At 29.3% G+C, this 57,671-nt stretch carries 50 protein-coding genes and 1 tRNA gene (2 of these 51 running past the window's edge); 12 read left to right on the top strand and 39 right to left on the bottom strand.

Going from position 1 to position 57,671, the window contains the following annotated elements:
- Both ACFQZW_RS06245 and metG read right to left on the bottom strand, forming a co-directional pair.
- Window positions 1-1,251: the 5' portion of a Tex family protein gene (locus ACFQZW_RS06245; RefSeq protein ID WP_386781832.1), read on the bottom strand. 873 nt of this gene lie to the left of the window's left edge; only the first 1,251 of its 2,124 coding nucleotides appear in the window; the start codon lies at window positions 1,249-1,251; its stop codon lies off the left edge, out of view.
- 109 nt (window positions 1,252-1,360) lie between these two features.
- On the bottom strand, window positions 1,361-3,496 hold the full coding sequence (gene metG, locus ACFQZW_RS06240) for a methionine--tRNA ligase (RefSeq protein WP_386781830.1): 2,136 nt from the start codon (window positions 3,494-3,496) through the stop codon (window positions 1,361-1,363).
- 111 nt (window positions 3,497-3,607) lie between these two features.
- On the opposite strand from metG, the gene ACFQZW_RS06235 reads away from it, so the two are divergent.
- Window positions 3,608-3,967: a YraN family protein gene (locus tag ACFQZW_RS06235; RefSeq protein WP_298262660.1), complete on the top strand. Its 360-nt coding sequence runs from the start codon at window positions 3,608-3,610 to the stop codon at window positions 3,965-3,967.
- Here the strand turns inward: ACFQZW_RS06235 and ACFQZW_RS06230 are convergent.
- Window positions 3,964-5,310: a TlpA family protein disulfide reductase gene (locus ACFQZW_RS06230; RefSeq protein ID WP_386781827.1), complete on the bottom strand. Its 1,347-nt coding sequence runs from the start codon at window positions 5,308-5,310 to the stop codon at window positions 3,964-3,966. The two genes, ACFQZW_RS06235 and ACFQZW_RS06230, sit on opposite strands and share 4 nt — an antisense overlap.
- A gap of 77 nt (window positions 5,311-5,387) precedes the next feature.
- Between ACFQZW_RS06230 and ACFQZW_RS06225 the strand changes: the two genes are divergently transcribed.
- Entirely contained in the window at window positions 5,388-6,182 is a 795-nt protein-coding gene (locus ACFQZW_RS06225) for an SDR family oxidoreductase (protein WP_298285016.1), read from the top strand.
- Here ACFQZW_RS06225 and ACFQZW_RS06220 read toward each other — a convergent pair.
- The gene (locus ACFQZW_RS06220; RefSeq protein ID WP_298262663.1) at window positions 6,179-6,532 is read right to left on the bottom strand and encodes a hypothetical protein; all 354 of its coding nucleotides are present in this window, start codon (window positions 6,530-6,532) and stop codon (window positions 6,179-6,181) included. The genes ACFQZW_RS06225 and ACFQZW_RS06220 overlap by 4 nt on opposite strands.
- A 64-nt stretch (window positions 6,533-6,596) precedes the next feature.
- On the opposite strand from ACFQZW_RS06220, the gene ACFQZW_RS06215 reads away from it, so the two are divergent.
- Window positions 6,597-7,112 carry a CvpA family protein gene (locus ACFQZW_RS06215; protein WP_298262664.1) on the top strand — a complete coding sequence of 172 codons (516 nt, stop codon included), beginning with the start codon at window positions 6,597-6,599 and terminating at the stop codon, window positions 7,110-7,112.
- A gap of 57 nt (window positions 7,113-7,169) precedes the next feature.
- Complete coding sequence (locus tag ACFQZW_RS06210) at window positions 7,170-8,288, top strand: redoxin domain-containing protein (protein WP_386781824.1); 1,119 nt, start codon at window positions 7,170-7,172, stop codon at window positions 8,286-8,288.
- Here the strand turns inward: ACFQZW_RS06210 and ACFQZW_RS06205 are convergent.
- The 18 genes from ACFQZW_RS06205 to ACFQZW_RS06120 all read right to left on the bottom strand — a co-directional run bounded on the left by ACFQZW_RS06205 (window position 8,285) and on the right by ACFQZW_RS06120 (window position 28,806).
- On the bottom strand, window positions 8,285-9,037 hold the full coding sequence (locus ACFQZW_RS06205) for a tetratricopeptide repeat protein (RefSeq protein ID WP_386781822.1): 753 nt from the start codon (window positions 9,035-9,037) through the stop codon (window positions 8,285-8,287). The genes ACFQZW_RS06210 and ACFQZW_RS06205 overlap by 4 nt on opposite strands.
- Window position 9,038: 1 nt before the next feature.
- Window positions 9,039-10,808, bottom strand: a complete 1,770-nt coding sequence (locus ACFQZW_RS06200) for a BatD family protein (RefSeq protein WP_386781819.1) — start codon at window positions 10,806-10,808, stop codon at window positions 9,039-9,041.
- A gap of 15 nt (window positions 10,809-10,823) precedes the next feature.
- Window positions 10,824-11,648, bottom strand: a complete 825-nt coding sequence (locus ACFQZW_RS06195) for a tetratricopeptide repeat protein (RefSeq protein ID WP_386781817.1) — start codon at window positions 11,646-11,648, stop codon at window positions 10,824-10,826.
- 7 nt (window positions 11,649-11,655) lie between these two features.
- Entirely contained in the window at window positions 11,656-12,690 is a 1,035-nt protein-coding gene (locus ACFQZW_RS06190) for a VWA domain-containing protein (protein WP_386781815.1), read from the bottom strand.
- A gap of 10 nt (window positions 12,691-12,700) precedes the next feature.
- A complete protein-coding gene (locus ACFQZW_RS06185) occupies window positions 12,701-13,705 on the bottom strand; it encodes a vWA domain-containing protein (protein WP_298262670.1) in 1,005 nt (334 codons plus the stop codon).
- A gap of 2 nt (window positions 13,706-13,707) precedes the next feature.
- Complete coding sequence (locus tag ACFQZW_RS06180) at window positions 13,708-15,306, bottom strand: hypothetical protein (RefSeq protein ID WP_386781812.1); 1,599 nt, start codon at window positions 15,304-15,306, stop codon at window positions 13,708-13,710.
- A 28-nt stretch (window positions 15,307-15,334) separates the two neighbouring features.
- Complete coding sequence (locus ACFQZW_RS06175) at window positions 15,335-16,207, bottom strand: DUF58 domain-containing protein (protein WP_386781810.1); 873 nt, start codon at window positions 16,205-16,207, stop codon at window positions 15,335-15,337.
- A 96-nt stretch (window positions 16,208-16,303) separates the two neighbouring features.
- Window positions 16,304-17,311 carry an AAA family ATPase gene (locus tag ACFQZW_RS06170; protein ID WP_298262673.1) on the bottom strand — a complete coding sequence of 336 codons (1,008 nt, stop codon included), beginning with the start codon at window positions 17,309-17,311 and terminating at the stop codon, window positions 16,304-16,306.
- Window positions 17,312-17,428: 117 nt separating this feature from the next.
- Complete coding sequence (locus tag ACFQZW_RS06165) at window positions 17,429-18,175, bottom strand: UDP-2,3-diacylglucosamine diphosphatase (protein WP_298262674.1); 747 nt, start codon at window positions 18,173-18,175, stop codon at window positions 17,429-17,431.
- Window positions 18,176-18,208: 33 nt separating this feature from the next.
- A complete protein-coding gene (locus tag ACFQZW_RS06160; RefSeq protein ID WP_298285048.1) occupies window positions 18,209-19,858 on the bottom strand; it encodes a S41 family peptidase in 1,650 nt (549 codons plus the stop codon).
- A gap of 2 nt (window positions 19,859-19,860) precedes the next feature.
- Window positions 19,861-20,280 (bottom strand): deoxycytidylate deaminase, encoded by a 420-nt coding sequence (locus ACFQZW_RS06155; protein ID WP_298262676.1) that lies wholly within the window; start codon window positions 20,278-20,280, stop codon window positions 19,861-19,863.
- Between the two features lie 56 nt (window positions 20,281-20,336).
- Window positions 20,337-20,921 carry a HupE/UreJ family protein gene (locus ACFQZW_RS06150; RefSeq protein WP_298262677.1) on the bottom strand — a complete coding sequence of 195 codons (585 nt, stop codon included), beginning with the start codon at window positions 20,919-20,921 and terminating at the stop codon, window positions 20,337-20,339.
- A gap of 50 nt (window positions 20,922-20,971) precedes the next feature.
- Window positions 20,972-22,507 carry an aminotransferase class V-fold PLP-dependent enzyme gene (locus ACFQZW_RS06145; RefSeq protein WP_298285051.1) on the bottom strand — a complete coding sequence of 512 codons (1,536 nt, stop codon included), beginning with the start codon at window positions 22,505-22,507 and terminating at the stop codon, window positions 20,972-20,974.
- An 88-nt stretch (window positions 22,508-22,595) separates the two neighbouring features.
- A complete protein-coding gene (locus ACFQZW_RS06140) occupies window positions 22,596-24,569 on the bottom strand; it encodes a protein-disulfide reductase DsbD family protein (RefSeq protein ID WP_386781805.1) in 1,974 nt (657 codons plus the stop codon).
- A 360-nt stretch (window positions 24,570-24,929) separates the two neighbouring features.
- Window positions 24,930-25,598, bottom strand: coding sequence for a response regulator (locus ACFQZW_RS06135; protein ID WP_298262680.1), 669 nt, complete (start codon window positions 25,596-25,598; stop codon window positions 24,930-24,932).
- 2 nt (window positions 25,599-25,600) lie between these two features.
- On the bottom strand, window positions 25,601-27,574 hold the full coding sequence (locus ACFQZW_RS06130) for a tetratricopeptide repeat-containing sensor histidine kinase (RefSeq protein WP_386781802.1): 1,974 nt from the start codon (window positions 27,572-27,574) through the stop codon (window positions 25,601-25,603).
- A gap of 172 nt (window positions 27,575-27,746) precedes the next feature.
- Complete coding sequence (locus ACFQZW_RS06125) at window positions 27,747-27,908, bottom strand: hypothetical protein (RefSeq protein ID WP_298262682.1); 162 nt, start codon at window positions 27,906-27,908, stop codon at window positions 27,747-27,749.
- A 172-nt stretch (window positions 27,909-28,080) separates the two neighbouring features.
- Window positions 28,081-28,806 (bottom strand): LytR/AlgR family response regulator transcription factor, encoded by a 726-nt coding sequence (locus ACFQZW_RS06120; RefSeq protein WP_298262683.1) that lies wholly within the window; start codon window positions 28,804-28,806, stop codon window positions 28,081-28,083.
- A gap of 225 nt (window positions 28,807-29,031) precedes the next feature.
- Here ACFQZW_RS06120 and ACFQZW_RS06115 point away from each other — a divergent pair, with 225 nt between their 5' ends.
- Window positions 29,032-29,220 (top strand): hypothetical protein, encoded by a 189-nt coding sequence (locus tag ACFQZW_RS06115; protein ID WP_298262684.1) that lies wholly within the window; start codon window positions 29,032-29,034, stop codon window positions 29,218-29,220.
- Between the two features lie 89 nt (window positions 29,221-29,309).
- Here ACFQZW_RS06115 and ACFQZW_RS06110 read toward each other — a convergent pair whose 3' ends face one another.
- The 11 genes from ACFQZW_RS06110 to ACFQZW_RS06060 all read right to left on the bottom strand — a co-directional run bounded on the left by ACFQZW_RS06110 (window position 29,310) and on the right by ACFQZW_RS06060 (window position 44,061).
- The gene (locus tag ACFQZW_RS06110; RefSeq protein WP_298262685.1) at window positions 29,310-30,803 is read right to left on the bottom strand and encodes a RagB/SusD family nutrient uptake outer membrane protein; all 1,494 of its coding nucleotides are present in this window, start codon (window positions 30,801-30,803) and stop codon (window positions 29,310-29,312) included.
- Window positions 30,804-30,813: 10 nt separating this feature from the next.
- Complete coding sequence (locus ACFQZW_RS06105) at window positions 30,814-34,338, bottom strand: TonB-dependent receptor (RefSeq protein WP_386781798.1); 3,525 nt, start codon at window positions 34,336-34,338, stop codon at window positions 30,814-30,816.
- Between the two features lie 89 nt (window positions 34,339-34,427).
- Window positions 34,428-35,414 (bottom strand): FecR family protein, encoded by a 987-nt coding sequence (locus tag ACFQZW_RS06100; protein ID WP_298285066.1) that lies wholly within the window; start codon window positions 35,412-35,414, stop codon window positions 34,428-34,430.
- A gap of 88 nt (window positions 35,415-35,502) precedes the next feature.
- Window positions 35,503-36,072 (bottom strand): RNA polymerase sigma-70 factor, encoded by a 570-nt coding sequence (locus ACFQZW_RS06095; protein ID WP_298262688.1) that lies wholly within the window; start codon window positions 36,070-36,072, stop codon window positions 35,503-35,505.
- A 411-nt stretch (window positions 36,073-36,483) separates the two neighbouring features.
- Window positions 36,484-36,996: a GNAT family N-acetyltransferase gene (locus ACFQZW_RS06090; protein ID WP_298262689.1), complete on the bottom strand. Its 513-nt coding sequence runs from the start codon at window positions 36,994-36,996 to the stop codon at window positions 36,484-36,486.
- A 1-nt stretch (window position 36,997) separates the two neighbouring features.
- Window positions 36,998-37,327, bottom strand: a complete 330-nt coding sequence (locus ACFQZW_RS06085) for a hypothetical protein (RefSeq protein WP_386781794.1) — start codon at window positions 37,325-37,327, stop codon at window positions 36,998-37,000.
- A 41-nt stretch (window positions 37,328-37,368) separates the two neighbouring features.
- Complete coding sequence (locus ACFQZW_RS06080; RefSeq protein WP_386781792.1) at window positions 37,369-37,782, bottom strand: ester cyclase; 414 nt, start codon at window positions 37,780-37,782, stop codon at window positions 37,369-37,371.
- A gap of 116 nt (window positions 37,783-37,898) precedes the next feature.
- Window positions 37,899-38,504, bottom strand: a complete 606-nt coding sequence (locus ACFQZW_RS06075) for a lysine exporter LysO family protein (RefSeq protein ID WP_386781790.1) — start codon at window positions 38,502-38,504, stop codon at window positions 37,899-37,901.
- Window positions 38,494-38,775, bottom strand: a complete 282-nt coding sequence (locus tag ACFQZW_RS06070; RefSeq protein ID WP_298262693.1) for a LysO family transporter — start codon at window positions 38,773-38,775, stop codon at window positions 38,494-38,496. Before ACFQZW_RS06070 ends, ACFQZW_RS06075 begins: the two co-directional genes overlap by 11 nt.
- Before the next feature lie 70 nt (window positions 38,776-38,845).
- Window positions 38,846-41,986: a glycoside hydrolase family 2 TIM barrel-domain containing protein gene (locus tag ACFQZW_RS06065; RefSeq protein WP_386781787.1), complete on the bottom strand. Its 3,141-nt coding sequence runs from the start codon at window positions 41,984-41,986 to the stop codon at window positions 38,846-38,848.
- A gap of 71 nt (window positions 41,987-42,057) precedes the next feature.
- Window positions 42,058-44,061 carry an MGH1-like glycoside hydrolase domain-containing protein gene (locus ACFQZW_RS06060; protein WP_298285080.1) on the bottom strand — a complete coding sequence of 668 codons (2,004 nt, stop codon included), beginning with the start codon at window positions 44,059-44,061 and terminating at the stop codon, window positions 42,058-42,060.
- Window positions 44,062-44,271: 210 nt separating this feature from the next.
- Between ACFQZW_RS06060 and ACFQZW_RS06055 the strand changes: the two genes are divergently transcribed.
- The 3 genes from ACFQZW_RS06055 to ACFQZW_RS06045 all read left to right on the top strand — a co-directional run bounded on the left by ACFQZW_RS06055 (window position 44,272) and on the right by ACFQZW_RS06045 (window position 50,927).
- Window positions 44,272-45,966, top strand: a complete 1,695-nt coding sequence (locus tag ACFQZW_RS06055; RefSeq protein ID WP_298262696.1) for a tetratricopeptide repeat protein — start codon at window positions 44,272-44,274, stop codon at window positions 45,964-45,966.
- 279 nt (window positions 45,967-46,245) lie between these two features.
- Window positions 46,246-49,356 carry a SusC/RagA family TonB-linked outer membrane protein gene (locus tag ACFQZW_RS06050; protein WP_298262697.1) on the top strand — a complete coding sequence of 1,037 codons (3,111 nt, stop codon included), beginning with the start codon at window positions 46,246-46,248 and terminating at the stop codon, window positions 49,354-49,356.
- A gap of 17 nt (window positions 49,357-49,373) precedes the next feature.
- The gene (locus ACFQZW_RS06045; protein ID WP_386781783.1) at window positions 49,374-50,927 is read left to right on the top strand and encodes a RagB/SusD family nutrient uptake outer membrane protein; all 1,554 of its coding nucleotides are present in this window, start codon (window positions 49,374-49,376) and stop codon (window positions 50,925-50,927) included.
- Between the two features lie 253 nt (window positions 50,928-51,180).
- On the opposite strand, the gene ACFQZW_RS06040 is transcribed toward ACFQZW_RS06045, so the two are convergent.
- Window positions 51,181-51,262 (bottom strand) — tRNA-Leu (locus ACFQZW_RS06040).
- Window positions 51,263-51,409: 147 nt separating this feature from the next.
- Here ACFQZW_RS06040 and ACFQZW_RS06035 point away from each other — a divergent pair.
- The 3 genes from ACFQZW_RS06035 to pth all read left to right on the top strand — a co-directional run bounded on the left by ACFQZW_RS06035 (window position 51,410) and on the right by pth (window position 53,711).
- Window positions 51,410-52,351 carry a ribose-phosphate pyrophosphokinase gene (locus ACFQZW_RS06035; RefSeq protein ID WP_298262699.1) on the top strand — a complete coding sequence of 314 codons (942 nt, stop codon included), beginning with the start codon at window positions 51,410-51,412 and terminating at the stop codon, window positions 52,349-52,351.
- Window positions 52,352-52,372: 21 nt separating this feature from the next.
- Window positions 52,373-52,984, top strand: a complete 612-nt coding sequence (locus ACFQZW_RS06030; RefSeq protein WP_386781780.1) for a 50S ribosomal protein L25/general stress protein Ctc — start codon at window positions 52,373-52,375, stop codon at window positions 52,982-52,984.
- A 160-nt stretch (window positions 52,985-53,144) separates the two neighbouring features.
- Window positions 53,145-53,711, top strand: coding sequence for an aminoacyl-tRNA hydrolase (gene pth, locus ACFQZW_RS06025; protein ID WP_386781778.1), 567 nt, complete (start codon window positions 53,145-53,147; stop codon window positions 53,709-53,711).
- 15 nt (window positions 53,712-53,726) lie between these two features.
- Here the strand turns inward: pth and ACFQZW_RS06020 are convergent, their stop codons facing one another.
- From ACFQZW_RS06020 to ACFQZW_RS06000, 5 genes are read right to left on the bottom strand one after another with little or no spacing between them, the layout of a single operon-like run.
- Entirely contained in the window at window positions 53,727-54,182 is a 456-nt protein-coding gene (locus tag ACFQZW_RS06020) for a 6-pyruvoyl trahydropterin synthase family protein (RefSeq protein ID WP_298262702.1), read from the bottom strand.
- 27 nt (window positions 54,183-54,209) lie between these two features.
- Complete coding sequence (locus ACFQZW_RS06015; RefSeq protein WP_298262703.1) at window positions 54,210-54,395, bottom strand: hypothetical protein; 186 nt, start codon at window positions 54,393-54,395, stop codon at window positions 54,210-54,212.
- Window positions 54,392-55,150 carry an enoyl-CoA hydratase/isomerase family protein gene (locus ACFQZW_RS06010; protein WP_298262704.1) on the bottom strand — a complete coding sequence of 253 codons (759 nt, stop codon included), beginning with the start codon at window positions 55,148-55,150 and terminating at the stop codon, window positions 54,392-54,394. The genes ACFQZW_RS06015 and ACFQZW_RS06010 overlap by 4 nt, the downstream gene beginning before the upstream one ends.
- A gap of 11 nt (window positions 55,151-55,161) precedes the next feature.
- Entirely contained in the window at window positions 55,162-56,496 is a 1,335-nt protein-coding gene (locus ACFQZW_RS06005) for an MATE family efflux transporter (RefSeq protein WP_298262705.1), read from the bottom strand.
- Window positions 56,489-56,998 (bottom strand): GNAT family N-acetyltransferase, encoded by a 510-nt coding sequence (locus ACFQZW_RS06000; RefSeq protein ID WP_386781773.1) that lies wholly within the window; start codon window positions 56,996-56,998, stop codon window positions 56,489-56,491. The genes ACFQZW_RS06005 and ACFQZW_RS06000 overlap by 8 nt, the downstream gene beginning before the upstream one ends.
- Window positions 56,999-57,067: 69 nt before the next feature.
- On the opposite strand from ACFQZW_RS06000, the gene ACFQZW_RS05995 reads away from it, so the two are divergent.
- Window positions 57,068-57,671, top strand: the 5' portion of a protein-coding gene (locus ACFQZW_RS05995; RefSeq protein ID WP_386781771.1) for a universal stress protein. It continues 191 nt past the right edge of the window; the window shows 604 of its 795 coding nt (coding positions 1-604); its start codon is at window positions 57,068-57,070; the stop codon falls past the right edge of the window.

Genomic DNA, 57,671 nt, shown 5'->3' with positions numbered 1-57,671 from the left:
ATCTCGTGCAATTTTAGAAGCCGAATAAATACTTGCACCTGCTTCACTTACCACAAAAACTTCAACATCCTTATTAAACCGCATTTTTCGAATTAACTGTTCCGTTTCACGTGAGGCTGTTCCGTTTCCTATGGCAATGGCTTCAATTTTATATGCATCAACCAACGAACTTATCTTTTTCATAGCACCTCTAGCATCGTTCTTTGGAGCATGTGGATAGATAGTTTCGTTATATTCTAAACCTCCTTGAGCATTTAAACAAACCACTTTACAACCTGTTCTAAAACCAGGGTCAATAGCCAAAATTGTTTTTTCACCTAATGGAGCACCTAATAACAATTGCTTAAGATTTTTGGCAAATACCTGTATGGCACTATCATCCGCTTTTTGTTTAGCATTACTAATGGCTTCATTTGAAAGTGAAGGCATTAATAACCGTTTATAAGCATCTTCAATAGCCATACTTAATTGCTGACTACAATTGCTGTTAGAATGAATAATGCGATCTTTAATTTTAGACAACGCTCTTTCGTTGTCAATTTCAATTTTTATACGAATAAAACCTTCTTTTTCGGCTCTTAAAATTGCTAACAAACGATGCGAAGGAATGCTGTTTAAACGCTCGGACCATTCAAAATAATCTTTAAATTTTTGAGCTTTCTCTTCATTAATTTTGTCTTTAACAACTTTGGTAATAATTGAAGCAAATTTATTGAATTGATAACGAACATTATTTCTAATATCTGTTCGTTCATTAATCCATTCAGCAATAATAAAACGTGCACCTTCTAAAGCAGTTTCAATTGTTTTAACTTCTTTATTAATATATTTTGAAGCGGTATATTCCAAATCGTTCACACGCTGACTCATTATCATTTTAGCCAACGGTTCCAAACCATTTTTACGAGCAGTTTCAGCCTTTGTCTTGCGTTTTTTCTTAAAAGGCAGATAAATGTCTTCTAAAACTGTTAAATCGGTTGTAGCCTCAATTTTTTGTTTTAATTCTGCAGTTAAAACCTCTTGTTCTTCTAATGCTTTTAAAATGGTTACTTTTCGTTTTTCTAGTTCTTCAAACTGTGATTTAAATTTAACAATTTCACCAATTTCAACTTCATTTAAATTTCCTGTTTGCTCTTTTCTATAGCGAGAAATAAAAGGAATGGTACAATCTTCATTTAATAATTGAACGGTGTTTTCTATTCCTTTGCTTGGAAGATTGGTTTTAGATTGTATAAAGTTGAATAATTGCATTGTAAAATTTTAATAGTGTAATTAAAAAAACCCTGAAAAAGTTCAGGGTTAAATTTATAAATTATGCTTGATAAATACCGCTATTTATATAGAATAACAAAAAATTAGATTAGCTAATCTGTTCTCCATTTTTTACCGCATCATTTTCTGGTTCAATAAAAGCCAATGTACCATCTTTCGTATCGGTCATTAAAATCATTCCTTGGCTTTCAACTCCACGTAATTTTCTTGGAACTAAATTCACTAAAACCGTTACTTTTTGTCCAATAATTTCTTCAGGTTTAAAACTTTCTGCAATACCAGAAACAATAGTTCTAATATCAATACCTACATCAACTTTTAATTGAAGTAGTTTTTTTGTTTTAGGTACTTTTACAGCATCAATAATAGTTCCAACTCTAATATCAAGCTTTGTGAAGTCGTCAAATTCAATCGTTGGTTTTTGAGGTTCTACTTTTTTAGTATCGGCATCATTTACCAATTTGGTTGCCTCTAATTTATCTAATTGAATTTGAATGTCTGTATCTTCAATTTTAGCGAATAACAATTCAGCCTTTCCAATTTGATGATTTGCAGCAATTAATTCGTCTTTCTCTTCAACATCATTCCATTTTAAAAAGTCATTGCGAAACTCATTTTTTTGAGTTGTGACAATCTCATTCTTAGAGGAGATTACTTTATCGCTTTGCTCCTTGTAATGACGTAAGTTCAAAATCCCTTTTAATTTTGTAGATGTAAAAGGTAAAAAAGGTTCACAAACAACCGCTAATCCAGCAGCAATTTGTAAAGCCACATACATAATAGTTTTTACTCTTTCAGGATTTTCCTTTAGTTGCTTCCAAGGTTCTTCATCGGCTAAATATTTATTCCCTAAACGTGCCAAATTCATCAATTCTTGCGAAGCCTCTCTAAAACGGTAACGTTCTATAGAACTACCTATAATTGAAGGGAATTTTTGCAATTGTTCCAACGTTTCATTATCTATATCGCTAAATTCATTTGGTTCAGGAACAACCCCTTGATAATACTTATTAGTTAAAACTACCACTCTATTGATAAAATTACCGAAAATAGCTACCAATTCGTTATTGTTTCTTGCCTGAAAATCTTTCCAAGTAAAATCGTTGTCTTTAGTTTCAGGAGCATTTGCAGTAAGTGCGTATCTTAAAACATCTTGTTTATCAGGGAACTCTTCTAAATATTCATGCAACCAAACCGCCCAATTTTTTGAAGTTGAAATTTTATTGCCTTCTAGGTTTAAAAATTCATTGGCAGGTACGTTTTCAGGTAAAATATAACTTCCTTCTGCTTTTAACATTGCTGGAAAAATAATGCAGTGAAATACTATATTATCTTTTCCAATAAAATGAATTAATTTAGTGTCTTTATCTTTCCAATAAGGTTCCCAATCTTTACCTTCTCTTTGTGCCCATTCTTTGGTAGATGATATATAACCAATAGGAGCATCAAACCAAACATATAATACTTTGCCTTCTGCACCTTCCACAGGTACTGGAATTCCCCAATCCAAATCTCGAGTTACGGCTCTTGGTTTTAAACCATCGTCTAACCAAGATTTTACTTGTCCTAACACGTTCGTTTTCCAATCATTTTTATGGCCTTCAACAATCCATTCTCTTAACCACTGCTCGTACTTATCTAAAGGTAAATACCAGTGTTTTGTTACTTTGGTTGTTGGTACATTTCCTGTAATTGTCGATTTTGGATTGATTAAATCTGTTGCATTATGACTTGTTCCACATTTTTCACATTGATCGCCATAACTTTCATCATTTCCACATTTAGGACAGGTTCCAATTACAAATCTATCTGCTAAAAACTGTTTGGCTTCTTCATCGTATAATTGTTCTGTAGCTTCTTCAATAAACTTACCTTCATCATATAACTTTTTAAAAAATTCTGAAGCTGTTTGATGATGAATTTCAGCAGAAGTACGGGAGTAATTGTCAAAAGAAATTCCAAAATCACTAAAAGATTTTTTAATAATTGCATGGTATTTATCCACAATATCTTGTGGAGAAACTCCTTCTTTTTTAGCTTTTATTGTAATTGGAACTCCATGTTCATCAGATCCACAAATATATAATACATCGTTTCCAGTACTACGTAAATATCGCGCATAAATATCAGCTGGTACATAAACACCTGCTAAATGCCCAATATGTACTGGACCATTGGTGTATGGTAATGCTGCTGTAATGGTATATCTTTTTGAATTGCTCATCAAAATTTGTTTAAGAAAGCACAAAAATAAGGATTGTTTATTAGAAAAATGAAAACTTCATTGGCTTTTCGTATTTTGCTGTACAATTAATTTGAAATGAAAAAGTAAAAAATGGCTACACACAACGAATTAGGAAAAAAAGGTGAAGAACTAGCAGTTGAATTTCTTCTAAAAAATAACTATCAAATTTTAGAACGTAATTGGCGTTTTAAAAAAGCAGAAGTTGACATTATTGCTTTAAAAAATAATGTTTTAGCCGTTATTGAAGTAAAAACTCGATCTACAGATTATTTTGGGAATCCACAAGATTTTGTAAATCCAAAAAAAATTAAATTATTAGTAGAAGCTATCGATTATTATATAACTACTAAAAATGTTGATGTTGATGTTCGCTTTGATATCGTGGCTATTTTAAAACAACAACAACATTATAAAATTGAACATTTAAAAGATGCTTTTTTATATTTTTAATGTTCAAAAAATTCTTTAACATTTTCAAAATAATAAGGCTTAGAGATTATTTTCTTGGTGGCATCTAATATAAAATAGGTGGGTGTAGCGTTTATTTCATATTCACGAGCTATAGGATTTTCCCATTTCTTTAAACCTAGAATATTTGTCCATTTGGTCAGGTTTTGAGTCTGTTTTTTAAACTCTACATCATTCATTTCTAGCGCAATGGCAATTACATGAATCTTAGGTTTGTCTTTTGTGTATTCATATAATTTTGGTATCTCATTCAAACAATGTGAACAAGAGGTACTCCAAAAAACTACCATATATTGGTCTGCATTGTTAAGTTCACTTAAGTTTTTGGTTATACCATTTTCATTCCACGTAATTTCTGGCGCGTATTTACCAATAGCAAGTTTAACTTTAAGCTGAATATCTTTAATAACATTTAAATCTATAAGTTCTTTTGGTAATTTTTTATAATAACTCTCTAAAATAAAGTCTATTAACCCCACATTTTCAACCTGAGCAAACGTATATAACAACGTAGTTAATAGTTCGCTTTTTAACAATTGGTGATTGCCTACTTTTTGCATAACTTCATTCACTGCATTTTTATACAAAACATTTTGAACTTCCACATCTTCTGAGCTGTTTAAGTAAAACACATAATCAATTATTTTTTCACTAAAAAAACTGGAGCTTTTAAGATTATCGTCTTCAAAGTTTATAAAATCGAAATAATGCTTTTTTTCACTATTTAAATATGCTTGTGGATTATTTATTAAACTTTTAGCATAGTATTTATTACTCGCGTAAATGAAACTATTTACCAACTTCCCTTTAGAGAGTTGTTCAAAATTAGTTTGTAAATTATTTTTTTGAAGTAATAAACTTGTGTATATTTTTTGACTTTTTAGTTGTTCATTTATATCCGTTAATCTAAAAAAAAGTAGTTGGACAGAGTCTAATTGTTGCCTTATCTCAGAAGTTTTTATGGTGTACTCATTATAAATTTTATTTTCTTCAGAAACTAAAAAATTTAAGGTTGTTGAAGGTGTTTCTCGGTTAAATTCTAGTTCAATATTTTCATTATTATAAATAAAATCAACAAAACCTCTATGTTGCATATCGTACATTAATCGATACATACCAGATGAAGAATTTTCAGGAAAATCAATTTTAAACTCTCCATTGGTAATTGTTGCATTTTTAACATATAATTGTTTGGCTCCTTTTAATTGATATAAAATAATCCAATTATTTTCTTTTGAAATAGGTTCTACCTCTCCTTTTACAAAATGTTGCCCTGAAACAGTAAAAGAAATCAACAAAAAAAGAGGTAGTAGTTGTTTAAGCATCGTTTTTATTTTCAATGATTTATTCAATAATCACACCAAAAATAACTAAATTTATTATTTTGCCTAAAATAGCATTTATGAATTTTGAAAATAAAATTATTTGGATTACTGGAGCTTCTTCTGGTATTGGAAAAGCTTTAACTTTTGAATTGTCAAAAAGAAAAGCCAAACTGATTATTTCTTCAAGAAATGTGAAGGTTCTTGAAAAGGTAAAAAAAGAATGTCTTTATCCTGAAAATGTAAAAATTATACCTTTAGACTTAGAAAATTATGAGAGCCTAGCATCAAAAGTAAGTGAAGCTATTAGTACTTATGGAAAAATTGATATTTTATTTAATAATGGAGGCATCAGTCAACGATCTTTAGCTAAAGAAACTTCAATTTTAGTTGATAAGCGTATTATGACAATAAATTACTTAGGAACCATAGCTTTGAGCAAAGCTTTGTTGCCTCACTTTATCGAAAACAACCAAGGTCATTTTGTAGTTACCACAAGTATTGTTGGAAAAATTGGAACTCCCATGAGATCATCCTATGCAGCTTCAAAACACGCCTTACATGGCTTTTTTGACAGTTTGCGTGCTGAAATTCATCAACACACTATTAAAGTTACTTTAGCATGTCCAGGTTTTGTTCAAACTAACGTTTCAATTAATGCTTTAACAGGTGATGGCTCTCCTCAAAATAAAATGGACAAAGCCACTCGCAATGGATTAACTCCTTTTACTTTTACAAAGCACTTATTAAAGGCTGTAGAAGCCCAAAAAGAAGAAGTTTATATTGCAGGATTTAAAGAAAAATTAGGCATTTATACCAAGCGATTTTTTCCAAAATTACTTTCTCAAATGATTCGGAAAATAGCGGTAACTTAAATCAATTGTTGCGCTTTAAAATACAATACGATGGCTTCTTTCATTAAAACCGTTTGTTCACCAGCTTTTAAAATAGGCAATTCTTCAAGCACTTTATAATGTGGCCATCCATCGTTATCAAAAAAGTCAAATTCATAATATCCAAAAGGTTCTAACAGCCTACAAATTGCAATATGCATTAAGTTTACTTTATCGTCTTTTTTAAATTCAACAGCTCCTTTACCTAATTCTTGTACGCCAATTAAATAAATAATAGCGTCTAAATTTAATTGTTCTCCATCCCCAAATTTAGAGCTTAAAATTTCTAAAACTCTTTCGTAATCTTCTTTTAATTGTATATCTCTTGACATTTGAAATCTATTGTTAGATTGCAAATATACAAATCGATTCATGTATATTTACAAAAACTATTACATGAATACTTTTGATATTATAATTACTGCCTTCTTGCTATTTGGATTTATTAGAGGTTTTTTTAAAGGTTTATTTGTTGAAATTGCTTCTTTAGTTTCATTAATAGCTGGAATTTATGGAGCCATTCATTTTTCATATTTTGTAGGAAATTTTTTAGCTAGTAAGGTATCTTGGGAAGAAAAATATATTACGATTGTTTCTTTTGCTATTACCTTTGGTATTATTGTTTTAATAATAGCTTTATTGGGAAAACTATTTACCAAAATGGCCGATTTTGCTTCGTTAGGGCTTTTAAATAAATTATTAGGAGGTGTTTTTGGAGCTTTAAAACTAGGATTGATATTAAGTGTTATTTTATTAGTTTTCAGTAAATTAAATAACACTATTCCTTTTATTTCAAATACTCAACAAGAAGCCTCTATTTTATACGAACCTGTTAAAAATTTAGCTCCAACACTTTTTCCTAATTTTTTAAAAGTTGTAGAAGATGAAACTGATTTTGAGATTTCTAAATAAAATTTGTTAGGATTCAAAAAATCTCACGTCAAAAAAGCATCAAACTATCAATATTTTATGAGTTCATTAAAAAAAATCTTATTTATAAGCAGTATTGCATTTTTATCTTTAATTGGCTGCAATTCAAAAAAACAAGCTTCCTTTAGAATATCTGGTAAAATAAATAGTTTAAAAAATACGTATATTTTATTACATAAAATTGAAGATTATCAACAGTCACAAACCTCATTAATTGATTCTATTTACATAAATAAAAAAGGTGAATTTAATTCCATTTATTTTTTACAACCCGCAATTTACACCTTGCAAATAGCTGCTAAAAAAATAACATTAGCAATAGACCACAAGCAGCATATTGTAGTAAAAGGGAGCAGTATTAATGATTTAAGTATCACTGGTTCTAAGGATACCGACTTATTGAATAAATATGAACAATACAGAGAAGAATCGTTAAACAGGTTGGTAACATCTGTTAGAACTCAAATTAAAAAGCTTCAAAACAATGATGTTTCCAATGAAGAAATTATTAGATTAAGAGCTTTAGAAGTTGAAAATTATCAAAAACACTTAAATGAATTAGTCAACTTTGTTAAAAATAAAATGGGAGTTTCTATTGCAATTTATCCTACTTCTTTACGATGGAACAATGAAAATTTACCTTTTTTAAAAGAATTGGTTTTAAATTTTGAAAACAAACATGGGCCAATCAACATAACTCAGCAACTAAAAGATAAAATTAAGCTATTAGAAAAAACAAATATAGGTAGTCAGGTTTTACCTATAGAGATGCCTTCTAAAAATGGTCAAATTGTTTCTTTAAACAGTGTAAAAAAAAGAGTAACTCTTATAGACTTTTGGGCTAGTTGGTGTCCACCTTGTAGAACTGAAAGTATTTTGTTAAATAACCTCTACAAAAACTATAATTCTAAAGGTTTTGAAATTTATGGTATCTCACTAGATACTAACAAAGATCGTTGGTTAAAAGCACTTGAAACAGATCAAAGAACATGGGTAAATGTATCAATCTTAGAAGGATTTAATACACCTATTGCAAAAGAATATGGTATTGCTGCTTTACCTACTAATTTTTTAATTGATGCTGAAGGGAAAATTATTGCTCAAAACATTCATGGGGAGCAGCTAAAACAAAAAATAAAAGAAGTGTTTGAAAATTAAATTTCTTTTAAACCTGTTGATGGCATCCAGCCTATTTTACCATCGGCAATTTTAATTTTTTTCCAATCATCAAGTTCGTCTAAAATTATAACTTTTGTACCTTCGTGCAATTCAAAAACTTCTTCACTTATTTTGGTAGGTGCATTTTTAATTTCAACTTTTTGTTTGTAAATAATTGCAGTTCTATTTTTTTGAACAGTTTTATAATTATTAAAAGCAAAAAAAGTAGAAACTACCATAATAAAAGCAGCTAATATAGAGCCGTTAAAAAACAAAAATTTCTTTCTAGTTCCTAAAGAAAAATAGTACAATAAAAACATCATTGTAACCAAAAAAGAAGCTATAACTGCTATAATTGCCCAAGTATCAAACGGTAATTTTTGAATAATATTAGCTGAAAAACGTTGAAAAAATGTTTTAGGAAGCTCCTCAATTACGTCAATAGTCATTCTTTTAGCAAAAGCTAAATTTGAATTTGCATCTTCATGTACAGGGTTTAACTTTAAAGCTTTTTCGTAATAATAAATTGAAGGAGCAACTTTATTTAACTTATAATAACAATTACCTAAATTAAAATACAAATCATCTGAAGCAACTCCTTGCTTTTCAATGCTTAAATACAATTCAATTGCTTTGTTGTATTTTCCGTTTTTATACAAATTATTGGCTTCATCAAATATTTTATTTGGTGTTTGTGAAAATGCAACCAAATTAAAAAGTAGTACAATGCTAAGTATTAAATTTTTCATTTTACAAATGCTTATCAATTTTGGTTATTACAGTTTTAGCTTTTTCAAATTCTTGCTCCATCATAACATTGGTTGTAGGTGTATAACGCGCAAAATCACAATCATTTAACACTTCAACAAACTCGTTTATAGTTGCTAAATCAACTCCTTTACTTTGTAAAATTTCTGATATTTTTTCTTTAGAAATATCGGAAGTTTCCACAAATAATTTAGCCTTTAAAAAGTTGTGCAAGGCTTTCTCTAAAGCAATGTAAAAAGCTTCTTTTTTACCTAATTGTTTTTTTGCTTCCGATAAATATTTTCGAGCTAATTTATCTGCTTTTCTAATTTTATTTCCAAAAACATCTCCTGCTCTTTTAGCGCGATTTTTACCAATCATAATTCCTATTGGTATGGCTAAAAATGGCAATAGTAACAACAAATAAAATGTGATTGAATTTAAAAATATACCTTTTTTAATTGGGTTAAATGTTGTATTTAATGCTATAAATCTAAAGTTATTATCATTGGCTATTACTTGTTGTTTTTGATTTGAAACTATATTGTTGTTAGCTGCTGAAGGTAGTTCTTTGCCTTCTGTTACCTCTACAAAAATTGCTTCAGTTTTAATTGTTTTATATTTTTTTTCTTTTGGGTTAAAATAAGAAAATGTGACTTCTGGTATTTTGTACTTTCCTTTGTATTGTGGTACAACGGTATAAGCATCAGAAATAGTTCCTCTTAAACCATTTAAAGAAGTTACCACTTGTTCTTTATGCTCAGGTGTATAAACCTCCAACTCTGCTGGTGTTGTAATTTTTGGGATCTCAAACAGTTTTAAATTTCCTCTCCCCGAAACCTCTACTTTAATTTGAGCAGCATCATTAGCTTTCAGTATATTTTTATCTGCAAATACGTTAAATTCAAACTCTCCTACAGCACCTGTAAAATCAATAGGTTTACCTTCTTCAGGTAAAGGTTTTACCAGTACATTTTTAGTTGGAGATTCTGTTGAATAACTAATATTTCTAGTAATCATATTCCCAAAAAAATCGCCTCTTCCTGTAGGTACACCAACAGAAAAATCCATTTTTATAGGTTCAACAACTAGTTTTCCGTCTCTTTGAGGAATTAAAACTGCCCTTTTTAAGATAAGATATCTATAATCTTCACCATTATATTTCCCTCTTCTTACCGTACCATCTTTTACTTCAATATCTTGGTTCCAAAATCCATTATATTGAGGAGATTCCGTTACTCTCCAATCATTCACACTAATATTTTCACTTACAAAAAGTTTGTAAACCACATAAATTCCTTCGCCAACATAAGGTGACAAATTAGAAACTTCAGCAACTAAATGTATATTTTGTTGAGCTATATATTCTGGATTATTTGGATCTTTTGGTATTTCAACTTTTTCAGTAACTTCAATCTTTACTGTATTGGATTTTACGATATCATTATTATACTCTATAGTTGCAGGCTCTATAACAAAATTACCTTCATTTTTAGGTTCTAAGATATAAATGTAAGATTGTGAGTAACTTGCCTTACCATTAATCCAAGATTGATTTACAGAAGAGCTTGGCCCACCAACCACTTTAAAATTGTTAAAAGATGGCGGTTTAAAATTATCTGCTCCTTGTTTATTAACTGTAAATTGTATTTTAAAACGTTGGTTTACACCCAGTTTATTTTTACTAACTGATGTTGTAAACTCTATTTGAGCACTTAATAACTGAGTTGCAAACAGTAATATACTTAATATGTAAAACTTTATAAATTTCATTTATTAAACTATTAATTACCAGTCTTTTTCTTGTTTTATTTTTTTGCCTTTAGCCTTTTGAGCATTTAACTTTTTTTGTGTTTTATTTTCTTCATTGTTCATTGCCTCTAATAACTGCTTCATTTGCTCAGGGGTTAATTGATTAGGCCTAGGTTGTTTATTTTTTTCTTCGTCTTTTTGATCATTTTTATCTTTTTTAGGATCTCCTTTATCATCTTTTTTGTCTTTCCCTTTATCTTGATCCTTGTTTTTATCATCTTTCTTCTCATCATCGCCTCCTTCTTTTTCCTTTTGATCTTTATTTTTGTTGTCTTTATTGTCTTTGTTATCCTTATTATCTTTGTTGTCTTTATCGTTTTTATTTTGTTGTTGCTGCTTTAAAAGTTCTTGTGCCAAAGCTAAATTGTACCTAGTTTCATCATCTTTTGAATTATTTCGCATTGAATTTTTATATGCTTGGACAGCTTGTTCGTATTTTTTCTCTTTCATAAAAGCATTCCCCATATTGTGATAGGTTTCGGCTTTACTCATTTTTTCATTTACTGTTTTTTCAACCAATTCAAATTGTGTAACTGCTTCTTTATTCCTGTTTTGTTGATACACTGCATTTCCTAAATTATACGAAGCTTTCGGGTAATTTGGATTTTTAGACAGGGCTTTTTTATAAGCAATCTCTGCTTCATCAAATTTTAACTCATTGTATAGTTTGTTGCCGATTCTAACATCTTCTCTAGCTTCTCTTTCTAATGCTTTTTGATTTTTTTCTTGAGAAAAAGCAAGTGTTGCTAGCATTAATAGTGAAAATGTAAGTAGTTTTTGTATGTTAAAAAATTGTTTCATGTTGTTTTTATTTTTGATTGAATAAATTCAACTTTTGAACCCATTTCGTTTTCTTTTCTAATAATAATACATCAATAATTAAAAATAGCAATCCTAAACCAATAAACCATTGAAATTGGTCTTTATAATCTGAAAATTGTTTCGTTTCAAACTCGCTTTTTTCAGCTTTTACTAACAAATCTTCAATTATGGTTATGGTTTCTTGAGTTTTATTTCCGTTGATATATTTTCCGTTTCCTTCATTTGCTATTGCTCTTAAAACCTCTTCTTTCATTTGTGTAATTACCACTTCACCCTTGTTATCTTTTTTATAACTAATTACAGATCCATTGCTTCTTATTGGAATTGGTCCTCCTTTTTCTGTTCCAACACCTATGGTGTAAATTTTAATTCCTTGTTTTTTTGCTTCTTCAGCTAAGGAAACTGTATTTTCTTCGTGATCTTCACCATCGGAAACTATAAACAAAAATCTGTTGGTTTGTTCATCATTATCAAAATAAGTAATTCCACGTTCAATTGCTTCATTAATGGCTGTTCCTTGGCTTGAAACCATATCAGGATTGGCATTTTGCAAAAACATTTTTGCTGCTGCGTGATCTGTAGTTATTGGAAGTAAAGGGTATGAATTTCCTGCATAAATAATAATTCCAATTCTATCACTTCCTAAGCTTTCAATAATGCGCGTAATTATCTGCTTTGCTTTGTCTAAACGACTTGGGGCAATGTCCTCAGCTAACATACTTTTAGAAACATCTAATGCAAAAACAATGTCTACACCTTGTCTTTTAACGGTTTCTAATTTAGTTCCCATTTTTGGATTTGCTAAACCAATAATTAAAAAAGCCAAACCTAAACAAACAACAATTATTTTTAAAAATGATTTAAATGTAGACTGCTCTGGACTTAATTTTTGAATTAAATGGGCATCAGCAAATTGTTTTTGAGTGCGTTTTTTCCACCAAAGCACCAACAAAAACAGTACAAAAAGTACAGGTATAATTGCTAAGTAAATAAAATATGTTGGTTCTTCTATTTGATACATTTTTAAATATTTATATAAAACTTTTAAATATGGTATGCTTTAAAGCCATTTCTATTAAAACTAACAAGCCCGCTATAAGTACTAAAATTCTATAATTTTCTTGATAGTTGTAATATTTAAACTCTTCTATTTCAGTTTTTTCGAGTTTATTAATTTCGTCATAAATAGCTTTCAATTTTAAATTATCGGTAGCTCTAAAGTACTTACCTTCGGTTTCTTTAGCAATATACCTCAATAAATCTTCATCTATTTCAACAGGAGAATTTCTAAATAACAACTGACCTGTTCTAGGATCTTTAGCATAAGGAAATGAAGCGGTTCCATTTGTTCCCAAACCAATGGTATACACTTTAATTCCTAAACCAACTGCTAATTCCGTTGCTGTTTTAGGATCAACAAAACCTGTGTTGTTTACTCCATCGGTTAATAAAATAATTACTTTACTTTTCGCTTTGCTTTCTTTCAATCTATTTACTGCAGAACCTAATCCCATTCCAATAGCTGTTCCACCTTCTAATTGTCCCCATTTAATTTCTGAAATGGTATTTCTTACAATTCGTTTATCACTAGTAATTGGTGTTTGCGTAAAACTTTCTCCAGCATAAACTACAATTCCAATTCGGTCGTTTGGGCGCTGATTTACAAATTCATTGGCTACTTTTTTAAGAGCCTCTAATCTATTAGGTTCTAAATCTCGAGCTAACATACTTGCAGAAACATCAATTGCCATTACAATATCAATCCCTTTATTTGTTTTAGTTCGCTCACTAACTTCAACAATTCTAGGTCGTGCTAAAGCAATAATTAAAAGTGTCATTGCAATTAATCTTAAAACCGGCAATAAAGGTTTTAATTTTGATAACAAAGAAGGCTGCGTTTGAAAGCCTTTTGTACTTCCTATAGTGAATGTTGCCTGCCCTTTTTTTCTAATTAGAAAAAACCATACCGCTAATAATGGTATTAAAATTAATAACCATAAAAACTGTGGATGTAAAAATTCAAAATTTTCTAACATAGTTAATTATTTATGGATACCGAATTAATAATACGTTCGCTTACTTGTTTGGCAGAAGCCTCTTTTTCAGGGTAAGACACAAATACTTGTTGCATTCCTTTTGTATTGGCAAATAACAACATGGTTAATTTATTATTTTCCATTTTTTTAGTAACAGGGTTTTCTAACGTATAATCCATCAATACTTTTCTACCTTCATTACCATCAATAAGTATAGGTTCTTGTTGAATATTGGTGAATGTTGTATTCATTTTAGCTTCCATAGACTTAATAGAGCCTTGTACACCACCATCTAAATTAAAATTGTCAACTTCACTTAAAAAATGGATGGTAGAAACTATCACATAAAAATTACTAATTAAACTTTTGTATGAATAGCTTGAAAAATCTCCAACTGAAGTGACACCGTTATCTGGAAGTTGTACTGATTCAATCTTTAAAATTTCAGGAGTTTCAATGGTTATTGGCGGATGTCCATAAGTAGCTTTATACCATTGTTTATTAGAATCCATCATTTCTGAAGTGGTGTCTCCTAATACATTTTTCTTTAAAAATTTATAACCAAAATAACCAGCAACTCCAATAATTATAATAAAAAAAGCTGCAAAAATTAATAAGTATTTTTTTAAATTACTTTTCTTTTTTGGTTCCTCAACTGCTATTTCAAAAGCTTGATCTTGAGTTGCCTCAGCTTCTTGTACTCTTTTTTTATGAACGGCTCCTTCTGTATCTTTTAAAATGTGTTCAATAATAGTTCTATCATTTTTAATTTCTTCAACTATTGGTTTAGATTTAGCAAATTTCACTAAATCTGCACTTTGTAATACTTGTTTTAATTGCTGTATGGTTGCTTTTGAGATTCCTAATTTACTAGATTCATTAAAGTCGGTAATGGTTTCAATTAATTCGTTAGTAGTAGATTCTAGTGCTGGAATTTTAATATCTTTTTCAATATAAGTTCTAACAATGTCTGTTAACTCTGAATAATAAATCTTTATTTTGTTTTGTTGTAATAGTTTTTTCCCATCCAATTCAACTAAACGTTGCATAGCTTCTTGTATTGGTGCTATATGTACTTTAGGGATGATTTTTTCTTTTTTCTTTCTAAAAATAACATAAAGAATACCAGCTATTAACAATAAAACTGGAATTAAAATCCACCACAAATGCTTATAATCATCAAATGTTTTTGGCTCACTTTTAATTGATTTTATTTCATATAAGCCTTGTTTGGTTGTATCAACTTTTACGGTTGCCACGTTTATTAACAACGAATCTGTTACATATTTTTTATTGCTAATTAAAATTTCTTGTTGAGGAATAACATAACTCCCACTATCAAAACTGGTAAGTAAGTATTTTTTTTCTAAGCTGTTTTTAAGAGTGTCTGTAGGCAATGTTTCTACCACTTCAACCTTTCCTAAACTATCCAATTTTAACTTAGGAAAAATAACATTATTGGTTTCATTCACTGAAATTTTAAATTGAATTTGCTCTCCAATTTTTATCGAAGTAGTATCTGCTGTAACAGTAACTGGATTTTGTTGGGAAAACCCAATAAAACCGATAAAAAATAAGATATAAACTACTTGTTTTTTCATTTTAAATTCTTCTTTCCAATACCATTTGTTATTTACCACCTTTGCGTTTAAAATAACCTAATAATTTTTTCACATAACTTTCATCAATCCTAGAACTAATTGTTCCTGCTCCACTATGACTAAATGATTTTTCGAAATATTCAACTGCGTTTTGATAGTGCTTTTGATAATTATTTCTCACTTTTTTTGAAGAAGTATTTACCAATAATGTAGTTCCTGTTTCGGCGTCTAGCATTGGTACCATTCCTAAATTTGGAATTGTTTCATCATGCTTATCAAAAACTCTAATTCCTGTTACGTCGTGCTTTCTTCCTACAATTTTTAGGGTATGTTCATAATGTGTATCCATAAAATCAGACAATACAAATACGATGGCTTTTTTCTTCATTACACTCGATAAAAATTTGAGTGCTTCATTAATAGTTGTTTTTGTACTTTTTGGTTGAAATTCAATCAATTCTCTAATAATACGAAGCACATGACTTTTCCCTTTTTTTGGAGGAATAAATAATTCAACCGAATCTGAAAAAAGTAGTAAGCCAACTTTATCATTATTTTGAATAGCAGAAAAAGCCAAGGTTGCGGCTATTTCGGTTAAAGTATCGCGCTTAAACTGATGTGTTGTTCCAAAAAATTCTGAACCACTTACATCAACCATGAGCATCATTGTTAATTCTCTTTCTTCTTCAAATACTTTTACAAAGGGTTCGTTATAACGTGCTGTTACATTCCAATCTATCGCTCTAACATCATCTCCATATTGATATTGACGTACTTCTGAAAAAGTCATACCACGCCCCTTAAACGAACTATGATATTCGCCTGAAAATATGTGATCAGACAAGCGGCGTGTCTTAATCTCTATTTTACGAACTTTTTTTAGTATTTCTTTAGTATCCATAATTCCTATTAAATTGTTTAAAGTGTATTTATTGAATTACTCTTTATTATCTTCTTTATAAATTAGAACAATAAAGCAGTTACACAAATAAACATTTTATGGTACTTCTACTTGATTTACTATTTGATTGATAATGTCTTCTGAAGTTACATTTTCAGCCTCTGCTTCGTATGTAATTCCAATTCTATGACGTAAAACATCGTGCACAACAGCACGTACATCTTCAGGTATTACATATCCTCTTCTTTTGATAAAGGCAAAACATTTAGCTGCCATGGCTAAGTTGATACTTCCACGTGGAGAAGCTCCAAAACTTATCAACCCTTTTAAGTCTGGTAAGTTATATTTTTCAGGGTAACGAGTAGCAAAAATAATGTCTAAAATGTACTTTTCAATTTTTTCATCCATATAGACTTCTTTTACTGCTTCTCTTGCTTTTATAATTTGATTGATAGATGCAACTGCATTTATGGTTCCAAAACTATTATTTAAATTTTGGCGCATAATTAGTTGTTCTTCATCCAATTTTGGATAATCAATCACTGTTTTTAACATAAAACGGTCAACCTGAGCTTCAGGTAACGGATAAGTTCCTTCTTGTTCTACTGGGTTTTGTGTTGCCATTACTAAAAATGGTTCTTCTAACTTGAAAGTAGTATCTCCAATAGTAATTTGACGCTCTTGCATTGCTTCTAACAAAGCAGATTGAACTTTTGCTGGCGCACGGTTAATTTCATCAGCCAATACAAAATTGGCAAAAATTGGTCCTTTTTTAATGGTAAAATCGTTGTCTTTTACACTATAAATCATTGTTCCAATTACATCCGCTGGCAATAAATCTGGTGTAAATTGTATTCTGCTAAAATTACCTTGTACTGCCTTTGAGAGTGTGTTAATAGCTAATGTTTTAGCTAAACCAGGAACACCTTCTAATAAAATGTGACCATTTCCTAATAAACCAATTAGCAATCGTTCTACCATGTGCTTTTGGCCAACAATTACTTTGTTCATTTCCATCATTAATAAATCGACAAAGGCGCTTTCTTTTTCAATTTTTTCATTAATTGCCTTAATATCAACCGAAACATTACTTTCTTCTATCATTTTATTTAATTTTTTAAACGCGTGAATTTAACATGCTTTCTTACACCATGCAAATAGCATAAATATTTTTTTAAACCTTGTTAAAAATTGGTTAAAAGTAGAATGATTTACAAAGGTTTAATAAGATTTTAACATCATTTGCTCCCCATCAAAAACAGCATAGGTAAAATGGGTAATCCAATCTCCGGTATTGACATATTTTGAGTTTTCAGAGAGGTGAATTTCTAAGGGAAGATGTCTGTGTCCAAATACAAAAAAATCGTATTTTTTTTCAGTTAATTTCTTTTTACAATATTGAACTAGCCATTCGTTATCTTCTCCTAAAAATTTTACATCTTCCTCGCCAGATATTAGCTTGTTTTTTACAGATAAATACTGAGCTAATTGTATTCCAATATCGGGATGCAACCACCTATATAACCACTTTGAAAAAGGGTTTGTGAAAATTTTTTTCATTCGTTTATACCCTTTATCTCCTGGTCCTAAACCATCCCCATGACCTATAAGAAATACTTTATTATTGAAGATAAATTCTTTAGGTTGATGGTAAATTGGTATGTTTAATTCCTTTTCAAAATAATCATGCATCCACAAATCATGATTTCCTACAAAAAAATGGATTTGCACACCACTATCTCTTAGCTCTGCAAGTTTTCCTAAAACTCTTACAAAACCTTTTGGAACTGCTTTTTTATACTCGAACCAAAAGTCAAATAAATCTCCCAATAGAAAGAGAACTTCACAATCCTTTTTAATTTCATTGAGCCAATTAACAAACTTTTGTTCTCTAATTTTACTGCTATCGGTTGTAGGAGCTCCAAAGTGTTGATCTGAAGCAAAATATATTTTTTTATGAATTGTCAAAATTTAGATGAATTAGAAACTCAAAGATACGTTTTAGTTCTTATTTTTATCTTCTTTCGCTTTTTTACCTTCCAACTCAAGTACTTTTAAAATCATATTATCTTTAGTTTGACTAATGACGAAATAACCTGTTTGATCAAATAAATCTCTTGCTACAAAGGCTTTAAAATATCGTTGAAGGTCTTCTCTAACCTTAGGTGCTAAAGGATACTTTATATCCAATTCTTTTAAATATTGTTTAAATATTCTACCATCTTTATCAAAATTTACAACAAAATCATCCAATTCCCATTGACTCATTTCACTTCTATGATTATCTATATATCTAAAAACAAAATCATTTAAACCTCTATACAACCTTGTACTATACGTACTTAATGTATCGATAGAAACAAAAATATCTGGAATAATACCTCCACCACCATAAACAATTTTTCCTTTAGGAGTTACATATTTCAAACTGTCATTAACTTTAATGCTATCTTTTGATAGTAATTCTCCATTATGAACCCTTTCAATATAATCATTATTATATGTTTTGTTTCCATTATGATCGTATGGTTTTTGAATAGATCTACCCGTTGGAGTATAGTATCGAGAAGTTGTTAATCTAACAGCCGAACCATCTCCTAAATCCATTTCTTGTTGAACCAATCCTTTACCAAAAGACCTTCTTCCAACGATAGTACCTTTATCATTATCTTGTAGTGCTCCTGCCACAATTTCACTAGCTGAAGCTGAATTTTGATCAATTAACACATACACATTTCCATCTTCAAAACTACCTCTTTTAGTTGCGTAAGACTTATCAACTTCACCGTTTTTATTTTTTGTAAATACAATTAGCTTTCCATCTTCTAAAAACTCGTCAACAATGTTATTAGCTATGTCCATAAATCCTCCTGGATTTCCTCTTAAGTCTAACACTAGCGAAGTCATCCCTTCAGAAATTAATTCGTTTAAAGCTTGTTTAAACTCTATATAGGTGGTTCTTGCAAATCGTTCAACATTAATATAACCCAGTGTTTTAGTAATCATATAATAACCCGAAACACTTTTTATTGGAACCTCACCTCTTGTGATAGGAATTTCGAGTATTTCGTTAGTTGATCTTCTATAAACAGAGACTAAAACATTTGTTTCTGGTGCTCCTTTTAAAGATCTCATAATTAGATCACTTACTTTTCTTCTCCCTAAAAAGGTTTGTTTTTCATTTGCTTCAACTCCAGCTCTTTTAAAAATACTTTCACCAAATAAGGTATCATTATCAGCTATCAAAATTCTATCCCCAGCTTTTATGCCTGCCTTTTCACTTGGTCCATTTTTAATTACACCTGTAACCGCTACCGTATCGTTATGCATTAAAAAAGAAACTCCTATTCCTTCAAATTTCCCTTGCATATTTTCTGTAACACGTTTTAAATCTTCTTTAGGAATATATACAGAATGTGGATCTAATTTTAAAAGCATATTAGTAATAGCATCATCTAATAAACTGTCGGTATTTACCTTATCAACATAATCATATTGAATATAATTTATCAAACGTTTTATTTTAGCTTCATTGGTATTTGAGCTAAATAACATGGTTTTATTTTTAAAATTAAAGGTACTTCCAATAAATATTCCAACTGCAATTGCAATTCCAATAAATAAAGGTAAATAAGCTTTTCTTTTTGCCATTTTTATTCTTTAAGATGTGTTAATTCAACTCCTGCTTTCTCTAAAAATTCTAATCCAGAGGTGTCTTTATATTTTTCAGCATAAACGATTCTTTTGATTCCGGATTGATGAATAAGTTTACTACATTCTTTACAAGGAGATAGTGTTATATATAACGTAGAATTTTTACAAGATTGTGTGGAACTTGCAACTTTTGAAATAGCATTGGCCTCTGCATGCAAAACATACCACTTTGTATTTCCTTCATCATCTTCACAACAATTTTCAAATCCTGTTGGAGAGCCATTAAACCCATCAGAAATTATCATTCTACCTTTTACTATTAATGCTCCAACTTTTTTTCTTTCACAATACGATAATTTTGCCCACTCCTTTGCCATACGCATATATGCTTGATCGTACTTTAGCTGTTTTTTACTCATAAAATTTGAAATAATTACGAAATTACTAAGATTCAAATGAACTTCAAGTTAAAGTTTTACCAAAAAATGGCTCCTTTTAAAATTGGTAATACAATTCCAATAACTATAGATGAAATGATAAGAACCCAATCTCTTTTTGAAAACCTAAAAATTGTTTGAAAAACAAATCCTAAAACTAAAATAATAAAAACAACTATTATTTGAGCAATTTCAATTCCTAAAGCAAACTCTAATAATGGAATTAATTTATCTGTTGATTTACCAATAAGAATTTTAAAATATCCTGAAAATCCTAAACCATGAATCAATCCAAAAAATAATGCAAATACTAAATTAGTATTTGTTTTGGTTAGTTTAGAGGTGTTTTTGGCGTAAAAAATATTAACTAAGGCTGTTATAATGATGGTTATTGGAATTAAAAATTCAACCCAATTAGAGTTTACAGAAACTATCTTATAAGCTGATAGAATTAACGTTAAGGTATGACCAATGGTAAATAAGGTGATTAACCAAAGTATTTTTTTCCAATTTTTAAAATCGTAAACTACTGCTAAAGCGATTAAAAAGAGTACATGGTCATATGCATTCCAATCCAACACATGAAAAAGTCCTTCTTTAAGGAAAAACATGAAATTATCCATAAATAATTAAAATTTTAGTCCTCAAATATAGAAAAAACTTTTTCCTATAATTAATTAAACCAATTATTTATCAAATCCTTTTCAATTGGTTTAGCTGTTTTATGGATGTATTCATTTTTAGCAGCATCATATGCATAATCTTCACCCCAAACTTTATAGTTTTCAGCAACCTGCTTAATGCTATCACAAACGTATAAAACTTCTTTATTGGTAATGGTTGGGTGTATTGACATACGTATCCAACCAGGTCTTTCAACCATACATCCATCTAATATTTTTTTCTCAATACTTTTAGAGGTTTGCTGATCTACATGTAATAAAAAATGCCCATAAGTACCCGCACAAGAACAACCTCCTCTAGTTTGAACTCCAAATTTATCATTTAACAGTTTAACAATTAAATTAAAATGAACATCTTTAATAAAAAAAGAAAAAATACCTAGCCTATCTGTATGCTGTCCGGCAAGTATGATTAAATTTGGAATTTTTGAAAGTTTGTCAAAAACAATTTTATTAATTTCATGCTCTCTAGCAATGATATTTTTTACCCCCATTTTTTCTTTTAGTTGAATGGATAAGGCAATTTTAATAGTTTGTAAAAAACCTGGAGTTCCACCATCTTCACGAGTTTCAATATCATCAACATAGTCATGATCTCCCCAAGGGTTGGTGTAATTTACAGTTCCACCTCCTGGATTGTCAGGCACTATGTTTTTATACAATTTTTTGTTAAAAATTAACACTCCTGAAGTACCTGGACCTCCTAAAAATTTATGAGGAGAAAAGAAAATAGCATCTAAATACATTTCTTCATCTTCTGGATGCATATTTATTTCAACATAAGGTGCGGAACAAGCGAAATCTACAAAACAAAGTCCGCCATGTTGATGAATGATTTTAGCTATTTTATGATAATCAGTTCTAATCCCTGTAACATTAGAACAAGCAGTTACAGATGCTATTTTAATTGGTCTATCTTTATATTTTTCTATAATTTGTTTAAAGTTATCAAAACAAATTAAACCAGAATCTTGGCAAGGAATAATTTCAACATCTGCAATAGTTTCTAACCATGATGTTTGATTAGAATGATGCTCCATATGAGTTACAAAAACTATCGGTCTTAATTCTTCTGGAATGGAAGTATACTCTTTTAAATTTTCGGCTACTTTTAATCCTAAAATACGTTGAAATTTATTAACTACTCCAGTCATTCCACTTCCTGACGTTATCAATACATCATTTTCATTAGCATTTACATGGGCTTTGATAATATTTCTAGCTTTATGATACGCCATTGTCATTGCCGATCCAGTAATAGATGTTTCAGTATGAGTATTTGCAACAAAAGGTCCAAATTGATTTAACAGCTTTTCTTCAATAGGTCTATATAGTCGTCCACTTGCCGTCCAATCAGTATAAATAATTTCTTTTTCACCAAAAGGCGAAATAAATGTTTGGTTGTTGCCAATAATATTTTTTCTAAATTGCTGAAAATAGGTTTCTAATTCAGAAACCTGCGTGTCAGATTCATTCAAAATTTCTTTTGTTGTATCTTTTGAAAATAACTTTGAAAAAAAACTCATTTCAATTATCTTTAGTTTGTGATTTTAAAAAAGAAACACTCCAATTTATAAAAACTAGAGTGAATCTTCAACATTAAAAATCAATTTCTTATTTAAAATTCGCGATTCCCTCTTTTAACCAATTGTGGTATTCATCCACATCAGGTGTATATCCTGTTGGATCGATTAAATTTTCTCCATTATGATCAATTAACACATAAAATGGCTGAGCATTTGCACCATATTTAATCGTTTGAAATTCACTCCACTTTTGACCAATATATCTTAATTTTTTTCCAGGTCTTAATTTAGATTCAATTTCTCCATCTAATTTCCTTTTATCATCAACATATAAAGAAATTAAAACCACTTCATTTTTAAGTATTGGCAATACTTGATCTTTTGCCCAAACATTTTGCTCCATTTTTCTACAATTTACACAAGCGTGTCCTGTAAAATCAATCATTGCTGGTTTTCCTACTTTTTTTGCATAAGCCAATCCTTTTTCGTAATCATTAAATGCTAAAATATTATGCGGAGCCATTAAATGGGCGCCTTCAGGAATATCAGAATGATTATCACTTGATCCACTTCCTAATTTAGTAAATCCAACTCCATAAGGTGACTCACTATAATGTTGCGCTGGTGGAAATGCACTAATCAAGTTTAATGGTGCTCCCCAAAGTCCAGGAATCATATAAATTGTAAATGACAATGTTAATAACCCCAATCCTAATCTACCAACTGAGATGTGTGTTAATGGAGAATCATGTGGCAATTGAATTTTTCCAAATAAATAAAAAGCTAGTGTTCCAAAAATTGTTATCCAAATTGCTAAAAACACTTCGCGCTCTAACCAATGTAATTGTAAAACTAAATCGGCATTTGATAAAAACTTAAATGCTAGTGCTAACTCTAAAAATCCTAAAACAACTTTAACGGTATTTAACCAACCTCCAGATTTTGGTAAAGAGTTTAACCAGCCAGGGAAAGCAGCAAATAAAGCAAAAGGAATTGCTAATGCTAATGAAAAACCTAACATTCCAACAATTGGTCCTATTTGACTTCCTCCTGCCGCAGCTTCAACTAATAAAGTTCCAACGATTGGTCCTGTACAAGAAAATGAAACTATGGCCAAAGCTAGAGCCATAAAAAATATTCCTATAATACCTCCTCTATCTGCTTGTGCATCTACTTTTGTTCCCCAAGAACTTGGCAATGTAATTTCAAAAGCTCCTAAAAATGATATGGCAAAAATTACGAGTAATAAGAAAAATATAATATTAAACCACACATTTGTTGACAAAGCATTTAATGCATCTGCACCAAATATTGCGCTTACTATAATCCCCAATAACACATAAATAATTACTATAGAAAATCCATAGATAATTGCATTTTTCACACCCGCTGCTTTACTTTTACTTTGTTTGGTAAAAAAACTTACTGTCATTGGAATCATTGGAAAAACACATGGTGTTAAAAGTGCAGCAAATCCTGAGAAAAAAGCTATGATAAATATGGTTAATAAACTTTTATTTGATGATTTACTTTTTGTTGTTTTCGCAACTTCTACATTTGATTTGTTTGTCTCATTCTTTGTAGTTTCGTTAGCAACTGTTGTTGCTTTTTTTCCTGTAATTGAAAAGTTTAAATCAACAAATGTTGGAGGTAGGCAGTTAGAGTCATCACAAACCATAAACTCAACCTCTCCAGCAATTTTTAACGTATTTTCTGTTAAAAGTTTAATTCGTTGTTTAAAAATAGTTGAAGTTTCAAAATACTTGATTTTCATATTAAAAACAGGATCATCAACAGTATGTCCTTCTTCTTCAGATACATTTCCTATTAATTCGAAGTCAGCACTGGTTTCAAAAGAGAAAGCTGTTGGTATAGGACCATCTTCAGGCACATTTTGAGAATATAAATGCCAGTTTTCTTCTATAGAAGCTACAATTATTAAATCATATTCTGTATCACTAATTTTTTCAACATTTGTTGACCATTTTACTGGGTCATGAATTTGAGAATAACTAGTTACGCTTAAAAATAATATGGATAGAAGTAAAAATATTTTTTTCATATTAAAATTTGTTTCTTTTTAAGAATTGTCAAAATTAAACAATATTAGTTACTAAGTCGTTGAATCCTTTATTTTCCCCTAAGTTATTATGTTAAATTTTTCTTAATGTATAAACATTGCTATAAATAAAAATTTTAATATTTAAGCTACATAAAATATTACTTAGAATAAAAAACTAAGAAGTTTAACGTTTACAGAAAGGTTTTTCCTTACTATTGTTATGTGAAATCCATAAACTTTTAATAGATTTAAAAAATAAAATTAAAATTATTTTTAAGACTCAAAAAATAAATTACTTTTGAAACAACTATATGAATCAAATCATCCCCAAAGACATTTTTATAGTTAAAAAGGGTTTATTTAAATAAACCCTTTTTCTTTTGCTTTAAGTATTAATTCTCTATCGTCATTATCCTTAACTTTAAAGATATCTTTTAAATGTTTTTTTCTTTTTTCAAGCCCAGCCATAGACATTGGAATAAGCTTTGGAAGGTCTTTCATTTTAGTACCAATAGACATTTCATATAATAATTGCCTATCAATTTTATCTAATTTATAATTTACCGTAGCTTGTTTTCTAAACAATTCCAAAACTGATTTACTGTAATAGGGAGAATCTTCCATCACCGTTTTTATGGAAGCAATTAGTTCTTCTTTATCAATATCATTTTTAATTAAAAATCCATTTGGATTTACATTTTTAAGAATTGCCTGAATTCTATAGTTGTCATTAAAAGTAGTAGCTACAATAATTTTACATTTGGGTTGTAATTCTTTAATTCTAATTCCTAAATCTTCACCTGATAAAAAATTCCCATCTGTTGAAGGAGGCAATGAAATATCTAAAAAAACAATATCTAATTGATTTACTTCTTGGATTAGGTCAAGAGCTTTATCGCAATTATTAGCTATTAAAATTTTAAAGTTGATATTTTTATTTTCTGCACTAATAAATTCGAATGCACTTTTATAGGCATCAGCAATTATTGGGTGGTCATCAATTATTAGTACATTATACTTATTCATCATAATTATATGGGGCAATTAACAAAAACTGAAGTGCCTTTGTTTAAGTTAGATGTTATTTTAAATTTACCACCGAGGTTAGTGGCTCTTGAATGCATATTTTTTAATCCGATTCCTTTTCTTTTATCTTTAGTGTTAAATCCATTACCGTTATCCTTAACTACTAAATTAATATTTTTATTTTTAATTTCAATTGTTATCGTTACAAAATCAGCGTTGGCATATTTAATTATGTTTTGTAGCGCTTCCTGAATTATTCTATAAAAATTAATTTTCACTTTATCATCAACCTTATCCCAATCTATTTTTTTATCACATTCAAAATTATATTTAAAATCTCCTATTTTACTTTTTTGTTCAATTAAATCATCAATAATTTTTGAAAAATCTTCTTTTGAAGATAAAATTTCATTTTTCAATTCATGTGAAATGGCTCTTATTTCTTTTTCAATATTTTGAAGTTCATCAATATAAGATTTATGTTTTTCAATAGTTGGTTCATCTCCCTTAATATTTAAAAATCCCAGTCCTAGCCTTGTACCAAAAATTCTACCCAAAACACCGTCATGTAAATCTGCAGAAATTCTATGGCGTTCTTTTAAACGCCCTTCTTTTAATTTGGCTTGTTGCTTTAACATTAACGTAAAAATTTCCTCGTTAGCTTTTTGTTGCTCTCTTTCAAAAATTAATTCTTTATTACGCGCTCTTTGGGCTCTCATTATATAGGCAAATGACACTAAAAAAATCAAGAATACTGAACCTATAATAATAAAAATATTTTGCTGTGAAAGTTTTTCAGTCTCCTCAATATATTCATCAGTCTCAAATCGAATTCGTGTAAATTTATTTCTAATTTTTCTTTCTTCTATTTGTAAACTGTCATTTAAATGAACGTATTCTTCTAAATATTTTGATGCATTTTTTTTATCAACTTTAGACAATAAGTGTAGTGTTTCTAATTTATCTCTATTATTTTCTACTTGATCTGCTAAACCAAAAGCATCATTGGCTAATTTAATGGCAGTGGTTGTATCTAATTTATACGCATACAATTCAGACAAGTGCCTTTTGCTAATTACTATTCCTGAGCTGTTTTTTAAACTATCTCTAATAAAAAGCGCTTTATTAAATTGCACAACAATATTGGCGGTGTCTCCTTTTAAAAACTTGGTATAAGCAATGTTATCTATTAACCTTGAATAAAAATTAGCATCAATTTCTTTTAAATTTTTATGTGCCAAAGCATTTTCAAAATTTTCTATGGCTTTATCATAAGCTTTTTGTTTTTGGTATGCCAAGCCCAAATTACTCAAAGTCCATTCTTTAAAAATTCCTTTTTTATCATTCTTTTTTAAATACTCAATTGCTTTATTTAAGTAAAAAATTGAACGGTCAAATTCTTCAAGCTCTAAATAAATTAGCCCTAAATAATTATAACACTCATATAGCCTATCATACCTTTCAACTTTCTCAAACCTTGAAATTGCTTCAAAAATTGTTATTTCACTTCCCGTATAATCTTTTAAACGCCCCTGTATAAAAGCCATATTATAAAGCATTTTAGCAGCATAGTAATTATGTTTTACTTGTTCAAAACTTTCAAAAGCTTTATGATAATGATAATAGGCACTATCTACCGTTTCAACATCGGTATAATAATTTCCATAATTCCAATGCGCATCTCCTATTTTTAACCCATCATTCAATTTTTTAGCAAATGCTAACGATTCGCTATTTACTGCTAAAAACAAATCATTAATGTTTAAATATTCTGTTTCTATGGCAATTTTGGCTAAATAGATATTTTGTAAAGAATCTGAAGGCTGCTTTTTGGCAAATTGATACGCTTTTTCAAGCAATTCTTTTTTTTGAATAAATTTTAATTCTTTTTTTTGAGATTGTTTGATATAATAAGAAACACTGTCTTCCTTTGGCTCACTTTTTTTATTTATAACCAATAATGGTTTTTCACAAGACATTATGGCAATAAAAAACGTTATCCAAATTGATAATTTTATGAAAGATATGTGGTTTATTGCTTTGATATTATTTAGGGTTGTTAAATAACAAAGCTACTAAAAAAGCCTTAACTAAATTAGTTAAGGCTTTTTTAAATTTTTATCTATAAAATATTATTTTATCAATAATAAATTAATCTCTAGTTCTCATTACATCAGCACTACCATCTTCTCCAGTTGCAAAAACAGTATCAGGTGCATAAAGTTCCTCATCAGCAGCAATACTGTCTGAAGTACAAGAAATGAAAGAAGCTGATAATAATAGGAAAGCGAAGATAAATTTAATTGATTTCATAATAATGGTATTTTAAAATTTTAGGACTATATGTTTTTATTATTCTATGAGTATTTTTTTTAATACTATACCCCAAAAGTAGTCCATGAATGCTATTTAGCACTCTTTAAAATCCGTTAATTAGTAAAATCATACCATCTATACGTGAAACAGTACCATTTGATAGAAAAATCTAACTTATTGACAAATAAGAATATTCTGACAAAGATTTGTTAATACTTCTTATATTATTGATATAGGTTTTGGTGAAAGGCACCTCATAACTATTTCTTTTAATTGTACAAATAGATTTTCCAAACTGTATTCTAGAAATAAAATTTTTATTAATAATATAACTCTTATGAATTCTGTAAAAATTATTTGGCAGAATTTCTTGAAAAGTTTTTAGCGTTTTAAAAGCACTAATAATATTTCCATCATTCATATAAAAATCGGTACTATTATTGTCTGCTTTTAGAAAAAGAATTTCATCTGTTTTTAAATATTGGTAGTCTTTATATGATTTTAAACAAATGTTTTTTCTAGATTTTGCTGGTATTTTTTTTAATATTTTTAAAACTGTTTTTCTTATCTCTAATTCTTCTAGGGGAATTAATAAAAAGTCAAAAAACCCATTTTTAATTACTTCATACAACTTATCTTTTGAAAAAGACATTGCTATAAATACTGGAAAATCATCGTTAAACAAGTTAAGCTCTTGAGCAAATTCAAATGGATTTTCAAAAGTATTATCAATATTAAAAAAAACTAAATCTGGTGTTTCTTTTAAAATTGTATTCATTGACAGGTTATAATCACTCGAAGCTCCAATACAATTAAACTCGTAATATTCTTCTAAAACGTTTTTAATTTTTTGAATTGATGTAGTGTCTTTATCTATAATAAAATAGTTACGCATTTTGTGGGGACAAATTTTGTTTTAACAAAAATAGTAAAGTTTTGCTAATAAAAGTATGGTTTTCCCCTACTTTATTTACGGAAAAATTAAGATTAAAGAAAAATAATCATCGTAAATTTATGCACATACCCTATTTGAAGACACGTTTTTGATGCATTTTCATTAACCCTTATAAAACAATTAGTTAACAATTTTATTACGAATAATTCAACTTTTTGGAAAATCATGAAAAAGCAATCAAATAAAAAGTCTATAGCGAAATTTGATAAAAAAATGAAAGAGCAAACGAACCCTAAAAGTAATTCTCCAATTGACAGTTCAAATAACAATGAGTTTAAAAAAACTTTTAAAAAAACAACCTCTAACTACCCAAATAATATTTTAGAACTATTTAAACGTTTAGGAATTGAGTAAAATTTCAATTATTCACTTATTCTACAATAATATAGCCTCCTGTTAATTTAAATTATAACAGGAGGCTATATATAATATCTCACTTATATTTATATTGGATTTTGTTCTACAAGTGGATTTGCATCAATTTCATCTTGAGGGATTACCCAAACCCATCTATTATCACTTGCAGGTACTTCTAAAACCCCACCTGTTCTTGAAGATGTGTGCCTAGACCCAGGTTCTTTTCTATTTAATGGCAAATTCAAACGTTTTAAATCTAACCAACGGAAACCTTCACACCATAATTCAATTCGACGTTGTACCATAATTTCATCTATTAAATCTTGTCCAGTATTAGTAGATAAAGTATAAGCATCATCTCTTGTTATAATTAAGTCAAAAAGAGCTTGTGCTGCCAATCCATCTTGTCCATCTCGCGCCAAAGCTTCAGCCTCAATTAAATACATTTCTGCTGCACGCATCATAGGTACATCCATTAAACTAACAGCTGTGCTTTGTGATAGAAATTTTTGATTAGTATAAGGATGTCTACTGTGTCTAGATGATATTTCATAACCATCTTGTAATTCGGTGTGTTCACCATCTTCAGACCATAATGTTTTACGAACATCTGTGTCAGATATCATATCATATAACGGCTTGTTAATAGATCTTGGATTTGCTCTAATTGATGAAGAACTGTAATTTCTAGAAATATACGCTCCAAGGTTTCCAAAATAATTTGTTTGATCCTCTACAATATGACTTGCCCACATAAATTCACTGTTCTGATCTAAATCAGTAGAAAATCCTTTACGATAAGTTTCTTTATCCATTAATGTATAACCAGCTCTAGCTTCAGATGCATATTGAGCAGCAACTCCCCAGTTCCCTTGAACAAGAGCAACTCTAGCTTTTAATCCTTTTGCAACACCTACACTAAGGTGTGATTTATTAGGGTGTGATTTACCTGCTAATAATGTGATTGCTTCATCAATATCAGCATTTATTTGCGTGTAAACTTCTTCAACTGTTGCACGTGCAATAGGTTCAGTAGATGGTTCCGTTTTTAAAGGAACCCCTAATTGACTGTTAGTTTGCCCTTTTACATAGCGACCTGCCCATGTTTGTACCAGCATAAAGTGACCATAAGCTCTATATAATAATGCTTGTCCCTTTATATTGTCTTTATCATCCTGTTCTCCAACAGCATCATCTATACCAGCAATCAATATATTGGCATTTGCTATCCACTCATAAAACATAGCCCAATGAGCTCTATTATATGAATTTGTAGGAGAATCTGTTAAAATCCATCTAAGTCCTGTAGTCCAAGTACTAGAGTTAAAAACATGATCTTCACCCATTTCAGACATAAACATATTAAAATGACCAGCGCCACCACGACCTTGACTACCATATCTAACATATAAAGCTCTATGTATTCCATTTAATGCTGCCATAGCATTACCTGTTGTTTCGGTCACAACTGCGGCTCCAACTTGATCGGTAGGAGTTGTTTCCAAAAAGTCTTTATCACAAGCTGTAAACAGTACATTTATAGCAAGCATTCCGATAAAAGTAATTAGTATTTTTCTCATTTTATTTTTTTTAAAATTTAACATTTAAACCAAGACTTAGAATTCTTGAAGGTGTATATACATTATTAACAGTACCATTAAAGTTTTGCTGAACGCTCATTCCTTTTCTTGCATTTGATGTAAAGATGTTTTCTCCACTCACATAAACTAAGGCATTAGAAACTCCAATGTTGTTAAGGATGCTTTCTGGCAAGTCATAAGATAAATTAACACGTTTTAAATTAAGATATGAAGCATCAGTAAGCCATCTGTCAGATGTTGCGTTAAAATCGGTTGTATTACTAGGATCCATTCTAGGAACATCAGTAATGTCGCCAGGTTGTTGCCAACGATCTAAAATATCTGTACTTAACGCACCACCATAACTACCAGAATTCATAAGGCCTTGATAGCTACTGTCTAATATTTCACCCCCTATTTGAAATGTAAACAAAAAGGATAAATTAAAATCTTTATAAGTAATATTATTATTTATTGAACCTGTTAAATCAGGAATAGCAGTACCTGCATAATGGTATCTAGCTTGGGCATCATCAGTTGTTAATGTCATTCCATCTATGGTTCTAACAGATGAGCCTGTAGATTCTTCTTCAGCAACATACAAAATTTCACCATCAGTTGGATCTACACCATACCAATCTCTCAACCAATAATCATAAATTGAATGGCCAACCATTAATTTTTTAGAACCATTTATTATTTCCTCTTGAGGTAATTTAGTGAACTCATTTTTAATAGTTGCTGCATTGATACCAAAGTTCCAAGTTAAATCATCTGTTCTTAAAATATCATAATTTAAGCTTACTTCAATTCCTCTATTGTACATAGAACCAATATTCTCAGGAATACTAGTACTACCACTTGAAAGAGGTAATGGAACATTAAATAATAAATTATCAGAATTACGATTGTAGAATTCTATAACACCATCAAATCGATTATCAAATAAACGAAATTCAAGAGCAATATCAGAACTCTCACTAGCCTCCCACAATAAGTTTGGTGCAGCAAGACCAGCTTGCAATATCCCTGGCTCTGCTTGATTGTTATACCCTAAATCATACAATCCTTGATAAGCATAAAAACTAATGCCTGAATTATTTCCTAATTCACCGTATGAAGCTCTCAACTTTAAAGAGTTTATCCAATCTTTATCTTCAATAAATTTTTCTCTGTCTAAGCGCCAAGCAGCACCTATTGACCAAAAATCTCCCCATCTAGTTTCTTTAGAAAATTTTGAAGAACCATCTTGTCTATAAGAAGCACTAACAAAATATTTACCATCGTAATCATAATTTAAACGACCGAAATAACTCTCATCATTACGATTGTCTAATACTGACGTTAAACCTAAAGTAGTCACAAAATTAATGAGTTCAGAATTACCATCAGCAATTTGTTGCTGGCGAGAGCCATCTAAATCACTAATTTTATATTCTAGTGACTCATGAGCCAATAGTGCTTTAAAATTATGTTTTTCATTAAATGTCTTTGTGTAATTTAATAATTGGTTAAAACCAACAGAAGTTCTACGGTTGTATGTTCTACCAGCTCTCCCACCTGGAGCACCGTCACCTACATATTTATTTTCATAGTCTGTATTGTAAAAATGACGTTGATCAAAACTAGCATTTATTGTAAAAACAAGCCCTTCAGTTAATGTAATATCAAAAAAGGTTTTACCATTGATAGATGTAATTTCATCTAGGTCTTCATTAAAATCAATTTCTGCAACTATATGTCTACCAAAATTAGCATCACTTGGTCTAGCTGCATCTAAATCATATATTTTATCTCCATTAGCATCTAAAATATAATCTCCATTAGCAGACTGCTTATAAATATTATAAATTGGTCCCATGCCTCTAGTAAAGCGAATTGGATTCACAAATGAACTTGATTGTCCAGAAGTAGCTTGAGCTTGATTTCCTTGAGAAGTTGAAACACCAACATTTAAACCAGTTTTTAACCAATCAGTTGCTTGGTGATTTACATTTACACGTCCTGAAATTCGTTCAAAATCAGAATTTAATATATAACCTTCCTCCTTTAAGTACCCTAAAGAAACATAGAAATCACTTTTTTCAGTACCTCCTTGAAAGCTCATATCATAATTTTGACGAAATCCTTTTCTAGTAATAGCATCTTCCCAATCTAAATTATCAGGGTTTAATAGACTTGCATTTGGATTGATATTACCATCAATACCGACTATTTGATCGAAAGCTACATTGAATGGGTTGCTTTCTAACTCCTCAAAAATATTATTTGTAGCATATAAGTTTGCTGCAGTTACATCAGCAGGATCATCAACACCAGGTATTGCTTCACTGTTACGTAAAACTTCCCACATTATTTCATAATATTGTTTTGCATCTAATCTATCATATTCAGGTATAGAGCGGTCAATTACACTAGCAGACATATTTAAAGAGAATTGTCCTTTTCTATTTTTACCTTTTTTTGTTGTAATCATTACAACCCCATTGGCAGCTTTATTTCCATATAACGCAGTTGATGAAGCATCTTTTAAAATTGTTAGACTTTCAATATCTGCTGGATTAATAGAGTTGATAGAGCCTGTAAAAGGAATACCATCAACAACGTATAAAGGAGAACTACTTGCTGAGAAAGAGCCGAAACCTCTGATGCGAATATCTTGACCCGAGCCAGGTTGACCACTTCCAAATGTAGCAGTAACTCCAGCTGAAGAACCTTCAATTGCAGTAGTTACATTTGACAGTGATATTTTACCAATATCATCGCTATTAATTTGGGTTGCAGACCCTGTGAAATCTCCTTTTTTTGATGTCCCATAAGCTGTAACAATAACTTCTTCTAATAAATTTGCATCCTCTTGCATTACAACATTTAAGATATTGCTATCACCTACAGTAACACTTTGTGTTTTCATACCAACATAAGAAAAAACCAAAACATCACCTTTATTAGCAGCTATTTGATACTTTCCATTAAAATCAGTTTGAGTTCCCTTGGTAGTTCCTTTAATGACAATTGTTACTCCTGGTAAAGGGCCGGTAGCGTCTGTCACCGTTCCAGAAACCATATTTTGAATAACTGTAGTAATTTTGGATTTAATAACCTCATCTGAAGATTTAGTACTATTAGTCCCTTCCTCATTGTTAACTATTATTTCTTCAATTAACTCACTTATTGAGGTGTTATTCTTTGGAAATAAAACTATTTGGTTTTTAACAAATCTGAAATCTATTTCTGTTTTCGCTAATAATTGAACCAAGACTTTACTTAAATTTTGATTTTTTACATTTAGAGAAACCTTTTTGGTTACATCAATTAAATTATTACTATAAAAGAAGTTAAATTCAGTTTTATTTTCAATTTCAGTAAAAAATGTTTTTAGTTCAGCATTTTTTAAATTAATTGTTATGTTTTGCCCATAAGCGTCTGCTGCAAACAACTTTGCCATGGTAACAAAAAATAAGATGGTGTAAATTTTCATAATCCTTAAGAATAGAATTTTTCTTGAAAAGACCTTAATTTCAGTTTTTTTCATAATTTTGAATGGTTTTTAATTGTTGATTTCATTTGCGTGATTTGATGATTATTAATTATTTAAGGAGAGTGTTGCCGCACTCTCTTTTTTTATTTCATTTTTAATATTATTTTCTCATTTTTTATTGAATATTTAATTGGAGATGATATACTTAACAAGTCTAAAACTTCTTTGATCTTTAAATTATCAAACGTTCCAGTATATTCATATTCTAACAAACTTTCAGAACTCACAACAAACTGAACTTGATATTTTCTTTCCAAATCTTTTATAACATCTTTTAGACTTGTTTTATTAAAAATTAATTTTCCCTCTCTCCAAGCTATCACATCAGAAGAGTTAACTTCTTCAATTTTCATTTTTTTCTCAGCCTTATTAAAAACAGCTTTTTGAGATGGCGTTAAAACTATAGGGGTATCTTTATCTTTAATTAATTCTACTTTTCCTGTGACTAATGTTGTTTCAATTTTACTATCTTTTTCATAAGATTTTACATTAAAACTAGTTCCTAAAACTCTTATTTTTAGTTCATTTGCATTTACTATAAAAGGTTTATTAACGTTTCTTTTTATATCAAAAAAAGCTTCTCCTATGAGTGTTACCTCTCTAATAGTATCTTTAAACTTTTTAGGATAAATTAATTTACTATCTATATTTAAAGAAATTATTGAGCCATCTGGTAATATAACTTCTTGTTCATTACTATTAGATGTAATTTCATTAAACAAATCTTTTTCTTCCTCTTTATCTTTAATTAATTCTTTAGAATTAACATAACTATTATTGTTTATTTCTTGATAGTTCCAAAATAAGAGTACACTTAAAAATAAAACTGCTACACCAACCGAACTGAGCACATATCTTTTTTTATTTTTAATTTTTTTACTAAAATTTATATAATGAGATTCATTATTATTATTTTTAATTTCTTTAAGTGCCTGCCCTATATACTTAGCCTTTAGAAAATTAAATTTATTTTGATTACTTTCACTTTCTCTAATCCATTCCAATACTTTTTTCTTTTCTGAAAGTGTACTTTTTCCTTCTATATACTTTATAATATATTTTTCTTGCATTTTTAAGAGGTTATATACTTATATGACGTAACTATTCATACGTATCCCCTACAATATTTAAAAAAAAGATAAAATTTTATCGGTATTATTAAAAAAAAGATAAAAACTCTCGAAGATAAAGTCTCATATGCTTTATTGCCTTAGTAATATGATTTTCAACAGTTTTAGTAGATATATTAAGCTCTTTTGATATTTCTTTATGCTTTAAACCTTCAATTCTACTCATTACAAAAACATTTTTACATTTTTCAGGTAAAAATTCAATTCCATTCATAATTGCTTCTTCTAATTCTTTTTCAATAATAGAAGAAGCTAAATCATCTGCAATTGCTTTGTAATTTATTGAAGCCTCAATTTGTTGTGTATTATTTTCAATATTTAATGTTTGTTTCTTTTTTCTCAAATAATCCAAACAAGCATTTCTAGTAACTGTATAGATATATCCATTGATATTAGTTTGAATATTTTTTTGAGACCAAACTTTTAAAAATACATCTTGAATAATCTCTTCAGCATCTTCATTGCAAGAAATATAACTATTTGCAATAAATAACAATTTAGATCTATAAAGTTTAAATAATAACTGAAATGCATTTGCATCTCCCTCATTAATTAAATCTATAAACTCAGAATTATTGATATTTAAGTTATTATTCATTTACACATCTTTCATATCTGTAATTAATTTACAGAAAATTTAACATCAAATTTATTAAAAATAATTTAACCTCTTTATTAGCCTCTATTAAAAAAGGGTTGATTATATTTATAATGTAACTTTTTTAAACAATTTACTTCCTATAAAAATTAAAATATTTGTTCAGTATAAATTTTAAAAACCATTTTTTTTAAATGTTATAACCATTTTTAAAATCTCTATTGTTAAAAAGTTATCAATTATAGAATACTATTGTAATGTTTTCGATTTATATGATAACTGACTTGAATAATTTGTTCTAAACTATATGTTTTGTTAATTGGCTTCTTTATTTATTATGATGGCAAATTATAATGAATGATGATTTGAATCGTTCAAATTTAAAAACAGAACCTATAAGAAAAGATTTTACTAAGCTTTTATTTTATAAATTACACCTTTAGATCCTTCAAAATCAAAATCTCTATCATACATAAGTCCAATTTTTTCCAACACTTTAATGGACGCTTTATTATCTTTCATTGCTCTACCAATAATTTCAGTTATTTTAAATTTATTTAGTCCAAAATTAACACAAGCTTTTGCGGATTCAGTTGCATATCCTTTATTCCAATGTTTTCTAAAAAATCTAAATCCAATATCATATTCATTAAGATTTTCTGTAAATTTAAGTCCACACCAACCTAAAAATTCTTTATTTTCTTTGTTGATTACTGCCCATCTTCCTATTCCATATTTTTTATATTGGTCATAATTTTCTAAGAATTTTTTAGATTCCTCAATATCTTTAAATGCTCCTTCTCCAGTATATTTCATAACTTCTTTATCAAGATTTAGTTGATAAAAAGATTTCGCATCATTTACATTCAATTCTCTTAATAAAAGTCTTTCAGTTTCTAATATTGGAAAAGGGTTGAATTTCATTTCAGTTTTTTAAAGTTTTTATTCTCTTTGCAAAATAATCATTGCTACTTATTTCATAGGCTTTAGTTGCATATTCTAAAGCTTTTTTATTGTCTTTTTGAGAAATATAATAATCTGCCATTGAATTATATACATTAGGACTTTTAGGATAATATTTTATTCCTAATTCAAAAAACATCTTTGCTTTTTGTAATTTTTTGTTTCTATGAGTTCCAAATTTGAGTTCCATTTTGTGTCTATTCCATTTAAACACCATGTCAATACTACTATCAATCAACACTTTATTAGTGTTTAAGTTTTTTATTTGAAACACCCCCATTGGAGGTTTCATTTGTTAGTAAGTTTCTTTAAGCTCTTTTTTTTGTTTTCATATCAAATAAATCCTAGTTGTTGCACAACAGTTTTTCTATCAAATATTTGTGTATGTCCACTAATTAAATGGTTTTTGAAATGATAAATGGTAAATCCTTTTGTTTTAATTGATTTATTAGTAGGTGGGTGATCTCCAATCATTCCAAGATTTGTGCCTGTTAAAATCCAAGTTATTGCTACATGATTTTCTTCTGAAATAGCAGATGCTATTTCAAAATTCATATCTGGAAATGAATCAAACGAAAATTTTAAACGTTCTTTAAATTCAGAATACGACAAGGTTTTTCCTTCCCAAGGATCAGCAGTATCAAGATGAATTGTATATTCTTTATCAATAAATTGTTCAACTTTATCAATTTTTTTATTATTCCAAATTTCTTCCATAAATTTCCGAAGGAAAGCTTCTTTATTCATTACTGCTTTTTAGTTTTTAGATTTATTTAAATAACATCAAACTCAACAAATATACTATAGAAATAATAGAATTGTTTTGTTTTTGATTTACTTAATAGGTTTAAATCTAACTTCTTTTAAATAAATGTTAATATAAATGGAACTAAAAAAGGTACAATTACTGTCAAAACAACACCACTAAAAACAGCTATAATTGCCCATTCTTTCCCTGTACTTTCTGAAATAATAGGTAAACAGGTATCCATAGAAGTAGCCCCACCAGATACAATACCTCCCAGTTTACCAAAATATTTTACAAAAAAAGGTGTAGCTAAAAGCGTAATTATTTCTCTTGAAATATTAGACAATAAGGCGATAACCCCTAAAGTTTCTCCACTAATTTCTGTTATAAATATAGAAGATAAACTATAATATCCAAATCCAGCAGCTACAGCCATAGCTTCAATTATACTAATTTCAGAAATAAAAAATGATATTAATGTTGCTCCTAATAATGAACCTAAAATAACACAAAGCGGAACTAGTATAATTTTAATTTTTGTTTTACGAATGATACTAAGTGCGTTACTATCTGCCCCAATTCCTATACCTACAAAAAACATTAAGGCATATAATGAGTACTTGGAAAAATCATTTTCTATCAAAAAATCGGGTAAAAATTTATACATACCTAAAACCACACCCACTATAAACATTAAAAGTATAATAATACTATTTTTCATTTTTATTGATAAAGAATAATTTGTAAGTGATATATGCAAAAATTAGACTTCCTAACACCGCTCCAAAAGTGATTAAAAAAGCTTGTATGCCAATATTTGTCATATTAGAAATAATGGTTTTATTTAAACCAACTCCAATTCCTAAAAGAAATAATAACATATAAATAATTAGTGTTGTAATCTTGCTTGAACATAAAATAAATTGGGGTTTGTTTCTGAAAACATATCCAAGAATTAAACCTATGGTCATTAAAAATAATACTGGTGTCATATCTATTTAAGATGATTATAGAAGCGTTTTATAGTGAAGTGCTTTAGAAAAACAAATGTAATTTTTAAAATTAGTTTACTATTGGTTGAATTGTAAATGAGTAACTGTATTTTTGATTTGCTGAAATCGTATATTCTTGATGTGGTAGTCTTCCCCAAGAAGTATCACCGCCAACTCCCATTTGTAAAAAATCAATATTCCATTGAATGGTATTTCCAATTTTAATATCAGCACCATGCTTTTTAGTTACAGGAACTAACCCAGACGCTGATTTTAAAGCCTCGTCACTATTAAAATCAATTTCTTTCATATCAAAAGGCCAAACACTTACATTTAATAATTGTTCTTTGGATGAAACTTTTAGAGTCATATTTTCAGAAGCTAATTCCATCCATCTAATATCTGTTTTATTACCTGTTTCTTGTGGTCGCAGATAGCGATGGAATTGCGCTTCAATTTTTCCTGAATATACTCCAGTTTTAACACCTGTTTTTCTATCCCAATAACTTTCATTAGGTCCGTTACCATACCAAGATACCTCTGTAAAATTATTTGGAATTGTAAGGTACATTCCTATTCTTGGTATATTTGGCAGCTCTTTTTTATTTGGACTGAAAGCATAATCTACTTTTAAATTTCCATTATTTGCAATCAAATAATTTATAAAAACAGTAGCTTCATTATTTGGAAAGTTGTACTCAACCTTAAAAGAAACCCCATTTTTATTCTTTTGAGGTTTATTGATTAATTTTGAGGTGTAATTGTACGATGCATTTTGCCATACCTTTGCCCATTTGTCCATTCCATTTCCTAAATCATTGTCAGTTGGAGGTCTCCAAAAATTAGGACGGATAGGTTGATTAGTAATTTCATTTCCGTCAAATACCCAAGAAATAATTTCACCAGATGTAGCGTTTATTTTTAAATTAGTTTTATCATTTTTCAACTCAATTCCGTTTTCAGAAGCAATAATCTCCAATGTATTTTCTTTTGAACTTGAAACTGATTTTTTAATCACTTCATTCAGTTTAAATTGATCCCAAGCTATTTCAAAACCTACAGGTATTAATTTTGTAGCATCTTTTTGAAGTAAACTTATTTCTAAAATATACTCTTTATTAGCGTCGAAACTTTTAGGGAAATTTTGCAATATAAAGTTTCTTTTTTGTTGAGGTAGTACTGCTATATTTGCAAGGTTTCCTTTAAGAAAGGTTTTACCATCAGCCAATAGTTTCCAAGCTATATTTTTATCTGAAAAATCAACAAAAAAGTTTTTATTTTCAATTTCAATAATTCCGTTTCCTAAATAATTAAATTGAGCAGGTTCATATACTTTCTTAACTTCAGTTATATGAGGATGCGGATTTCTATATGGATCAACTAATCCGTTATTTAAAAAATTACCATCGGTTGGTAAATCTGGATGAAAATCGTGTCCATACGCTAAATATGGTTTTCCATTTTCATCTTTATATTCTAAACTTTGATCAACCCAATCCCAAATATATCCACCTTGTAAATTTGGATATTTTTCAATTATATTCCAATAATCTTGTAAATTCCCAACGGAATTCCCCATCGCATGTGCATATTCAATCATTATTGAAGGTTTTTCAGAATTTGATTTTCCATGAGCAATTAAATTTTCAGGTCGTGGGTACATGGGACAATATAAATCGGTATAATTTTTTTTCCCAGCAGGTTCATATTGAACTATTCTATTTTGGTCATTTTCTTTTAACCATTGATAGGTGGTCCTAAAAACCTGACCTTCACCTGCTTCATTTCCTAAAGACCATGAATAAATTGACACATGATTTCTATCTCTATAAAACATACGTTGAGTTCGCATCATATGAGCTGGTAACCAAGTTATTTCATCACCAATTTGAGTATTTTTATTTATTGCTAATGGATGGCTTTCAATATTCGCTTCATTAATTACATATAAACCGTATGTATCGCATAAATCTAACCAATAAGGATTATTTGGGTAATGTGAACAACGTACTGCATTAATGTTATTTTGTTTCATTAATTGTATGTCTTTTTCCATAGTTTCTTTAGCAACCACATGCCCTGTAAAAGGATCCGTTTCGTGTCGATTAACACCCTTAAAATAAATAGCTTTTCCGTTAATTAATACTTGGCTATTGATAATTTCCACACGCTTAAATCCAATGTTTTTTGTTATAAATTGGTTGTTTTTAGGATTTTCATTATCATTCAAGCTAATTTTTAATTGATACAGTTCTGGAAGTTCTGCAGACCATTTTTTTACAAACTCAACAATTTTTTCAGCTTTAAATTTAATAGAAGAGTATGCGTTTATTTCAATTTTTTTCAAAGTTTTAAAAACTGAATGCTCCCCATCTATAATTTCAAGCGAAATGGTTCTAGTGCTTTTAGTATTTGAAGTATTTGAAATTGAAACAGTTCCTTTAAAAATACCATTTAAGTATAAATCATCAAGATTGGTGTTTGCATAGTAGTCAGAAATAAAAACTTTTGGTTGAGTATATAAATAAACATCTCGTTCAATACCACTCATCCTTAACATATCTTGACTTTCCAAATAACTTGCATCGCTCCATCTAAATAACTGTAGCGCAATAAGATTTTTACCTTCTTTTAAATAACTTGTAATATTGAATTCTGCAGGGGTTTTGCTACCTTGTGAATAACCTACGTAACTTCCATTTACATATACGTACATAGCCGATTTTACTCCTGCAAAATGCAGTATAACATCCTCAAATAAAAACTCTTCTTTAAGTACAATTTCTTTTCTATAAGTTCCTACGGGATTGTATTCTGTTGGAGCATTTGGCCATTTTGTTGTAAAGGGGTAACGTTCATCCAAATATATTGGGTAACCATAACCTGCAACCTCCCAATTTGAAGGCACTTTAATTATTCCCCACTGGTTATCATTAAATTCTATGTTTTGAAAAGTTGTAGGGCGTTTTTGGGGATTTTTTACCCAATTAAACTTCCAATCACCATTTAGATTTAAAAATCGGCGTGAATTTTCCTTTTCAATAATTTTAGGAGATTCTGCACCAAAAAAAGTAGCTCTTGGAGGCAATTTGTTTTCTTCAAATATTTGGTGATTGAAATGATTTTTTTGTTCAGGTATATTGTTTAATTCCTCCTGTTTACAAGAAATAACCACAAAAGAAATAATTAAAACTAGTAATGTTATTTTCATTGATTTGTATAGTTTATAAAAATTGCTTTTAGCTTGCTCAGTTGAAGATAAATTGTAGTAATTCATTGTTATTAATCTGTTAAAAGCATAATAATGTGAGCAGCACTCCAGCTAAAATTTTGAGCATTTAGGCCTTCTCCTGTAATTGGATGATAATTTTCTCTAATCGATTTTCCCTTCCCTAAAATTCCTTCAGCTCCTTCTAATATTTTAACTGTTGCTAAATCTGCTTCAGTGTTAAAATTATAATTTCTCAAGCCTTTAACACCAAAATAAGCTTGATCTAACCAATTTGGACCTCTCCAATACCCTTTTAAAGGATTGAATTTTGGATGATCTGCACTCATAGTTTGGAATGGTACTTTTGTGAAAAACTTTTTAGGATCCATTATAAGGTTTTTAACTGTTTCTGCTTGTTTTTTGGAAACCACATTAGCCCAAAGCGGTATCCAACCTTCACTCCCTTCACCTTTAATAAATTTGTTCCCTTCTAAATTGGTATCGTAAAACCATCCGTCTTTGGTATCATAAAATTGATTTTGAATGCGAGTTTTTAAAATTTCAGCTTCATTTTTATAAACTTCCACATCTTCATTTTTTTGAATTGCTTCTGCTAGTTGTGCTAAGTACAATTTTTCTGCATATAGATATGCGTTTAAATCTACACTTTCTTGATTTAAAGAATAAGCTCCTTCTTCATTTTTTAAAATGATTGAATCATCAAATCTAATGGCATTATCCATTCCGCTTTCCCATTTTGCAGCAATTAAAGTTCCATCAGTTGAACCGTATTCACACAAGCCATCTTTATCGTGATCTCGTTTATTATACCACCAATAATGATATTTTTTTAATTTTGGGTATAGCTCTTTAACAAACTTAAGATTGTTGTCTTTTTCAAAAATTTTGACAACTGCCCATGCAGAAAGAGGTGGTTTGGTATCTCTATAATTATGAGGTTCAATATTGGTGTCTCTATATATACAATCAACTACAAAACCATCTTCACTTTGAAAATCAAACATAGCTCTAATTTGATTTTTAGCCAATTCAATATTGAAATAAGACAGGCCTACTGCGTGTTTCCACGAATCCCAAGACCAAAAACCATTAAACCATTTGTAATGATAGCTTGGAAACAAGCCTTCAAATTTGAGTTCTCCAGCTGGGATACGCCAATTATTTTGTAATGTTAAAATTGATTTAGCTAACGCCTCTGAATATTTTTTTGCAATAAATTGTTTTTTCTGATTAGAAATTAAGTGAGCTAATTGCTCCTCTTTTTCTAATTTTCGGGCTTTTAAAACAAGCTCAAAATTACTTTTAAGGACTTCCTTTTTTTCTTGCTCCCATGAATATTCTGGAAATATGAAGGTTTGTGAAACTATAAGTTCTTTAAATTCATTAGGCTTTAACTCCAAGGTTGTAGGAACAGTTGTATAGGTTGTTTTTGAACTCGATATTACAGTTTCATTTGGAAACAATAAATAACCAGTTGCTGTACTTTTAGACGAGGTTATTTTTAATCTATTTTTAGTTGATGACAGTGTTAAATTTTTAGTTAACAACCCTTGATTTCCCCACTGATATTCAATTTTTATGTTGCTATTACTTTTATTAGTAATGGTTGATCTAATTATGGCAGTATGTCCAGAACTAAAAACTAATTCTTGTTTTAATTCAATATTTTTACTTTTAAAAGTTTGCTCTAAATGGCTATTAAAGCTATTGGTTTCTATAGCCTTCCATTCAACATTTTTTAATTGTAACTTTGCAAGAGAAGGGCTACTCCAAATTCCATTTTGTTGAGTCATTAAAAAAGGACCGGAAAAACCGCCATAACTTGAAATTGAATTTGGAAAACCATAAGCAAACCAAGCTCCCTGATCTGAAAACATTAAACCCGATTTATCTATAGAATCTTTTGGAGTGATTCTATAATCAAGAATATTTTTACTATAATTAAGATAATCAACTTTCTTATCAATTTTTAGCGGCTCTTTTGATTTATTACAACTAAAATTGATAACCAAAATTAAAATAACTATATGCTTAACTACTTTATTTAAATACATTTTTTCAATTCATTTATTTTCTAAAAATACAATTGCAACAAATTTCGATTATTTTTCTTTATTTATTCAAAAAAGACCTTTACTTAACCTTTCATTTCATCGTTTTAAAAACATATCAATCTATAATATCTATATTTGTAACCTGATGAGATTTTTGGAAGTTTTTATATTTATTTCACCTTTATTTAATACTTTATCAATCATTAGCTTATGAAAATATTGATTAAAATTATTTTTTTCTTCCTTGTATTTATTTGTTTTCCGGTGTATTCTCAAACTAATATTTGGGATGAAAACCCAAGCGAATCTAAAAAAGAGTTAGATAGTTTATTAACTATTTTACCTTACTCAACAGGAAAAGATAAAATACCTTTATTAAATAGAGTTGCAGAAATTTATTGGCCTATAAATCCAAATAAAACTATAGAATATGCAAATGAAGCCTTAAACTTATCCCAAAAATTTAATGATAAAAGCCAAGAAGGGTTAGCACTTATTAATCTTTGTCAAGGTTATTTGTTTAATGATTTTTACAACAAAGCTTTAGAATTAGGGCTAAAATCTTTAGAAATTAGAAAGAAAATTGGCAATGATTACGACTTAGCTTTTACATTACGCACCCTAGGATGGTTGTATTATGATATTGCGTATTTTGATAAAGCTTTAGAATACCATATAGAAACCTTAAAACTACACGAAAAAATAGGTGACAAACAACGAATAGCGTATAGCTATAATAGTATTGGCTTAATTCATGAAAGAAAAGGAAATTGCAATTTGGCATTATCTTTTTTCAAAAAGTCTTTAGCGCTAAAAAAAGAGTTTAAAAATAAAGATAGAATTGCCGAAACTATGAAAAATATGGGCATTTGCTATCGAAAAATTCATGAACTTGATTCTGCTAAAACATTTTTAGAATCTTCTTTAGAAATCACCAATCAAATTAAAGACGATCATAATAAAGTTGATATTTTAAATGAACTTTCAATAGTATATCTAATGCTTAAAAATTATGATAAATGCTATTCATTATTAAAAGAATCTAGACTAATTATGAACGGTTTAATGGATACTAAAGAATGGATAGTTGAAAATGATAGAATTATGTCTGATTACTATTTAGCAATTGGAGATTACAAAAATGCACTTAACAAATATAAAACATATGATTTAGGAAAGTCTGAAATTTTTTCAAGTAATAAAAGTGAAAAATTGGCAGAAATGAGAATTCTTTATGAAGCAGAGCGAAGAAAATCAGAAATTAAATTACTAGAACAACAAAGAAACCTAGAGGCGCAAAAAAGAAAATCGTTACTTGTAGGCTCTATATTATTAGTCATTATAGGAATTCTTATCATTGTTTCACTTTGGAATAATATAAAAAAGAAAAAAGCTATTTATTTACAAAGTGAAAGACTTTCAAAAGAAAAATTAAAAACACAATCACTTCTTCAAGAAAACCTTGAGCACAAGTTAGAATTTCGTATGAAAGAATTGACAAATTTAGCGTTGTTTATATCTCAAAGAACATCAATATATGGAGATTTGACCAAATCTTTTAAAAGTTTAAATTTTACAGATATAAATCAAATAAAAAAAGATATTAATGCACTTATAAAAGAATATGCATTTAAGCTAAATATTAATGAAGATTTACAAAAATTCCACACAAACGTAGAAACTTTACAAAGTGATTTTTTATTCAAAATTAAAGAGAAATATCCACACCTAACTAATAAAGATGTACAACTAGCAGTACAAGTTAAACTTAAACTTAGTTCTAAAGAAATATCTAATATTAATAACATTTCTCTAAATTCTGTAGAAATTAGTAGACACCGATTGAGAAAAAAATTAAACTTAGATAAAAAAGAAAACTTAATTAATTTTCTAGAAAATATTTAGTTTCTCACCACATTAAACCCGTATAACTTTATCTCATATAAAAGTTTCTTCTTTTTATTTTAATCTTTTATATGAGATATAATTCTGATATTTCAATAATAACATTACTCTTTTTTTACTTCATATTAAAAACACTTTAAAAAAAGTATTTAGACCTAATGTAAAGGTCAAGTAAAGTCCATTTTTAACTTTTTTCGAGAAAATAATTCAATATTTGAAATGACAAAACTCATACAAAATTTAAAGTATGTACAAATTCTAATAATTAACTTTTTTAATATGAAAAAACAATCAACAAATCAAAACCAGTCTTTTAACAGTCTGTTTTTATTGCTTTTTATGTTAGTAACGTTTGGGTTTACTTCCAATTCTTTTTCTCAAAGCATTAGAGTAAATGGAACGATAACTGACACTGCAGGAGTCCCATTTCCTGGGGCAACAGTTACTATTAAAAGTAATCAATCTATTGGTGTACAATCTGACTTTGAAGGAAACTATTCAATTGAAGTTCCTAATAAAGAAACAGTATTGGTTTACAGTTATTTAGGATATATTACGCAAGAAATTACCGTAGGAAACCAAACAACAATAAATGTTTCTTTATTAGAAGGTGCAGAAAATTTAGATGAAGTAATAGTTATTGGTTATGGAACTCAAAAAAAGAGTGATGTAACTGGAGCTATTGGTCAGGTTAAAGGAGATGATTTAACTCAGGTTGTAACTACAGAACCTATGGATGCTTTACAAGGTAAAGTAGCTGGTGTTAGTGTTACTTCATCTTCAGGTAGTCCAGGTTCAGCTGCTGAAATTATGATTAGAGGGGTGGGTAGTTTTGGAAACAATCAACCATTATATATTGTTGATGGCGTTCAATCTGACTCCTATTTTTTAGATGCCAATAATATTGCATCAATTGAAGTTTTAAAAGATGCTGCATCTGGTGCAATTTATGGTACAAGAGCAGCTAATGGAGTTATTATTATTACTACTAAAAAAGGAAAAATAGGAAAGCCTTCAGTTAATATAGAAACTTCATATAGCATGAATTCTGCAAGAAATAAAATGAACGTTTTAGATGCTGATGGTTATGTAAGTGTACATAAACAAATGTTTGAAAATGCTGGGGTTAGTTTACCAACGTATGTTCAAAATCCTCCTTCTGTCAATACTAATTGGGTTGATGAAACACATCAAAATGGAAATCTTTATTTGTTAAATGCGAGATTAAGTGGAGCTTCAGACTTTATAAATTATAGTGTAAGCGGAAATTATGCAAACGAAGAGGGTTTATTAATTGGCTCAGGGTTTTCAAAAAAAGGAATAAATGCTAATATTGGAATTACAAAAGAAAAATTAAAAGTTACAACAAAGCTTAATTATAGTGAAACAACTACCGATCCTTATAAGTTTTCTTTAAGAGAAACATATATGATCTCTCCATTAATTCCAATATATGATGAAACAAAACAATCTGGTTATGGTTATAGAGATGGAGACATTCCCGATCATAGAAACCCAATTGGAGAAAATGATTTCCTTCGACAAAATCATACAAATTTGAAATACTTTTCTGGTAATGTGAATGTTGGATACGAAATTATTGACGGTTTAAATATAAATGCAAACTTATCAATGTCTAATTTAAATAATTATACCTTTAATTTTCATGAACCATTTAGAGTAAGAGATGTCCAAGATACTGAATCTAGAGAATATTCATATGTTTCTGAATATATAAGTGAATTTCGTAGAATTAATCAAGAATATACCGCTAATTATAATTTTGAGGTAAAAAAGAACATCTTTGATGTGTTAATTGGTTATCAAAGAATTTCTGAGCCTTTTAAAGAAACATTTACTCAAGGTGAAGGTTATAAATTTGATGATGATGGAAATAAAATTCCTGCAATTATTTTAGACCCTAGCTTTAATACACTTAATGCTTTTAGTGATGGAACTTATACAGCAAGTGGTACAAATGCAGAATATGCCTTAGTTTCATATTTTGGGAGAATCAATTATTCTTTTGATAATAAATATTTAGTTCAAGCTAGCATTCGTAGAGATGGTAGTTCAAAATTTGGACAAAATAATAAATATGGCGTTTTTCCTTCATTTGCTATGGGATGGAAAATCACAGAAGAAAACTTTATGAAAAACCAAGATTTTGTTGACTTTTTAAAATTAAGATTAAGTTGGGGACAGGCAGGTAATGATAGTGCTTTAGGTTATTATGATTATGTTGCTTTAATAAGTCAAGGAAAAAGTCAAGATGACGGTGGTTATGTATTTGGAATGCCTCAAACCTCTTTTTTAGGAAGTATTGCTAGAGATTTACAAAATGATGATTTACAGTGGGAAACAAATACTTCATCAAACTTTGGACTTGATTTTGCTTTTTTAGAAAATAAATTTAAAGGATCAATGAACTACTATAATAGTAAAACAGCTGATTTATTAATTACTAAAATTGTGTCACCATCAGCTGGAATTAATAGCCCAGTGATCAATGTTGGTGAGTTTGTAAATAATGGATTTGAATTTGAGTTAGGATATTACAATAACTACAATGAGTTTAACTATAGTGTCTTTGCAACTTTAACCACAATACATAGTGAAGTAACTAAATTGAGCAGTGATGATCAAGTATTATATGGTGTAGGTTTAAAATATGGCTCCGACCATTTTGTAAACCAAACAAAAGTTGGTTACGAACCAGGCGCATTTTTTATGCCAACTTCCTTAGGAATTTTTCAAAATCAAGCAGAAATTGATGCACATAGTTTAAATGGAAATTTAATTCAACCAGATGCTGCTCCAGGTGATCTTAAATTTGAAGATATCAATAATGATGGTGTTATAAATGATGATGACGCTGTTTATCAAGGAACTGCAATACCAAAATTTGAGTATAGTTTAAATTTAACTGCCGACTATAAAGGTTTTGATTTTACCGTCTTTTTACAAGGTGTGGGTGGAAATAAAATTTATAACGGAAATAGTTTTGAATTGTTAGGAATGGACAGTGGAAGAAACTTTAGAACCGAAACATTAAATGCCTGGACACCAACAAACACAAACACAAATATTCCAAGAGCAGTTTTAGGTGATCCCAATTTAAATACTCGAGCTTCAACACGCTTTTTAGAAAATGGCTCATATTTAAGATTTAAAACGTTACAAGTGGGTTATTCTTTGAATTCAAAAGTATTAGAAAATTCTTTTATAAATAAATTAAGAGTATATGCAACAGGTCAAAATCTAATTACAATAACAGATTATAAAGGCCTAGACCCAGAAATAGGAGGCAGTATTTTGTCAAGAGGAATTGATAGATCTCTTTATCCAAAATATAAGTCTGTAATTTTTGGATTGCAACTTCAATTTTAACCTAAAAAAATAATCACATGAAAAATATATATAGAATCGCTATAATTCCATTTTTATTAATAGCCTTCTCATCTTGTAATGATGATGAGTTTTTAAATCAATCGCCTCCTGATAAGCTTACATCTTCAAGTTTCTGGAGAAATGTTGAAGATGCAGAATCAGGTTTAACCGCAGCATATTCAGAATTAGAATCAAGAAGTAACTTTTGGGATGGATGGCAAGAAGGTAGACCTGTAGTCGAATATTTTAGATCTGATTATGCTTTACCAGGACCTGATGCTACAAATTATGGACACTGGATGTCTATGTTTAATTTTACTTATACAAACGGGCATACCTTTATTGATGTGTTATGGAAAACCAATTACAAAGGTTTAAACTTTGCCAACCAAGTAATTACTAAAGTTAATAAAATGACCTCCGAACAAATTTCCGACGCCGATAAAAAACAAATTATTGGTGAAGCTACTTTCTTAAGAGGATATTACCATTTTAAGTTACTTACACTATTCAATCAAATAATTATTAGAGACGAATTAATTTCACAAGAAACTTTAGACAAACCATTATCTACAAGACCTGAGGCTTGGAATATGATTATTACTGATTTTACAGCAGCATCAACAATGCTGTCGGAAACAAATGAAGTAGATAAATTAGGTAGAGCTACCAAAGGCGCAGCTTTAGCCTACTTAGGAAAAGCATATTTACATAAAGCCGGAGATGCTTCATCATCAGAAAGTACTGATTTTGAAAATGCTGCAAACGCTCTTAAACAATTAGTAGTTGATAAAGTAGGTAATTACTCTTTAGAACCTAACTTTTTAAGTCTTTTTAATGGCGAAAATGAAAATAATAACGAATCTATTTTTGAATTGCAATTTAAAAGTGGAGATGCGTCTTCTTGGAATGCAACAAGACTTCATGCATTTGTAGGTGATTGGTGTATTGGAGGCTGGGGAGGTATAGAAGCTACAATGTCCTTAGTAAATGAGATGAAAAAAGAAGGCATGATAGCTACAAATGGATTGTATGATAATAGACTTTATGGTTCAGTTTATTTTAAAGACTCCTTTTATAATGATACGAATACCAATGAAATGCAAGGAAGTACTTGGGATGTATTAATAAATGATACTTACGGATCTCCTAATGCAAAAGATCAAACTGCATACTTTAGAAAATGGTTGCCAAATTATGTTTGGAATAATTCTTATGTTGGAGTTAATGTTGTATTAATGCGCTATGCAGATGTTTTATTAATGTATGCTGAAGCACTTAATGAAATAGGTAATACAGCAAATGCTATTACATATATAAATGAAGTTAGAGAAACTCATGGTCTAATGCCAGCCTTAACAATAAGCTCACAAAGTGAAGTTAAAGAACAAATTATTCACGAAAGAACAATGGAATTAACACTTGAATCTACTCGATTTTTTGATTTAAGAAGATGGGGGATGTTAGACCAAGCAATGCAAGCTGCAGGAAGAAATAGTTTCAATAGTACTGAACATGCATATTTACCTGTACCACTAGTTGAAGTTCAATCAAATTCTAAAATCAATTAAACCTTTAGAGTGCAAATTTAATTGTATCCATTAATTGAAAAGACCCCAGTCAGTTGGGGTCTTTTCAATTAAGAAAAATATTTCAGCAATTTAATTTTATAAGTTCAAGAATATCTTAATTTTTTTGATAATAATACGGTAACAAAAATTAGAAAAAAAGCATTAAAAAAGGAAAACAAAATAAGGTTAATTTTATAGATATACTGAATATCAACTACTTAACACTTTATTTGTTTTCCTTTTTTTATTATAGTACCTCGAGTGGGAATCGAACCCACACTCCCGAAAGAACTGGATTTTGAATCCAGCGCGTCTACCAATTCCGCCATCGAGGCTATTCAAATTGGTGTGCAAATTTAAAAAAAAATTCCATCTAAAACATAAAAACTTATCGAAGTTCTATAATTACTGCTCAAATAATTTTAAATTTGCACGCAACAAACAACAACACAATACAAACTTATTAAATAACACAACTAAAAATGGGAAGCTCACAATTAGAACCTAAAATTTTTGCCTGTTCACAAAGTAAAGAATTAGCTGAAAAAATAGCCAAAAGCTATGGTGTAAAACTTGGAAACGTAGTAGTTTCACGCTTTAGCGATGGTGAATTTCAGCCTGCTTTTGTAGAATCAGTTAGAGGAAGAAGAGTTTTTATAATAGGTTCAACATTTCCAACAGCTGATAATTTAATGGAAATGTTACTAATGTTAGATGCTGCTAAAAGAGCATCCGCTAGACATATTACAGCTGTTATTCCTTATTTTGGATGGGCACGACAAGATAGAAAAGACCAACCTCGAGTGGCTATTGGGGCTAAATTGGTAGCTAATTTAATTCAAACTGCTGGAGCTACAAGAATAATGACAATGGATTTACATGCAGATCAAATACAAGGGTTTTTTGAAAAACCTGTTGATCATTTATTTGCTTCAACCATTTTTCTTCCTCATGTTAAAAAATTAAATTTAGAAAACATAACCATTGCATCACCTGATATGGGTGGTTCAAAAAGAGCTTATGCTTATTCAAAATACCTAGAAAGTGAGGTTGTAATATGCTACAAACAACGTTTAAAAGCTAATGTTATTAGTACAATGGAATTAATTGGTGATGTAAAAGATCGCCATGTAATATTAGTTGATGATATGATTGATACTGGAGGTACTTTAACCAAAGCTGCAGATTTAATGATGGAAAAAGGAGCACTTAGTGTAAGAGCAATATGTACACATCCTATACTTTCTGGTAACGCTTACGAACATATTGAGAAGTCTAAATTACTAGAACTTATTGTTTCTGATACAATTCCGTTAAAAAAGCAGAGTTCTAAAATAAAAGTTGTATCTTGCGCCCCTTTATTCGCAGATGTGATGCATAAAGTCCAAGACAATACATCCATAAGCGGACAATTTTTAATGTAAATAATTAATAAATAAATATAAATGAAATCAATTACAATCACAGGATCTAAAAGAGAAAGCGTGGGTAAAGTTGCAACTAAAGCCTTACGTAATGCTGGAAAGGTACCTTGCGTGTTATACGGAGGGGATAAACCACTACACTTTTCAGCGGATGAAATTTCATTCAAGAATTTAGTGTACACTCCAAATGTATACACTGCAACGATTGAATTAGAAGGTGTTACCTACAATGCTATTTTACAAGACATTCAATTTCACCCAGTAACAGACAAAATTTTACATGTTGATTTTTACCAATTATTTGATGATAAATTGGTAACTATGAATATTCCTGTAAGATTAGTTGGAGTATCTCCAGGTGTTATTAATGGTGGTTCTTTACGTTTTGCAATGCGTAAATTAAGTGTTAGAGCATTGCCTGCAGATTTACCAGACTTTATTAACGCTGATATTTCTAAATTAAAAATTGGAAGCAAATTAACAGTTGCTGAATTAGCACAAGACAATTTATCAATTCTACATCCTGAAAGCAGTGTTGTAGTTCAAGTTAGAACTTCTCGTAGTGCTGTTTCCACAAATGATGAGGAAGATGAAGAAAGTGAAGAAACTGCAACTGAAGAAGCTACAGAATAACATTCTTACTTTTAAATTAACAAAAGCGTTGCAATTAATTGCAACGCTTTTTTCTTTTTATTCAAACCACTTCTTTTTTTAGTACTTTTGCACCATGTACTTTAAACGTGTAATACAATTATTATTCGGTTCAATAAAAGACGAATCAACTATTAATGATATGAAAAAATTTCTAATTGTTGGCCTAGGAAATATTGGAGAAAAATATGATGAAACTCGTCATAATATTGGGTTTAAAATTTTAGACAAGTTAGCTTTAAATGAATCCATAAATTTTGAAAGTGAAAAATTGGGAGCTATCGCAAAATTTAGATTTAAAGGAAGAACATTTATATTATTAAAACCTTCAACCTATATGAATTTAAGTGGAAAAGCTGTAAAATACTGGCTTACCAAAGAAAAAATTCCTTTAGAAAATTTATTGGTAATTTGTGACGACTTAAATTTAACTTTTGGAGCTATTAGATTAAAAGGTAAAGGAAGCGATGGAGGTCATAATGGTTTAAAAGATATTCAAAACACATTACAAACCCAACAATATCCTCGATTTAGATTTGGTGTTGGAGCTGAGTTCTCTAAAGGACGACAAATTGATTATGTTATGGGAAATTGGAATGAAAATGAAGTTAAAGAACTTTCTGAACGTTTAGAAAAGTCTTGTGAGCTAATCAAATCTTTTGGTACAGCAGGCTTAAACAATACAATGAATACTTTTAATGGAAAATAATTAAGCTATTAAGTTTTAACTTTGATCATTTGCATACCACTCAGCATGTGAACTTCCTGTTTCTTGTAATTTTAAAGAATGAAGTTTGATATTATTTGGCAACCTATTTTTAATTTTTTTGGCAAAATCAACTAGCATCATTTCGCTCGTTGGTTGATAATCCACTAAAATAACATTATGCCCTCTTTTTTCTAATTCATTGGCTAGTTCAATGTGAGGAGTATTTTTATTAAATACCGTAGCATGATCAAATTTATCGACAATTTCAGAAGCAACAATTTTTTTTAAATCTCCAAAATCTATAACCATTCCGTACTTAACATTTGATGTATCATTAATTGGGATTCCAATTACCGTGACAGATAATTTATAACTATGTCCGTGCACATTTTTACATTTACCATCATATCCGTATAGTGCATGACCCGTTTCAAAATCAAATTGTTTAGTTATTCTAATTTTATTATTCATTGCTTTTCAGCTTTAAAAATTCATTTATTAATCATCCAAATCTTTTCTATTTTTAGCTTTATAATATATAAAATATGCTAAAGCTGCAAGTAATACAAAAGGTAGATATGTTCCTATTACAACACCTATTTCATAGCTACTATCTGGTGCATTTTTCATTTTTTCTTCAATGTCAACTTGTTGAACCAAAAGAAGTATCATTGATAATTTCATTGTTTTTTAAATTTTTGAAGTGCTGTTTTAGTAAATTCAGATAGTACTAAAGCACCACTAGTTTTAGCTCTTTCTTCTAGTAAATGACCCCAATTTTCTGTTCCTTCCCATAACACTTTTTTCATTTCATACAATGCTTTTGGGTTGTAACTAGTAAGCTTTAATGATAAATTTTGAACTTCAGCATCTAATTCATTAATAGATTCAAAAACTTTTGCAAATAACCCTTTTTCTTTTGCCCAATAGGCATTTTTCCAACTTGTAGCATCCAAAGTTAACTCACTTAAAGCAGCTATTCCAATTTTGCGTTCTACTATTGGAGCAATTACAAATGGTCCAATACCAATGGTAAGTTCAGATAGTTTAATAGAGGCTTGTTCTGTTGCAAAGCAGTAATCACAAGCAGCAGCTAAACCAACACCTCCACCTACAGCTTTTCCTTGTACACGACCTATAATTAATTTTGAGCATGTACGCATTGCGTTTATTACATTGGCAAAGCCCATAAAAAAATGTTTTCCTTCTTCGTTGTTTTTAATAGCTATTAGTTCATCAAAAGAGGCACCTGCACAAAAAGTTTTTTCCTTCTCGCTTTTTAAAACAATTACTCGAACATCATCATTTAAACTTAATTCATTAAATGTAGTTGCTAACCTTTTTAACAATTCACTTGGAAAAGAATTACTAGCAGGGTGATAAAACTCAACCGTTGCTATATTATTTTGAATATGCGTATATAAACTTCCGTTATTCATAGTGTTCAAAGTTACGTGTTTTTATGCAAATATTTTCGTCTAAATATTACTACCAACACACCTGATCGAATTAACATCCATACAGTAAATGCGATCCAAACAGCATAGAGCTTTAAATTGAAATAATCTCCTATTAAAAGAACAGGCGTAAATCCTAAAAAAGTTGCTCCTAATAATAAATTTCTTAAAATAGTTGCTTCTGCTAAACCCTTAAAAATACCATCAAAAACAAATGCCACAGCATTTATTGGCTGCATTATTAATACTATCCAAAAAATACTATAAAAAGAGGTTAATACTTCCATTTCTTGAGAAAAAAGTTCTCCAATTTGAATGTATAAAATACTACAGACAAAAGCTAGCGATATAGCTATTGTAATGGAATATTTACTTAATTTAATACTTAACCTCCAAAGTTTTTTGTAATTTTTTTCTCCTAATAATTTCCCTGAAACTATATTTCCTACACTCGCGTACCCATCAATAAAAAAAGCAAAAAACAACCAAATTTGAAATGCAATGGTCTGTGCTGCAATGTAATTATCTCCATATTTGGTTGCATATGAATTTGCTAAATACAATGCAACATTTAATGCAGCAGCTCTTATTGCTAAATTTAAACTTATAGCAAGTAAATTTTTAATTTCTTTATTAAATGGAAATTGAATTTTTAGTTTAAATGGCGTTTTTTTAAGTAATAAAATCAACGCTAAAATTACCATTACTCCTTGCGAAATTACACTTGCCCAAGCTGCCCCTGCTATATGCATTGGATTTATAAAACCTTCAATTCCATACACCAATACAATGTCTAAAACAATATTTAATGCAGCCCCAATGATACTAATTACCATTGGCCAAAAAGTATTTTGCAACCCTCTGAAAACTCCAAATACTGAAAATATAAATAACGTTAAAGGGAAACCAACAGCCCTAATTTTAAAGTATTCAACAGAATAACTTAAAATAAGACCTTCTGCATTGTATAATTGAAAAATTTGATTTACAAATAACAGAGATACTAAATAAATAACTACACTAACAATAATATTAATACCAATTATTTGAGCTGGTAAAGTTTCAATTTCATGAAGTTTTTTAGCTCCCAAATATTTTGCTACCGTTGCCGAAATGGCTGAACGTGTTTGTGCTAAAATCCAAACTAATGCTGAAATAAAAGACCCTGCAATACCAACTGCAGCTAGCGCTTCTGTTGGATGTTGCTGAATATTACCAACAATGGCCGTATCGGTTATAGAAAGTAAAGGTTCTGCAATACCTGAAATAATGGCCGGTATTGCTAATTTATTTATAGCTTTAAATGATATTGTGGTTTTTTTATTCATTTAAAATTAGTTCGAAACAATAAAATGGGTAACTACTTTGATTTGGGAAATAAATTTCTTCTAACTGAGCGTAATTACGTTTTTTATAAAATTTTAAATTTCGATTATTTTGACTAAAAGTATCTAACCTAACAGAGTTATATTTATTCTTTATGGCATAAGATTCAGCAAAATCCATTAACTTTTGAGCAAATCCTCTTCCTTGAAATTTAGGATGTACTGCCAAGCGATGAACATATAAATTATTTCCATTTTTTGTTTTCCACTGCACATTTTTATATTCTTTATCTTCAATTTCGGTTAGTACAATTAAACCCACAATCAAGTTATTCTCTTCTAGCTTCCAAATTTGTTGTAAATCAATATCTTTTTCCAAAATCTCTTTTGAAGGATATGTTTCATTCCATTGAAAAACACCAATTTTAATTAAATGTTGTGCGCAACTCCTTATAACCTGATACAGTTGATCTAAATCTTTCTCAATTGCTTTTTCTACTTTCATGTTTATTCTGAAATGTGCTGTAAAATTAAGGGTTAAATACCTATATTTGTGTAACAAAACTATTTTAAATTGAAAACAATTTTAGTACCTCTTAATCCTTTAGAAAAAGGACATACTATTTTACAATATGCTTTTGATTTTGCTACATACTTTTCAGCAAAAATAGTGATTTTAAAAACATTTGAGATCTCAACCGTTACAGGTCCTACACCAGCAATAGATAAAGCTCTAAAAGAAAATTGCTTAAAAGAATTAAAAGAAGTTTTAAGTGAAATAACCTCTAAAAATAATTCTTTTGAAATACGTTTAGTCAAAGGAAATTTGGTGGAAAATTGTGCGGAATATTTACAAGAAAATGATGTTGATTTAATTATTTCAAGACCAAAAAGATCGGAAAAAAGTCCTCATTTATTTATAGGAAATACTACGGGGAAAATGATTAAAACCATAGATTGTCCTTTATTATTAATCCCTAAATCCTTTAAATTTCAACCCTACCAAAAAATTTTAATGGCCATAAAATCGGGAATAATTAAAAAAGAAAATGTATTTACTTCTTTAAAAGATATTATTACAACATTTAATGCTCAATTAAATTTACTACAGGTAAAAACTCCCAAACTAAAAGAAAGTGATTTAATTATTAATGAAGAATTGTTACAATTAAAATCGT

The sequence above is a fragment of the Lutibacter aestuarii genome, assembly GCF_042676885.1.
In the GTDB taxonomy this organism is placed as follows: Bacteria; Bacteroidota; Bacteroidia; order Flavobacteriales; family Flavobacteriaceae; genus Lutibacter; species Lutibacter aestuarii.
The sequence above is the reverse complement of the archived record's forward strand: the minus strand, read 5'-3'. Positions and strand labels throughout refer to the sequence as shown.

What these genes read in the sequence shown, in the direction of transcription:
- metG (WP_386781830.1), bottom strand. Translation starts at nt 3,496, where the DNA reads ATGAGCAATTCAAAAAGATATACCATTACAGCAGCATTACCATACACC.
- ACFQZW_RS06235 (WP_298262660.1), top strand. Translation starts at nt 3,608, where the DNA reads ATGGCTACACACAACGAATTAGGAAAAAAAGGTGAAGAACTAGCAGTT.
- ACFQZW_RS06230 (WP_386781827.1), bottom strand. Translation starts at nt 5,310, where the DNA reads ATGCTTAAACAACTACTACCTCTTTTTTTGTTGATTTCTTTTACTGTT.
- ACFQZW_RS06225 (WP_298285016.1), top strand. Translation starts at nt 5,388, where the DNA reads ATGAATTTTGAAAATAAAATTATTTGGATTACTGGAGCTTCTTCTGGT.
- ACFQZW_RS06220 (WP_298262663.1), bottom strand. Translation starts at nt 6,532, where the DNA reads ATGTCAAGAGATATACAATTAAAAGAAGATTACGAAAGAGTTTTAGAA.
- ACFQZW_RS06215 (WP_298262664.1), top strand. Translation starts at nt 6,597, where the DNA reads ATGAATACTTTTGATATTATAATTACTGCCTTCTTGCTATTTGGATTT.
- ACFQZW_RS06210 (WP_386781824.1), top strand. Translation starts at nt 7,170, where the DNA reads ATGAGTTCATTAAAAAAAATCTTATTTATAAGCAGTATTGCATTTTTA.
- ACFQZW_RS06205 (WP_386781822.1), bottom strand. Translation starts at nt 9,037, where the DNA reads ATGAAAAATTTAATACTTAGCATTGTACTACTTTTTAATTTGGTTGCA.
- ACFQZW_RS06200 (WP_386781819.1), bottom strand. Translation starts at nt 10,808, where the DNA reads ATGAAATTTATAAAGTTTTACATATTAAGTATATTACTGTTTGCAACT.
- ACFQZW_RS06195 (WP_386781817.1), bottom strand. Translation starts at nt 11,648, where the DNA reads ATGAAACAATTTTTTAACATACAAAAACTACTTACATTTTCACTATTA.
- ACFQZW_RS06190 (WP_386781815.1), bottom strand. Translation starts at nt 12,690, where the DNA reads ATGTATCAAATAGAAGAACCAACATATTTTATTTACTTAGCAATTATA.
- ACFQZW_RS06185 (WP_298262670.1), bottom strand. Translation starts at nt 13,705, where the DNA reads ATGTTAGAAAATTTTGAATTTTTACATCCACAGTTTTTATGGTTATTA.
- ACFQZW_RS06180 (WP_386781812.1), bottom strand. Translation starts at nt 15,306, where the DNA reads ATGAAAAAACAAGTAGTTTATATCTTATTTTTTATCGGTTTTATTGGG.
- ACFQZW_RS06175 (WP_386781810.1), bottom strand. Translation starts at nt 16,207, where the DNA reads ATGGATACTAAAGAAATACTAAAAAAAGTTCGTAAAATAGAGATTAAG.
- ACFQZW_RS06170 (WP_298262673.1), bottom strand. Translation starts at nt 17,311, where the DNA reads ATGATAGAAGAAAGTAATGTTTCGGTTGATATTAAGGCAATTAATGAA.
- ACFQZW_RS06160 (WP_298285048.1), bottom strand. Translation starts at nt 19,858, where the DNA reads ATGGCAAAAAGAAAAGCTTATTTACCTTTATTTATTGGAATTGCAATT.
- ACFQZW_RS06155 (WP_298262676.1), bottom strand. Translation starts at nt 20,280, where the DNA reads ATGAGTAAAAAACAGCTAAAGTACGATCAAGCATATATGCGTATGGCA.
- ACFQZW_RS06150 (WP_298262677.1), bottom strand. Translation starts at nt 20,921, where the DNA reads ATGGATAATTTCATGTTTTTCCTTAAAGAAGGACTTTTTCATGTGTTG.
- ACFQZW_RS06145 (WP_298285051.1), bottom strand. Translation starts at nt 22,507, where the DNA reads ATGAGTTTTTTTTCAAAGTTATTTTCAAAAGATACAACAAAAGAAATT.
- ACFQZW_RS06140 (WP_386781805.1), bottom strand. Translation starts at nt 24,569, where the DNA reads ATGAAAAAAATATTTTTACTTCTATCCATATTATTTTTAAGCGTAACT.
- ACFQZW_RS06135 (WP_298262680.1), bottom strand. Translation starts at nt 25,598, where the DNA reads ATGATGAATAAGTATAATGTACTAATAATTGATGACCACCCAATAATT.
- ACFQZW_RS06130 (WP_386781802.1), bottom strand. Translation starts at nt 27,574, where the DNA reads ATGTCTTGTGAAAAACCATTATTGGTTATAAATAAAAAAAGTGAGCCA.
- ACFQZW_RS06125 (WP_298262682.1), bottom strand. Translation starts at nt 27,908, where the DNA reads ATGAAATCAATTAAATTTATCTTCGCTTTCCTATTATTATCAGCTTCT.
- ACFQZW_RS06120 (WP_298262683.1), bottom strand. Translation starts at nt 28,806, where the DNA reads ATGCGTAACTATTTTATTATAGATAAAGACACTACATCAATTCAAAAA.
- ACFQZW_RS06115 (WP_298262684.1), top strand. Translation starts at nt 29,032, where the DNA reads ATGAAAAAGCAATCAAATAAAAAGTCTATAGCGAAATTTGATAAAAAA.
- ACFQZW_RS06110 (WP_298262685.1), bottom strand. Translation starts at nt 30,803, where the DNA reads ATGAGAAAAATACTAATTACTTTTATCGGAATGCTTGCTATAAATGTA.
- ACFQZW_RS06105 (WP_386781798.1), bottom strand. Translation starts at nt 34,338, where the DNA reads ATGAAAAAAACTGAAATTAAGGTCTTTTCAAGAAAAATTCTATTCTTA.
- ACFQZW_RS06100 (WP_298285066.1), bottom strand. Translation starts at nt 35,414, where the DNA reads ATGCAAGAAAAATATATTATAAAGTATATAGAAGGAAAAAGTACACTT.
- ACFQZW_RS06095 (WP_298262688.1), bottom strand. Translation starts at nt 36,072, where the DNA reads ATGAATAATAACTTAAATATCAATAATTCTGAGTTTATAGATTTAATT.
- ACFQZW_RS06090 (WP_298262689.1), bottom strand. Translation starts at nt 36,996, where the DNA reads ATGAAATTCAACCCTTTTCCAATATTAGAAACTGAAAGACTTTTATTA.
- ACFQZW_RS06085 (WP_386781794.1), bottom strand. Translation starts at nt 37,327, where the DNA reads ATGAAACCTCCAATGGGGGTGTTTCAAATAAAAAACTTAAACACTAAT.
- ACFQZW_RS06080 (WP_386781792.1), bottom strand. Translation starts at nt 37,782, where the DNA reads ATGAATAAAGAAGCTTTCCTTCGGAAATTTATGGAAGAAATTTGGAAT.
- ACFQZW_RS06075 (WP_386781790.1), bottom strand. Translation starts at nt 38,504, where the DNA reads ATGAAAAATAGTATTATTATACTTTTAATGTTTATAGTGGGTGTGGTT.
- ACFQZW_RS06070 (WP_298262693.1), bottom strand. Translation starts at nt 38,775, where the DNA reads ATGACACCAGTATTATTTTTAATGACCATAGGTTTAATTCTTGGATAT.
- ACFQZW_RS06065 (WP_386781787.1), bottom strand. Translation starts at nt 41,986, where the DNA reads ATGAAAATAACATTACTAGTTTTAATTATTTCTTTTGTGGTTATTTCT.
- ACFQZW_RS06060 (WP_298285080.1), bottom strand. Translation starts at nt 44,061, where the DNA reads ATGTATTTAAATAAAGTAGTTAAGCATATAGTTATTTTAATTTTGGTT.
- ACFQZW_RS06055 (WP_298262696.1), top strand. Translation starts at nt 44,272, where the DNA reads ATGAAAATATTGATTAAAATTATTTTTTTCTTCCTTGTATTTATTTGT.
- ACFQZW_RS06050 (WP_298262697.1), top strand. Translation starts at nt 46,246, where the DNA reads ATGAAAAAACAATCAACAAATCAAAACCAGTCTTTTAACAGTCTGTTT.
- ACFQZW_RS06045 (WP_386781783.1), top strand. Translation starts at nt 49,374, where the DNA reads ATGAAAAATATATATAGAATCGCTATAATTCCATTTTTATTAATAGCC.
- ACFQZW_RS06035 (WP_298262699.1), top strand. Translation starts at nt 51,410, where the DNA reads ATGGGAAGCTCACAATTAGAACCTAAAATTTTTGCCTGTTCACAAAGT.
- ACFQZW_RS06030 (WP_386781780.1), top strand. Translation starts at nt 52,373, where the DNA reads ATGAAATCAATTACAATCACAGGATCTAAAAGAGAAAGCGTGGGTAAA.
- pth (WP_386781778.1), top strand. Translation starts at nt 53,145, where the DNA reads ATGAAAAAATTTCTAATTGTTGGCCTAGGAAATATTGGAGAAAAATAT.
- ACFQZW_RS06020 (WP_298262702.1), bottom strand. Translation starts at nt 54,182, where the DNA reads ATGAATAATAAAATTAGAATAACTAAACAATTTGATTTTGAAACGGGT.
- ACFQZW_RS06015 (WP_298262703.1), bottom strand. Translation starts at nt 54,395, where the DNA reads ATGAAATTATCAATGATACTTCTTTTGGTTCAACAAGTTGACATTGAA.
- ACFQZW_RS06010 (WP_298262704.1), bottom strand. Translation starts at nt 55,150, where the DNA reads ATGAATAACGGAAGTTTATATACGCATATTCAAAATAATATAGCAACG.
- ACFQZW_RS06005 (WP_298262705.1), bottom strand. Translation starts at nt 56,496, where the DNA reads ATGAATAAAAAAACCACAATATCATTTAAAGCTATAAATAAATTAGCA.
- ACFQZW_RS06000 (WP_386781773.1), bottom strand. Translation starts at nt 56,998, where the DNA reads ATGAAAGTAGAAAAAGCAATTGAGAAAGATTTAGATCAACTGTATCAG.